This window comes from Propionispira arboris (assembly GCF_900109225.1).
GTDB lineage: Bacteria > Bacillota > Negativicutes > Selenomonadales > Selenomonadaceae > Propionispira > Propionispira arboris.
This window is the reverse complement of record NZ_FNZK01000007.1, coordinates 115,344-173,014: the sequence shown is the minus strand read 5'-3', so window position 1 is coordinate 173,014 and position 57,671 is coordinate 115,344. Positions and strand designations below refer to the sequence as shown.

Below are 57,671 nucleotides of genomic sequence, written 5' to 3'. Positions count from 1 at the left end.
GTAAACGGAAACCAAGTTTATTGATGCCTTCAGGATTTTCAAAATCAAATAAGTCCATTCATGCCATCCTCCTCTTTCGTTTCCGATTTTGCACCATATTCTATGTAGTCTGCCAATCGTTCATCAAATTCTTGCAGCCATTTCGCATTGACAAAACTCCTCACAATCCTCTCTACCTCATAGGTATCATCCTGCGTTTTCAGTTTGCGTAAAAAGCCCATTTCTTCGACTTTTGCTATATGGCGATCAACCTCTTGGCTGAATTTTATTTCATTCGTCATAGCTGCAAAAAAGACTCGCATCTTATCTACAATATCATATTTTGTAATCAGCAATTGGCTGTCACCATTCACAGAATCATATTCTCCCAGCTGTTGTCGCAATAAAACAAGCAATACAGAAACTGGATAACTGAGTTGTCGGCGTGGTACCAGACGAGGCAGCGAGTCTTGTTCGCTTTGCCTCAAATATGCATATTCATCCATTTCATCAATGATTAAAACCAGTCCTAACCGTTTTACATAATCAGCAATTAAATGACGATGCTCTAAGACGGACTGCCATAGAGCCAGCTGCCTTTCTTTAAAGACAACACCACGCAATAATGTAATCAAGACCCTTGAAAAATTAAATTCTTGTTCTTTGTCCATTATAATACCTCCGGTTGAGACGAAAATGTGATTTTTTCTAACTTTGCCAACAAATCTCGTCCCTCCATATCTTTCATAGCTATTTCCTCAAAATCATGTTCACTAAATCCAGCATCTGCTGTTTTACTTGCCAATACCATATAACTTAATAATTCCGTGAGTCCTTGTTGTAATGGATAGGCAGCAATTACCTCAGCCAGTGAGACAGATTTCTTTGTTTTCAATAAAGTTTCAATATTTTGCTGCAAAATCTTTTTATCAACATATACCTGTTCAAACATTGTTTCCACGGATGGTTCTTCTTTCCCTGTTTGCAAAAACTGATTTTGCAGCTGTATATGCTGCGGTGGTACAAAGAGGGGACGATCCATCGGCAGTTCAAAGTCAGGTACTATGGCATCTATCATCATAAAATCACCACGTGGCAAACAATCGCGAACCTGCAGCGCTTTCACTTCGATATTTTGCAGCAAGGCATAAATTCGTTGTTCTTCCGACAGATAATTTTCATCGACATAACGGCGAAGCTGTTTTGATAAAACGGCAATCGTCGACTGAACCTGTGAGGCTGCCGTGAACCAGTCTCTATTAATCCGGGTCATATCAATTTCTTTAGCCGCTTCTTCTAAACTTGTAATATGTATAACTTTATCCATTGTCTGTTGGAAATCTTCTTGTTGAGATGATCGCATTAAAAATTTCCAAAATGCATTAAAACTACGACCTTGCTCCGAATGATTGATACCATCTGACTCTAGAAAAATTTCTTCTAAAAGCTCGCCCTTCCCCTGCGTCCAGGTAACAATTTTATCGAGCATTCGCCTCTCCAAAGCACGAAAATTCTCCTCAACTTCACGAAAATCAGCCAAAATCCCCTGTGCCGTAGCAGCCGCCTGCAAAAACCGTTCCTTGATCTGGACATCGTCTAAGACTTCTATTTTCCCAGCTTTGACCTGTTCAATTTCCCGTTCAATGTTGCTTTTTTCTGTTTCAAGATGCTTGAGCCGTGCTGCTGCATCTTGCTCTGATCCAGCTACGATTTGATGCAAAAGATCAAAAACCGTTCGCAGTCTTGATTCCGTTCCGACGAATCGTTGTCGCTTGAGGCTCAAAACCCATTCAATCGCTTTTTGCGCTGCTGACGTCAAATCATAATTTGCTTCATCCTTTAAATAAAAGCGTCTAAGCCAGGCATGCTGAGGATCAGCCCAAATTTCAAGATATTCTTTAGCTGGTCGGTTAAACTTCTCTTCATTGCCGGATTGATTCACTTTATAGATAAAATCTGTCAAATCGGCAATCAGTTCAGCCTCTGTAATCGAACGTCGGCTTACAGCAATGAATTCTTGATAAAAAAAAGCCAGAATCAGCTGTGTCTGCGGCGCTGCCAAAAGCCGCCAGGCAGCATTACCCGCACGTAATTCGCCAAGTATTTCATATGTCATATGATCTGCAATGTTCACCATATCTTTCACACCTGCTTATTTCAATTTATAGCGTAAACCTAATTCTATGCAAAGCATCCCAAAAATGCAAGGTTTACCTGAATTTTCCTCAATATTTCATAATCCAGATAAGCTGCATTAAATATTCTACATAATAAATCGTCAAAACTTCAAATTCATCCGTCCCCAAAATATTTTTATTTTGTTTATTTAGGTCAAAAGTCTGTTAATTCAGTGGAGATTTTTTTGCATTTTTGCTATAATTAAGAATAATGTGCACTTTATTTAGGAGAGGACGTTTTTTTTATGCAAATCAAACAAAAATTCTTTATTTTAGCTGGTATTGTGGCTTGTATCTTAGGAATTGTTTCTATAACAGGTTATTATACAGCGCAAAAATATCTAACCGCCAGTATTGAAAAAGAAATGACTGGCATTGTAAAATCAAATTCTGCCGACCTCGATCATTGGCTTACGTCGAAAGGCAATGAAATTGAAATGATGTCCCATACATTGCAGACAATGGATATTGCCGGTTCCATTCCTTTGACACAAGATCATTTAAGCGGTGCCAAAGATGACAAAGATATTCAGGAAGTATATTTTGGCAGCAGCGATGCAAAATTCATTTCGTACTCCAAAGGCCTTGGTGATATTAACCCTTTGACCCGTGGCTGGTACAAAGATGCCAAAGCACAGAACAAACTCATCTTCACCGCCCCTTATGTCGATGCATTAACTGGTAAAATGGTCGTATCCGCAGCCTATCCACTTAAAGATAAAGCTGGAAACTTCAAAGGCGTTTTAGGTTCTGATATTGATCTCGATATTCTCGAAAAACAAACGGAATCTTTAAAATACAACGGTAACGGCACGGGCTTCATCCTAAATGCCGATGGACTTATTATCGCCGATGGCAATCAGGAAAACATATCGAAAAATATATCGGATCTGCCTGAACTAAAAGAGCATGCCAATGACATCCTACATAATGGTACCGGTTTTTTCACGTATGACCTGGGCGGTGACAGAATGATTTTTACCTATAATACAGTACCGTCTACCGGCTGGATTGTAGGTTGCGTCATCCCCGAAAAAGTAATATACAGTGACCTGGCTGCCCTCAAATATGGGTATAGTATTTTAACACTGTTTGGACTTCTTCTTATGATTTTTATTTGTTTGAAATTCTCCGGTAAAATTACACGACCAATAACAAAATTGACGAACCAGGCAAATCAAATGGCAGACGGAAATCTTCGTTTGGAAAAAATGCCGGTCGAATCCGCTGATGAAATCGGACAGCTTACGAATGCATTTAATATCATGAATGCTCATTTGCACGACCTTATCTTTAAAATGTCTACCGTTTCGGAACAAGTTGCTGCATCCTCCGAAGAACTCACAGCGGGGGCATCACAATCAGCTGAAGCTTCAAATCATGTAGCAGAAACCATCACCCATGTATCCAATGGCATGTCCCATCAAATGGACACGATTGAAACCACGACAAATCATGTGAATACAATCATTCAGGAAATTACCAAAACCGCTGACCATACCAGCAAAGTAGCTGAAATAACGGTCACAACAGCCAGTGCTGCCGAAAACGGCAAAAAATTAATGAATGATGCCATCGCTCAAATGAATCATATCGAAACTTCGGTAGGGCAGTCAGCTGATGTCGTAACCAGACTTGGCGAAAACTCGAAAGAAATCGGCCAGATCATTGATGTGATTTCTGGAATTGCTGATCAAACGAACCTTTTAGCTTTGAATGCGGCGATTGAAGCCGCCCGTGCCGGAGAACAAGGCCGCGGATTTTCTGTAGTAGCGGAAGAGGTGCGCAAACTTGCTGAGCAGTCGCAGCGTTCTACCGAAGAAATTAAACACCTCGTGGCTACAATCCAGCAAGATACGCAAAATGCGATACAAGTGATGCATAATGGTACGGAAGAAGTAAAAACCGGCTCCGCTGCCATCACAAATGTTGGTAGTGAATTCAATCGTATCATTACTATGGTAGAAGCAATCAGCGCAAAAATGCAAGAAATATCCGCCTCCGTTCAACAAGTCTCGGCGGGTGGACAAAACATTATCCAATCCGTCGCAGATGTTAATACGGTAAGTCGTGAAACGGCTGAAAAGACGCAGACAATCTCAGCTGCGACACAAGAACAATCTGCTTCCACGCAGGAAATTGCTTCTTCTTCACATGCCTTAGCCGAGTTGGCCGAAGAAATGCATAATATGATCAACAAATTTAAAATTTAACTTAATATAAAGCGCAAAGATTGAGTACATATCAATCTTTGCGTTTTTTTCATATATTTTTCAGATAAAAAGTATATAGTAAATCTTGCTTATAAATAAATAAGCCATATTATAAAAACAAATTTATAGATTCCGTTAGGTGAGGTTCCTGTATGAACACAGGCCACTGCCCCGAAACATCGAGAGATGCCAACGGGTAGAACAGGTATTATCGACATAAGGTATTACTTAAGGTGGCTGAGAATTATTTGACTCTACGTTGTGCAGTGCTAAAACTTGAACGATTGGGAAGGCTTCGTCAGCTGTTTTTTCTATGGGAAAATTTTAGACCTTCCGTCTTGCGGAAGGTCTTTTTGTTTTGAAAGGGGTGCTTAAGAATGGACGATAGTGACAGTCGATCGTGTAGTTCAATTTTATTAGAAAGTCCACTAAAAATAACAACGATATTCTTAATGCATGGAGGTAAATTATCATGGCTTTATTTACAGCAAACATATCAAAACGAAAATTTAGTATAATCGATTTTTTTATTTTAGCCTTTATTTTTATTTTATTCTATACGATTTTAAAACTCGGGGCAGGTATGAGCATTCCTTTTTCACCGAAACAGCAGCCGGCAATCTCACTTGAACCAAACATGCTGCCTTATTACGCCGGCCGTTCTTTGCTCAGAATGTTTATTGCCTTTGGAGCTTCTTTAATCTTTACATTTATCTATGGCTATATTGCAGCAAAAAACAAATTTGCCCAAAAGATATTAATTCCATTACTGGATATTCTGCAATCCGTTCCAGTTTTAGGCTTTCTATCCGTAACAATTGTTGCTTTTATGGCGTTTTTTCCCGGAAGTTTACTGGGCGTGGAATGTGCTTCTATTTTCGCTATTTTCACCGGGCAAGCCTGGAATATGACATTCAGCTTTTATCACTCTTTAGTTACAACACCAAAGGATTTGCAGGAAGCCGCCACTATCTTGCATTTGAACTGGTGGCAAAAATTAATAAAACTAGAACTTCCCGTAGCAATGATCGGCTTGGTTTGGAATGGCATGATGTCTTTTGGCGGTGGTTGGTTTTTCCTCGCCGCCAGTGAAGCTATCAGTGTTTTAGGTGAAAATATTCATTTACCTGGTGTAGGCTCCTTTTTAGCGGCTGCTGTAGAAGCTGGTAATATGGAAGCAATTTATTATTCAATACTCACCATGTTAATCATGATTATATTAGTTGACCAACTATTTTGGCGGCCCCTTGTCGTATGGAGCCAAAAATTCAAAATTGAGTTATCCGAATCCTCGGATATGCCTTCTTCCTATGTCTATAATTTGCTACAACGCTCTGCGTTAATTCGCTTAATCAATGAATGGGTTTTGAATCCTTTATGTAAAGTCTTTAACTGCATCTTCAATCAAATAGCGGAACTTTCAACCGCTGCCAGTCTGAGTATGCAAAGCCGAACATCGATAAAAGGTCTGCCGACTATTGTGCCACTTTGTCTTACCGTTGGCGTTCTTTATCTGTTAGCCGAACCAGCCCAGGAAGCTTTTGCCATGCTTGCTGCGATGGAACCTCGTGAACTTTTCTCGATCCTGCAATTAGGCTTCTATACATTTATCAGAGTCATCATTGCCTTGTTATTAGGTCTGATCTGGACCATTCCCATAGGCGTAAAAATCGGTCTAACGCCTAAGCTGTCAAAAATATTCCAACCTGTTATTCAGATCGCCGCTTCTTTTCCGGCAAATATGTTATTTCCCTTTATCACCATTTTATTTGTTAAATTCCATGTAGATTTTCAGTGGGGCTGCATTGCACTCATGATGCTCGGTACGCAATGGTATATCCTGTTTAATGTAATTGCTGGTACTTCAAGTATCCCCAATGATTTAATTGAAGTATCCTCCATATTCAATATGAAGGGCTGGAACAAATGGAAAACATTAATTCTGCCCAGCATTTTCCCCCATCTCGTTACTGGTTTGATTACCGCTTCCGGTGGGGCATGGAATGCAAGCATCGTATCCGAGTTAGTCAGCTGGCACGAAAACGATCTCGTGGCCACTGGATTAGGTGCCTATATCAGTCAGGCTACCACACAGGGCGACTGGCCCAAAATCGTTTTGGGCATTACGGTCATGTGCATTTTCGTTGTAATGATCAATCGCTTTGTCTGGCATCGCTTATATCGTTTAGCTGAAGTTAAATATCACATTGACTAGGAGGTATGGTTTATGAAAAATTTAGTTGAAATCAAAAATGTAAATAAAACATTTGCTATAGAAGGACGCAGTGCTGCTTCTATTTTAGAAAATATCAGCATCAATATTCAGGAAGGTGAATTTTTGGCCATTTTAGGCCCATCCGGTTCCGGTAAATCAACCTTGCTGCGAATTATTGCCGGTCTTATCCCCGCCTCCAGCGGTACAGTTTCCTACCTGGGATCTCCTATTGAGGGTGTCAATCCGGGTGTCGCCATGGTCTTCCAGTCCTTTGCACTTTTTCCGTGGCTTTCCGTTTTAGAAAATGTTATGCTGGGGCTTGAAGATAAAAACCTTACCAAAGCAGAAAAACAAGCAAAAGCCTTACAGGTCATTGATATTGTCGGTCTGGATGGTTTTGAGAATGCCTACCCAAAAGAATTATCGGGCGGTATGAGGCAAAGGGTCGGAATAGGACGGGCGTTAGTTAGTGAACCGGATGTACTCTTAATGGATGAAGCCTTTTCCGCTTTAGATGTGTTAACGGCTGAAAATCTCCGCCGTGATTTGTTGGAATTGTGGCTCGACAAAAAAATCCCCACAAAAGCGATTATTTTAGTCACGCACGGGATTGAAGAAGCGGTCTATATGGCCGATCGAGCAATTATTTTATCAAAAAGTCCAGCTGAAATCGTAAAAGATGTCAAGATCACAATTCCGCGCTGGCGTGACAAAAAATCACCTGAATTTCTATCCATTGTAGATGAAATTTATTCCTTCATGACCAAAAAGAAGATCACCGCCTTGCCACCAGCTTTACCACAGCTGAAAAAGCTGACCCAACTCCCACAAGTATCAGCTGGTGCTTTAACGGGTTTCTTGGAATTATTGGAAGATCTGAATGAAAAAACCGATCTTTATAAATTAGCCAGCCGTTTTATGATGGATATTGAAGATTTTTTTCCTTTAGTGGAATTATCAACGTTACTGCAATTTGCTCAAGTTGTGGAAGGTGATATTGAACTTACTGCCGAAGGTATCCAATTTGCCCGAGCGACTGTCCTTGAACGCAAAAAATTATTCAGCGAACAATTATTGGCTCATGTTCCTTTTGTTCAGCAAATGATCACAATTTTGGAGTCAAAATCCAATAAAAAAATGAATATTGAGTTTTTCGAGGATTTACTGGCCCGCACCTTTGGTGATAAAACAGCCCAATCACAAATGGCTTTATTGATCAGCTGGGAACGTTACGCTGAACTGGTCGAATATGACCAAAATAAAGAGCAGGTTTATTTAGAAAGTACCGTATAGAAAAAACGCACCTATCATCGTTTTTAGTTGATGACAGGTGCGTTTTTCTATATATGATAGGCTATTAGTCTGCCGGGAATGGAGTATAGGGCATCGTTTGCTTCCTGCGTAACGTTACTCACCCCTTATCCCCCCCTTCCTGACGATTGCAATATAAAATATTTAATACAACTTATATATATTACATTTTAAATTTCGCGGTAATCGCATTAAGATCTGTTGCCATTTGGGCCAAAGCATCCGAGCTTGCACTCACTTCATGCAAACTAGCGCTTTGTTCCTCGGCCGCTGCTGCAACAGTTTGTGCGCTGCTGCTCGTTTCGGCTGCAACAGTGCCAATGTTTTGAACATTGTTGACAACCGACTGCATGCCATGTGCTGTTTCATCAACAGCCTGACTAATCTGCCCCATACCATGTCGAACTTCCGACAGCTTGCTGATAATAGTCTGGAACCCTTGCTGCGTTGCGTCGGTTGCGGCTTTCCCAGCCACCACTTCCTGATTGGCCTTAGCTACGACATCAACGGTGAATTGAATATCCGTTGTCATTTTTTCAATAATTTCACCAATCGTATTTGTAGCACCCGCACTCTGTTCAGCAAGTTTACGAACTTCTTCGGCTACTACCGCAAAGCCCCGACCGACTTCACCCGCTCTGGCTGCTTCAATTGCAGCGTTTAATGCCAGAAGATTCGTCTGTCCGGCAATCGAACGAATCGTTGTAATAATTTGCTGAATATCACCTGACCCTTTTACCAATGCTTCTGAAACATTTGTAATATCAATCATAGATGTCTGGATTGTATCATTTTGTGCAACTAACCTATGTATTAACTGCATTCCATTGTCCGCATCGCCTACAGCGTCCTGCGTAACCTGATTGACATGTGAAGCACTGGCACTCATTTCTTCTGTACTAGCACCAACCTGCTCAATCACAGCTGATATTTCTGTTATGTTTTTGGTGTTTTTATCCGCACCAGCTGAAACTTCAGTGATGGTTTTCGCCACACTTTCCGATACCTGCATTTGTTCTTCGACAGATGAAGAAAGTTCTTCACTTGAGGCGGCAAGTACATCTGCGTTATTTCTCAGTAAACCTACAATATCACGCAGCGCTTTTTTCAGCTTGATAATCTCGCCTGCCATATCGCCGATTTCATCATTGCGAGTCGCCTGCACATCGGGATGCGATAAATCTAATTTACTTACCGATAAAATATTCGTTTGCAACCTTTGAATTCGACGCGATAAATTCCGGCTATATAAAAATAAAAGAACTATGATAAGAAGGATTCCGATTAGACTTGTAAGAATTACACCTTTAAAAATCGTTTCTTCTTTATCATTTAAATTATTAATTTTCTTTTGCAATGCCTCATCTTGAAGCGCCATCGTTTTATCAAATAATGCATTAACTGTTTCGGTTTTTTTACGCAATGCTATGAGTCGGTTATTATCCTGTAATTGATTCGTTTTTTTCAATTCGATGATCTGTTTCATTTCATCTATATAGCTGTGCATTTCTTCCTGCAAGTTTTCGCCAGCTTGTTTATTGCCTGTTGTTCCATCCATCGCTGTCGTAATCTTCGTTACAGCTTCCGAACTTTTCCCAAGTAAAGTTAATGTATCCACAGCATATTTTTCATCATTATAAGCAAAATAGCCACGGAAGTCACTTAAGGCCTCATGAAAATCATCTTGCGCACTTTGCAGTGCCAATGTTCGTGTAACTGTTCCATTCAAAATCCCCTGATATTCCAGATTTGTTGCCCGCAGTTGATAAAGTAAAATGCCAACGAGAATAACCATTAGTGTTAAGGCAATTCCCATTAGCGTACCTAACTGAATGCCAATCGGCAAACGTTGTTTCATATGCATTCCTCCTAGTATTTATTTATCGCGCCAAAAGGTTTTATAGCCTATTGGAAACAATCTTTAATCAAGACAAATCCTCGCCTCAAAACCTGTGCAATGACTCATCACATGATATTTGCTCGAAACTGCTTTTAACCAATTGACAATTCGAATAAATGTTCTCACTAGTAAGGAATGTTTCTATATTTGGTAGTATGGGCCTACATTTATCTTCTTGAATTGACCTTCGTGCATCTTTCCTAAAAAAAACGCTCCCATGCGGCGTTAGCAAGTTTCTATAAATACATCATTTTCAAATTTATACTTATTCGTACGATCCATAAAAACCATGTTATGCTTATTCTATAATAATATCCTTTTTAGTATTAAAGTCAATGCTTATTCGCATAGTAATCAGTAAAAATTTTTATGCTACACTAGCTATACGACTATATAAAAAGGAGCATAAATCATGAATATTGGCGAAAAAATCAAAAATATAAGGAAATTACAAAATATAAGCATGAATTATTTAGCAAAAAAAGCCGAGGTATCTCAAGCAAATTTAAGCCGCATTGAAAATGGTCAGCAGCAACCAACGTTTGATACAATCAACCGTATTATTGCTGCATTAGGCTATAATCTCAACGAGTTTTTTGCAGCCAGCTCTAATGAAGAGCCCCCTGATACAACAAAATTGTTACACAGTATTCGAAAATTAAATATTGAGCAAAAACAGGCTTTGCAATCTTTTTTAGAAGAAATGCTAAAATAATTCTTAACCAGCTATTTATAGCCATAGCAAAGAACCTCACATATTCAAGAGAGTGTGAGGTTCTTTGCTATGGCTTTATTATATTTTCCGACTATTCTCCAATTAACTGCAAAAATACTTGCATAATGCCGCCGCAGGCCATGCCTTCTTCACTGGCAGCATCGTTAAGCATCGTGACCGTATGAAGCGATGCTTGCCCTGCATCGAATACACATAATGCAGCCATTTTCACGTCCGCTTCACCGCAGCCACCGCCAATCGTCCCCCGTACCTGCCCATCACGAAAAACAAGCATTTGGCTGCCGGTTTTTCGTGGTGTAGAACCTTTGGTTGCGACAATCGTCGCTAAAACAACTTGTTTTGACTCTTTTAATGACTGACAGATATGGGGAATTAATGTTATATCCATCTTTTACTCCTCCAACCGTTTCAAGGGACCGTGCCCACCATTAAAAACATCAATAAGCTCGGCTGCAATGCTTATGGCAATTTCTGCCGGAGATTGTGCAGCAATCGCTATGCCAATCGGCGAATGAATTTTACGCAGCCGAACCGGATCTTCACCTTCTTCGAGCAGTCTCTGCAGCGTCCCTTTGATACGAGACTGGCTGCCAATCATCCCCAGATAGCCAAAATTCGCAGTCAAAAAATTTTTCAAACAAAGAAAATCATAGCGATGCCCCCTGGTAACAATAACAACAGCTGTATTGACGTCAACCGTCGGCATCAGCCGAGAAATAATATTTTCAAAGCTATCACACAATACCGTCTGTGCCGTAGGAAAAGACCGTATATTCGCAAAATCAGGACGGTCATCCGCCACGATTACCTCATATTCCAGAATCGATAAAATGGCTGCCAACGATCTGCTTATATGTCCAGCACCCAAGATGAAAACCTTGGGCTGCGGCAAAACCCGATCCCAAAAAATTTGCTGTGATGCCCCCTGCGCATCGACCATGGTAAACAAAACAGGTTTGTTCCAACTGTGGTTCTTTTGATAGGACTTTATTTTGTTGGTAAAATCAAGATTGATAATTTCACCGACTATTTCTCCATTTTTATAAAGCAGGAGCATTTGCGTTTCGCCAGATGAACTGAGCAGCGTCATAACATCAACACTTTGTTTTTGCTCAATTGCTGCCTGCATCGCGGCAAAAGTTGATTTTATTGAATTTTCTTGCATAACAAACCTCCTGCGATATGTTTTATTGGTTAAGCGCGTCGCAAAACTTTGCCGGGGCATTTTTTTTCATAAATTCCTTGCTGTAAAACGAGTTCACCATTTATAAAAACAGCCTGAATTCCTGCGGGATACTGAATGGGTTCAATGAAGGTCCCCCGATCCATTATGACTTCTGGATCAAAAATAACAAGATCAGCAAAGTTACCAATTTGAATCGTGCCTCTGTCCTTAAAACCAAATACCGCAGCTGGTTTTCCCGTCATTTTATAAATTGCGGACTCTAAAGTCAGTGCTTTTTCTTCCCGCACATATTTGCCCAAAACTCTCGGAAACGAGCCATAAACCCGAGGATGCGGTTTGCCGCCCAAAAGACCATCTGTGCAAACATTTTGTTCTGGTCGACACATAAATCGAGTGACATGTTCTTCTATACCATAAAAATCAACCATACCAACGGCATTTTCCTCTTCATACAATAAATCAAAAACCGCCTCATACGTATCTTTCTGACGAATTTGACCAATTTCCACTAAGTTTTTACCAATCAGATCTATGTTTTTCTGTGATTTAACACTCGTTACAAAAATCTGATCCAGCCCCGCAAAATCAACAAAATTATCCCAGCCATACAAACCATGTTCCATATCGTAAATCATTTTTTGCCGAAGGTCTGCATCTTCTAATCGTTTCAACAGCTGATCTGTCCCACCGTCATGCACCCAAGGCGGCAAAATAACACCAAGCATGGTACTACCAGCAACATACGGGTATTGATCAAAGGAGACTTGCAGACCTTCCGCTTTAGCCTTATCCAAAAGGGCAATCACCGGTTCGATAAATCGCCAGTTTTTACGACCACATACTTTAAAATGGGAAAAGTGAAGTTTGACGCCCGATTGACGGCCAATTTCCAATATTTCTTCCATCGATTCCAAAATAGTGTCTGCTTCACTGCGTTGATGGACAACAAAAACGCCATCATACTTTGCTACTACTTTACACAAAGCGACAATTTCAGAAAGCCCCGAATAAGCACAGGGCATGTAGATAAGTCCCGTTGACAATCCATAGGCACCAGCTTGCATTTCACGATCGGTTATATCACACATTTTTTGCATTTCTTGCGCGGTTGGCGGTCGATTCGTAAGTCCCATCGCTTCCATGCGGACATTCCCATGCGGCACTAAATAGGCTTCATTAAGGCCCACACCTTGTTGTTCCAAAAGTTTCAAATATCCGTCTGTCGTCTCGTAAGACCAGTCAATATCCTCACTATCACCATCGAGACCTGCTAGGTTTTTTCGCCAAGGTGAAATGTACCGGGCAGGCAAGGGAGCCATTGAAATACCATCTTGTCCCAGTAGCTCCGTTGTAACCCCCTGCCGAATTTTCGGTTCAATATAAGGATTAACCAATACCTGCAAATCAGAATGACTATGGGTATCGATAAATCCCGGTGCGACAATTTTACCTTGTGCATCGAATATTTGATCAACGTCCGTCGCCTCAATAACACCAATAGCCGCAATGCGTTCATTTTCGATAAGCAGGTCCCCCGCAAAACGTTCTTTGCCTGTGCCATCGATAATCTGTCCATTTTTAATCAGGTATTTCATTGGATTTACCTCACTTTACAAACCGCAGTCAAGATACCATAATATCCTGCCATAGCTTTTTCAAGCTGATCTACTTCAATATATTCATCAATTGTATGGGCTAAATTTTCCCGTGATGGACCAAAACCGATTGTTTGTATACCAGCTTCCCCTGCATAATGGCTGCCATTGGTACAAAATGAATATTGGGTGATTTCCGGTTTCAGACCGGCATTGCACAAGCCTGTAAAAGCCGCCTGCACAAATTCATCCTGTTCGTCATACAGCCATCCCGGAAAAAAGCGTTCGCCGGCGATATGATTTCCCGTATAACATTTTTCTTCACCCTGGGAAAAATAGGCCTTGGCTTGCAGTTTTGGATCTTCTCGCTGGCATTCATCGATCAAACTCAGAATCGGCGCCAAAACAGCTTCTTTGGTTTCGCCCACTAATAAACGGCGATCATACGTGGCACGGCATAAATCAGGCACCACCGACGCCCCCGGATAAGGTGACGATTTAATATCCGTCAACTCCAAGATTCCCTGCCCCAAAACTGGATGGTTTGTCATGGGCAAAGTGCAGACTTTAGCAATAAGATTTGCCATTTTATAAACTGCATTAATGCCCATCTGCGGATTCGCCGAATGAGCAGATTTCCCTTCTGTTTCAATAACAATTTCGGCCCGGCCGCGCTGCCCGCGTTTTAAGTTAAGCTCAGATGCTTCACCAATGACCACATAATCCGGTTTTACCCTTTTGCTAATAGCCCTGGCGGCAATTCCTTCGAAACATTCTTCATGGACAACCCCAGCAACATAAATATCTCCGGCAAAATCATGCTGGCAGTCTTTGGCAAAATAATGTACCGCCAAAATCATGGCACTAACGGCACCTTTCATATCAGAAGCACCGCGCCCATATATCCGGCCCGCTTCGACTTCTCCGGCAAACGGGTCATGCTTCCATTTCACAGGATCGGGGACTGGCACCGTATCAATATGTCCATCAAGTAAAATCGATTTTCCGGGTCTTTTCCCTTTCATATGGCCAATAATATTTCCATATTCATCCACAATAATCTCATCGTAACCCAGTGTTTCAAATGTTTTTCTGATTTGAGCCGCCACTAAATTTTCTGATCCAGAATAGCTTTTCTGCTGAATCAAGACTTGACATAAACGTGTCACTTCTTCCGTTCTGGCCTTTTCTAGCATAGATTTCCTCTCCTTTTCAACTGTCCTTATTTATAACGCATTTGCATATAAACCATCCCAAACGATTTTCCTGTACGCATCTGGATCGGTATCACCTTCCGTGCTGATTAAAAGAATCTGTGATGTTTCATCAAGTCCCAGTTGTGCTTTTGCTGCTTGTAGTTTTGGATCTGTCAGCAACAAGGAAAGCAGTCCCATGGTTACAGCGCCAGACTCTCCTGATATGATACGGTTGTCTTCGCCGATTGGATTGCCTAAGACACGCATTCCATGCGCCGTAACTTCATCCGGGCAAGAAAAAAACAATTCTCCATTGTCACGCAAAATGCTCCAGCCAGTCTCATTTGGCTGACCACAAGCTAATCCAGCCATAATCGTTGCCATGTCCCCCGTCACAATTCGTGCCGATTCATCGGCAGCTCGTGCTGATTGATAAATACACGCCGCTAAATCAGGTTCAACCACACTAATTTTGGGTTTATCCTGCCCAAAATAATCACTAAAGTAACCAGCAATCGAACCCGCAAAAGAGCCGACTCCCGCCTGTAGAAAAATATGCGTTGGTTTCACTGCTTTATACTGCTGCATCTGTGCCAGAGCTTCCGCAGCAATTGTGCCATAGCCCTGCATAATCCACTCGGGAATATCCTTATAGCCATCCCAATCCGTATCTTGAATAATAACCCAGCCAAATTCATCAGCCTTTGCCGCTGCCAAACGTACGGCATCATCATAATTTAAATCGGTAATAGAAGCGGTTGCACCTTCTGCCTGAATATTTTCCAAACGTATTTTAGACGATCCCTTTGGCATGTAAATAACGGCTTTTTGCTGCAACTGTCTTGCCGCCCAGGCCACACCGCGTCCATGATTGCCATCTGTTGCTGTAACAAAGGTTATTTCTCCTAACCGTTTTTTTATGGCTGGCGAACGCAATAAGGCAAAATCTAAATCCTGAATATCCATATCCAGCCGTTTCGCCAAATATTTTGCAATCGCAAAAGAAGCTCCCAGCACTTTAAAAGCATTGAGCCCAAAACGATAAGATTCGTCTTTGACAAAAATCCCGCCTACGCCTAATTTATTGGCTAAATTCGACAAATTGCGTAAAGGTGTCGGTTTATATTCAGGAAAACTTGCATGAAAGTTCTGCACGGTTTTCACCGTCGCTGCACTTAAAAAACTTGTGGATACTCCCTGTGGTTTTTTCATCGAATTTGCCGTCCATAAAATTTCTTTCATTATTCCAGCTCCTCAGCCCAAATTTTTTTGATCTATATAATGAATGCATTAAAAAAATTGCAGTAGTCTATTAGGCTGCCAGGATAACACCACTCAACCCTATACCCCATTCCTGACGATTGCCATATAAAATATTTAATGCAACTTAATATATATAAAACAAACTACGATTTACCTTGTTCGTTGTCGTTTAATATACTTTCCTTGTGGTTCTTCCACGGCAATACCACCCGCAACAATCTTTTCCCCCCGCAAAAATACATAACGCGGAGCCCCGATTTGTCTAAAACCTTCATAAAGATTATAATCGACATTTTGCTGTTGCTTGGCCGCTGAAATAATTGACCGCACGGCAGGGTCCCAGACAACGATATCGGCATCACTTCCCACAGCAATCGTCCCTTTTTGCGGAAAAAGTCCAAACAATTTTGCCGCATTTGTCGATGTAACCGCCACAAACTGATTCAACGTCAAATGTCCCGCCATTACTCCATATGTATATAAAAGACCAAATCTATTTTCTATGCCAGGTCCACCGTTGGGTATCTGGGAAAAATCCTGACGACCCAATTCTTTTTGCCCGGCAAAATTAAAGGAGCAGTGATCGGAACCAACCGTTGCCAAAAGAGACTGACTTAAGCCCTGCCAAAGAAACTCTTGATTGTCTTTGGCGCGAAGCGGCGGGGACATCACATATTTGGCGGAGGCAAAACCAGGCTGTTCATAAGCCGATTCATCCAGTAATAAATACTGCGGGCATGTTTCGCCATAGATAGCCAGACCCTGACTTTTTGCGGCGGCAATTTCCTTTAAAGCAGCCTGCGAACTTACATGCACTACATACAAAGGTGCTCTGGCAAACTCTGCCAAGGCAATCGCCCGAGCCGTCGCTTCTCTTTCCACAAAAGCCGGGCGTGTCTTGGCATGGTATTTGGGCTCTGTCTGCCCCTTTGCCTGTGCTTGTTTAACAAAAGAATCAATCAGATCACCATTTTCACAATGCACACACACTAAAAAACCAGCTTTTTTACTAATTTCCAGAACTTCAAGCAGTGCCGCATCATCAACTTGCATCGTGTTTTTATAAGCTAGATATAGCTTAACCGATGTTACACCTTCAGACTCGGCAATAGAGCTTAACTCGACTTTCACGGATGTGGTAAGATCACAAACAGCCAAATGGAAGCCATAATCGATAAAGCTTTTTCCGTTTGCCTTCTGATGCCAGACCTGAAGTGCCTCTTGTAAAGTCTTGCCTTTATCCTGTGTGGCAAAATCAAGAATTGTCGTTGTCCCGCCCACCGCAGCAGCTTTCGTACCTGTAAAAAAATCATCGGCAGTTCTTGTCGCTCCGACTGCTAAATCCAAGTGCGTATGCGGATCAATGCCGCCAGGGAAAAGATAACAACCGTCTACAGCGATTATTTCATCGCTCGCTTGAGCGGGGAAAAAACCAATTGCATTGATTTTCCCATTTTCGAAACGTATATCGGCCTGATATGTTTCGAGTGCTGTAACGATTGTGCCGCCCGTCAGTATCTTTGCCATTGCCAAGCCCCCATTTATTTTCTTATTTAAAAGCTCAATGCATTTTGCCGGCAGCGGCTGATACATAAACCACAACCAAAACATTTATCCGCAGCGATTTTTAATTTCGTATCACGCGAAATAGCATCATATGGACAACTCACTATACAAAGACCACACAGCGTACACTTATCTAGATCAACGGATGGTATCGCCACCGTAGCTGTTTTTTGCTGCTCGACTACTTTTCGTTGTGTCAAACCTTGTATTTCAACTACTGAAGCATATCCATGCTGATCCAAAAAAGCATCTAATTCTTTGACGATTTTCCCATAAATCGCTGGTCCTTTCAAAATGGCTTCCGTACAAACCTGTACAGCAGCTGCTCCAGCCATAAACATTTCTGCCACATCGCGCCCACAGGTAATACCACCTACACCAATAATAGGAATTTTTACAACCTGTGCTGCATCATAAATACAGCGCAGAGCCAATGGTTTAATCGCCGCACCAGACAACCATCCATAGCCGTTTGCGCTCCCCATTAGAGGAAGTCCTGTTTCCAAATCAATTCCCATACAAGGACCAAACGAATTAATCATAACCAGTCCATCGGCTCCTGCCGCTTCAACCGCTTGTGCTATTTCCTGGATATTCGGATGCGGACTCATCTTCATGAACACTGGTACATCCACCGCTTGCTTAGCCGCTTTCAATGCATTGATGATGGGGGAAATATCATTGCCAACATAATGCGTCGAAAGCTCCAAAGCATCCGCATAAGGTGCCACCAACGGTGCCAGAATTTCAATCTGTTCAGCTGTGTAACCAAGCCCAATAATCAGCGGCAGTCCTGTAGCTTTTGCCAGTTTATATTCCTCGGCCAGCCATTGTTCTTTCGGCAGTTCCGACCATAATTCTGTATTTAAAAAGCCTCCTTTGACCTCTGCCATACAAGGTCTTGGAACATCGGCCGGTTCAACCGAAATGGTTTTTGTTACGATAGCCCCGGCACCACCACGTGCTGCCGCCTGACACATAAGGCCATCCCGTACCGGTGGTCCGGCAGCCGGCATAACCGGATTGCTAAACTCCATACCACAAATTTTTATCTTTAAATCAGCCATCTAAAAAGCCTCCATCACTTTACATACTTCTGCAGCTTTCTACAGATTCATTTCGTTATTTTTTGATCGATTCCTGTTCTATATATTTTGATAGGGCAATCGTCAAAAATGGGGTATAGGGTTGAGTAGGGTTGGCAGTCTACTAGGTTTATTTAATTTCTTTCATACAATCTATATTTAGGCACGTTTATTTAATAAACCGTTTAAAACAATTGCCGTTACACTACCAACTGTAATCCCACTGTTAAAAATAATCTGCAATGAACTCGGAAATTGCTGATAAATATTAGGTACCGCTAATGGAATCAAACCAACTGCAATGCTGATTGCTACCACCATAAGATTATGATTATCATCAAAGCCTACTTTGGAAAGTGTTTTTATACCGCTGGCCATAACCATTCCAAACATTGCAATCCCGGCACCACCCAAGACAGGTGCCGGAATGGAAGCAACAATCGCCGCTGCTTTTGGAAAAAGGCCAAGAACAACCAAGATGATACCTGCCGCAGCTACAACATACCGACTTCTAACCCGCGTCAAACCAACAAGTCCAACATTTTGTGCATAAGCCGAATAAGGAAAGGCGTTTAGTAACCCGCCCAGTAACGTAGAAAAGCCATCCGCTTTCAAGCCGCGTGTCAACATATCCTGCTTGATTGGTTTATCAACGATTTCCCCCACTGCAATAAAATCCCCGGTCGTTTCTGTCATAACGACCAGCATAACAACCGTCATCGCTAAAATAGAAGGTAAATCAAATACCGGCAAACCAAAGGCAAATGGTGTCGTAATCCCTACCCAGGCAGCATTTGAAATACCGGAAAAGTTAACCAGTCCAAAAGGGATTGCTATAAGTGTACCTGCCGCAAGTCCAAGCAATACAGCAATATTGCTTAAAAATCCGGTAAAATAACGATAGAAAAAAATAACTAAGACCAATACCAGAAATGCTAATCCCAAAAAGTGCAGATTACCAAAATCTTTAGCACCGGGAGATCCTCCACCAGCCCAGCGCACAGCAACCGGTAAAAGCGAAACACCGATAATGGTAATAATTGAACCTGTTACAACCGGCGGGAAAAAACGAATCAGACGACTAAAATAAGGACTGACAAAATACACAATAATCCCCGCTACCATCACCGAGCCATAAATACCTGTTAGACCATGTTCTTTCCCAATCAATATCATTGGCGTCACCGCCGCAAAGGTTACCCCTTGAATAATCGGCAGCTTGATGCCCATGTTCCAAAGCCCCAGTGTCTGAATTAGTGTCGCCAGACCACACGTAAATAAATCAGCATTGATCAAATAAATCAATTGATCCTTTTCCAGACCTAATGCATTTGCCAAAATCAACGGAACGGCAACCGCTCCGGCATACATCGCCAAAACATGCTGCAACCCATATAAAAACATTTGATTCAGTGGTAATTTTTCATCAACAGGATGATTCTGTTTTAATACATTCATGATCTTACCCTCCATTTATCGACTGCATACACACAGTCCAAGCTCTCCAGTCATTGCAAACAAAGAAAGCGCTTTCTTGCTTGCATAAAAAAGGCGCTCTAAAAAAGAAAATTTCTTTTTTAGAGCGCCTTCGCTCATCGTTTAACATTTACATGTCAACGATATATTTTTTATTGTATGAAATACATATTATCTCATTTTGAGACAAGTGTCTACTATATTTTTTTTAAACCCTAATCTTTTTTAAATAAGTTCATATTCTTTTATCTTGCGGTATAAGGTAGCTCGACTGATGCCAAGCATTTTAGCTGCCTTTTCTTTGCGGCGGACCTGCCCTTCGACTTCACCGAGTGCTTTCACAATTGCTTCTTTTTCCAAACTGCCTAAATTAAGTGGTAACATAGCTGCTTGTCCGGCAGCAGAATTTGGCAAATTGTTGATAATTAGTTCTGCCATCTTGACAATAAACTGCAGCATCCATTCTTTATTTTCTAATAAACGTTTCGCTTGAACCGGATCAAAACTAACTAAGCCAATGACGCCAATGGGGCGATCATTACTCAAAATAGGCGTTGCCAATTCTGCATATTCAAAACACTGACCGCACTGCGGGCACGGTCGACAAAGTTCATGCTGACCGGGATTTTCAATGAGAACCATTTCACCCGTAGCCAAAACATGCTGATAAACAAAACTTGCCTGCATAACCTGTCCGCAATTTTCTTGATATTGTCCGGTTCCAGCAACCCGTACCAGATTTTCATCGGCTATTTCCACTTCGATTTTCAAAACATCCGCAATAGCCTCCGCTGTTTTTTGTACCGTCTGTTGAATGTGCTCCAACGGGCTCATATCATCCACCTCAAATTCGTTTCCACATTTTTGCTGCCAGTTCTCTGGCTTTGGCTTTTATCTTCGCTTCATCAAGTTCTGTCAGCTGCCCTTGTTTTAACAAAAAGCGCCCATTAACCATAGTTGAATCAACCGCACGACCTGACATCCCAAATAAAATATGGCTATCAATATTAGCAGTTGTCATCGGTGTCGGCGGATCGTAATCAATCACAACAAGATCGGCCAGTGCCCCAGCTTCCAAACTCCCGATTTTCTTACGAAAAGACATCGTTGCAATCTGGCTATTGGCCGTAAACAACATATGGGAAACTTCCCTGCTGCCAATACTAGGATTCGCTTGTTGGTGCTTATGGATCAGGTTTGCCGCTTTTAAAGATTCAAACAGATCGGTCGTATAGCCATCGGTTCCCAAGCCAACGCGAATTCCTTGCTGCACCATAGCAAGAACCGGCGCGCAGCCTACAGCATTGCCCATATTCGATTCAGGATTATGAACAACGTTCGTCTGACTTTGTGCCAAAAGATTCATGTCCGTTTTATTAACATGAACGCAATGCGCCGCAATCGTCTTCGGTCCGAGTACCGCAAAATCCGCAAATCGCTGAATCAGCCGTTTGCCAAAAGTCTGCTCGGCATGCATGGCATCAGCCAGACTTTCTGCTGCATGCACATGAAAGCCCGTTTCTAAACCGACCACGGCATTGGCACATTTAAGCAAAGTATCATCACTTAATGTAAAGGATGCATGCAGTCCAAACAATCCTTGCACCATAGAATCATCGTTTTCTTGGCAAGCCTTAATAAATTGTCTGTTTTCCTCAATTCCCTGATTGCACACAGATACTCCATCACGATCAGATACTTCATAACAAAGACAAGCTCTTATGCCAGCCAGTTTCGCCGCTTCTGCCAAACGAAACAAACTTTCCGGCACAGCCCCGGGACTGGCATGATGATCAAAAATTGTCGTCGTGCCGCTTTTGATCAAATCAACTAAAATAGCTAACGCACTATAATAAACGTCTTCCAGTGTGAGTGTTTTATCCAATTTCCACCAAAGGCCTTCCAATATTTCCAAAAAGTTTTGCGGTGATGCGGTCTGTAGAGCCATGCCTCTTGCAAATGTACTATATAAATGCATATGAGTATTGATCAAACCCGGCATAATCACCTTTCCCTGCACATCCATAAAATCAATATCCTGATAAGCTTCTTTCATAGCCAAAGTAGGTCCTACATCCATAATGATATTATCTTTAATCAAAACACAGCCATTTTCTAAATATGGTTGCTGACTGCTTCTGGTAATGACCCGACCATTGCCAATTAACAACATACAATTCCCCTCCTCGAATTTTCTATGAATCACATAAAAAAGCTCTAAAACAAAAGCATCGTTTTAGAGCGTCATTGCCTATAAATACTATATAAAATAGATCTAAACTCATCATATCTCAAAACGAGACAATTGTCTACCGAAAATGAATGCCATGTATCGCAAGTAAAAAAGCACCCCGCTGTCTCACACCAAATATTTATTCACGTGTAGATTGTTGGCGTGTCCAATCAAGCAGCTTCTGATAATCGTCCGGTGTATCAATATCCATGCCGCAAGCTTGATCGGTGACAGGAACATATTGTGTCTGCTGTGCATACTGCTCCAAAACCACTCGCAGCCCGCCAGTCTCCTTAAATGTAAGAATGGCTTTAAAACAAGCTTCCCCCACCAAAACCGGATGTTTCTTTCGTCCCAGCAACGTGGGGAACACTACCGCTGCCCCCGTCCTTTCCATGCACAAACAAACTTTAACAAAAGTGTCTACTGCAATCGCCGGCATGTCCGCTGGCATCAAATAAACTGCATTCGCTTTTTGGATTTGCCCCAGTCCTAACTGTATCGATTCGAGCATATCTCCTTTTGCATAATTTGGATTAAAAACAATTTTCACATGCTGCATCGACTGAATTACCGCTTCAATCTCCGGCCCGCGATAACCGACAACAACAACAATCTCTTCAACCCCGGCATTTTGCATATTTTCAATCGCCATTTGAATGATTGTTGTATTGCGATACGGCAGCAACGGTTTAAAGGCTCCCATCCGGCTAGACATTCCAGCCGCAACAAGAATTCCGCCTTTTATTATGGGTTGTTTTTGCATCGGCTCACCCCTTCTTCTATATAATGATTAAAGAAATTACATCCAACCTATCAGTCTGCCAGGGAAGAGGATATAGGGCATCGTTTGCTTCCTACGTAACGCCACTCAACCCTATGCCCCTTTCCCTAACGATTGCCATGTAGAATATTTAATGCGATTTATATAGCTTTCCTATTTGTTCGAAAGTATACTCGGCAAACACGACTGCGTCAAGAAATTATTTTGCCTTATGTATACAATATTTCATATTGACAAGTTCCGTTATTCTTGTTATATTTATCAGAAATTCATATATTGTTCATGATAATACAAAGGCGTATTTCATAAAAGGAATCTTTTATGAAATGCGCCTTTTTTGTATTCTTGTATAAGTTCATAAATAAGGTATGGGCGTTTCTACCAGACAACCTTAAATTGTCATAGGCTACAAGAAGCATGAAATTATTTTGCTTTACTATATCAACTGCAATATTATAGTAAGGTCTAATATTTTTTTGCTTTTTGCAGCCTATTTTGTTTAACTATATAGAACGCATTAAAGAAATTACATCCAGTTTATCAGTCTGTCAGAAATGAGGTATATCCTACGTAACGCCACGGAGTCCTATACCCCATTCTTGACGATTGCCATATAAAATGTTTAATGCGTTATATAAACAAAATCAAAGGCGAAAAATCCGATAAATAAGGAGGTTTCACTTTTCGTTTTACCAATGTTTGCAATAAAAAAACAGCAGTATAAGGAGTGTTCTTATGACCACAAAGGAAACGACAGAAAATCAAGGTATTTTAGAAAAATTATTTAAACTCAAAGCAAAAGGAACTACGATAAAAACGGAACTACTCGCAGGTCTGACTACCTTTGTTGCCTTAGCCTATATCATGTTTGTCAATCCAAATATCTTAGCCGATGCCGGTATTCCAAAAGAGGCCGCTATCGCTTCAACGATCTGGGCCACCGCACTCGCTACCAGTCTTATGGCTTTTTGGGCAAATTATCCAATTGCTTTAGCCCCAGGCATGGGCTTAAACGCTTTTTTTGCTTATTATGTTGTTGGTGTTTTACATCTTTCCTGGCAAGTCGCATTAGGTGCCGTATTTTTCTCAGGAATTTTATTTTTAATTTTAACACTGGGCGGCATTCGCCAGGCTATCATTCGTTCCGTGCCGATGAATTTAAAATGTTCTATCGGTGTTGGCATTGGACTTTTCATTGCCTTTATCGGCCTGAAAGGTGCCGGTATTATTGCTGCTGACAAAGCAACCTTCATCAGCCTGGGTCACTTGCTCGATCCTAAAACTTTACTCGCCTGCTTTGGACTGATTCTCACCGCAGCGTTAATGGCTCGTAAAATAAAAGGCTCGATTATTATGGGTATCTTAGCAACCACGCTTTTAAGTATGATCTGCGGTGTATCGCCGACACCACAATCACTGAATGATATTATCAGCTTCAATCTGCCAAGCATGGGTGAAACATTTATGCAATTAGACATTGCCGGTGCCTGGAATTATGGTATCTTCTCGATCATCTTTACCTTCACGATTGTTGAGTTATTTGATAATATGGGAACTTTAATCGGCTTAACCCGTAAAGCAAACTTAGTCAATAAAGATGGCGAGATCGAAAATCTTGATAAAGCTTTAACAACCGATGCGGTTGGTACGTTAGGCAGTGCGTTATTTGGTACATCAACGGTCACATCTTATATCGAAAGTGCTGCCGGCATTGCCGAAGGTGGAAAAACCGGCTTAACAGCACTAACCGTTGCCGTGTTATTCCTTATTTCTTTATTTTTTGCCCCACTGATTGGGTTAGTTCCGGGTTTTGCAACAGCACCAGCATTGATTTTAGTAGGTGCTCTAATGATGTCTGATATCAGTCAGGTTGATTTCACTGACTTCACAGAAGGTTTCCCCGCATTTATGACAATTATCATGATGCCATTAACTTCCAGTATCGCCAATGGTTTTGCCTTTGGTTTTATCAGTTATACGTTTATTAAATTTTTCGCCGGCAAAGGCAAAGATGTGAGCTGGATTATGTGCTTAGTCAGTTTGGCTTTTTTAATTAATTTCTATATGCGCCTGCAATAATAGGCTCATAGCGAAGGAGCGAATCATGCCATGAATAACACCAATATCGGTATTCGCGTAAACAAAGTCGACAATCAGGAAAAAACAAGTGGCTCCGCAAAATATATTGCCGATTTAAAATTTGATAATATGCTCTATGGAAAAACCATTCGTTCTACCAAAGCACGGGCTAAAATACAAGCCATTCACTATCCAGTCTTACCAAAAGAGTATTTTATTATTGATCACAACGACGTTCCCGGGCAAAACCGCGTAAAATTCCTCGTTAACGATCAACCCTTTTTAGCCGAAACGGTGGTGAATTACATTGGTGAGCCAATTCTCTTAATCGTGGGTCCGAATCGGCAAAAACTCAAAGAGCTGGCAAATAAAATCACGATTGAATACCAGCCACTGACAGCGGCACTCACCTATGAAGAATCCTTGCGTTGTGCCGGGGGTGCGATTTTTGGTAAAGATAATAAGTTCGCTTCTTACACTTATGAAAAAGGTGATATTTCACGGGCTTTTAGCCAAGCAAAAACGATCGAAACCGATGAATATACCACAGGCTATCAAAAACATGCCTATTTAGAAAACCAAGGAATGATTGCGGTTCCTGAAGCCGATGACAAAGTAACGGTCTATGGCTCGCTGCAATGTCCTTATTATATCAAACGCGCTTTAGAACAGGCTCTTGCTTTGCCCGAAGAAAAGGTGCGCATTGTCCAGACGACAACAGGCGGCGCTTTTGGCGGTAAAGAAGATTATCCATCGATTTTGGCAGGTCATGCTGCCATTGCTGCAAAAAAAGTTGGACGCCCTGTTGCTATTTTATATGACCGACTGGAAGACATGGCATCGACAACCCGCCGTCATCCAGCACAAATTACCTTCCAAACCGCTTTAGATGCATCTGGAAAAATAATAGGCATGAAAATCAATGTCATTCTTGACGGCGGAGCCTATGCCGGAATATCCGATGTTGTGCTCCAGCGAAGCCTCTTTAACATTACAGGTGTTTATCACATTCAAAATCTCGAAGTACATGGCTGTGTAGTCGCCACTAATACAATTCCTAATGGAGCTTTTCGCGGCTTCGGTGCACCACAAGCTTTTTTCGCCATGGAAATGCATATGGAATATCTGGCCAAAAAGCTGCAAAAAAATCCTTTAGACTATAAAAAACTCCATATGGTAAAACAAGGGGACAGCACCGCTACTAGTGGTCTTTTTCTCGACAAAGTTCCTTTGCCGGAAATGCTTGCGACCATCGAAAAAATGTCCGATTATACCCCAAAATACGAACTCTATCAAAAAAATGAAAATCATCACGGCATTGGTATTTCACTCTTTCTCCATGGCTGCGGTTTCACCGGCAGTGGTGAGCGTGATATTATCAAAGCAAAAATAAAATTACGGCGCCAAGCCAATTCCCAGCAAGTGGAAATTCTTGCCGCCAATGTCGATATGGGACAAGGTTTGAAAACAACCTTCAAAAAAATTGTTGCTGCGGCTTTAGCTATACCAATGACCGACATCATCTTTAACAATCCTGACACCGACCACGTTCCTGACTCGGGTCCAACCGTTGCATCACGTTCTATTATGATTGTAGGAAAGCTCTTAGAAGATGCGGCGCGAAAATTGAAAGCACGCTGGCTGGAAAAAGGAACGATTGAAATCACCCAAGCCTACAAACAGCCAGATCGAATGCATTGGGACAGTGAAAAATCACACGGGGATGCATATCCTGCCTATGCCTGGGGAATCAATGTAGTCGAAACAACCGTAGATCCATTGACACTCCAAGTCGATGTCAATGGTGTCTGGACTGTATTTGATATTGGTCAAGCAATTGATGAACAAATTATTCAGGGTCAAATCGAAGGCGGTGTACTGCAAGGCTTAGGTTATGCAAGCATGGAAGTAATGACCAATGACCAAAACGGAAAAATAATGCAAGACAGCCTGACCAACTATACAATCCCGACGATGGTTGACTTTGGCAAAGTTAATCACAAACTTTTCACTACCTATTATAAGGATGGTCCTTTCGGTGCGAAAGGTGCTGGAGAACTGACACTGATTGGTGCAGCTCCCGCCTATGCTGCTGCCGTAGCACAAGCCTTAAAAATCCGTATAGATCGCCTGCCCGTAACACCGGAATATCTCTTGGAGGTCCTGCAAAATGAAAACCATTTCCTTTACGCTAAATAACCAGTCAGTATCCATTCAGACCAATCTGCAAAAAAGACTTGTGGATGTTCTAAGAGAAGATTTCGCCCTGACTGGTGTCAAGGAAGGCTGCGGTGAAGGTGAATGCGGCGCTTGTGCCGTCCTCGCCAACCATAAACTTATCAACAGCTGCATTACGCCGATTGGCAGTGTCGAACAACTGGATATCATGTCAATTGAAGGGTTTAAAGATACGGAACGCTATCACATTTTAGCGGCTGCCTTTGCGGAGGCTGGTGCTGTACAATGCGGATTTTGTACCCCGGGTATGCTGCTGGCGGCCGAAGCCTTATTACATGTGAACGCATCGCCAAATGAAACAGAAATACGACAGGCACTATCGGGAAATCTCTGCCGCTGTACCGGTTATAGTATGATTGTAGCTGCGGTAAAAATCGCGGCAAAAAATGGAGACGGCTTATGGTAAAAACATATCTGCCCCATACCTGGCAAGAAGCTCTTTTTATCCGGGGCAACGATGACACCATGCTCCTTGCCGGCGGAACAGACCTTATGGTCAAATACCATGGTGCCCCTGGCATAACAGGCAATTTCCCGAAACCGTTATTATTTCTGAATCAGATAAGCAGCCTAAAAACAATTAACATTGAAACAGACTCAATCACAATCGGCAGCAATGTCACCTTAAACGAAGCGGCAGGGATCAGCGCGCTGCCGCTCATCTTAAAACAAGCGCTTGGAGAAATGGCTTCACCCGCGATTCGAAACGCAGGCACTTTAATTGGTAATATCTGTAATGCTTCGCCTGCCGGAGATACATTGCCGCCACTTTATGTTTTAGATGCTCAGCTTACGATTGAAAGTCTGAACGGTACTCGACAGATTGCCCTGGCAGATTTTATTCAAGGGCCGGGAAAAATCGACTTAAAAGCAAATGAAATTGTTCGCTGCCTGACAATTCCCCGACGAAATAATACAATCTGTTTTTATAAAAAGGTAGGCATGCGCAAAGCCGCGGCAATTTCTAAACTTTCCTTCGCCGCCATCGCGCAAAAAACAGATCAAAAAATAACGTATATGGGCGTTGCTCTTGGTGCCGTTGGACCTACGATCATCCGATCAAAAGAAGCCGAAAATCTGCTTACAGGCAAAATCGAAATCTTGACAGATACTTGGGAAACTATGCATACTATATATAATTCTCTGCTTTGTCCCATCGATGATAAACGCTCCAGTGCAATCTATCGAAAAACAATTGCTTTAAATCTGCTGGCTTATTTTTATAAAGAGTATATTTGGCAATAAACTTACAAAGTGAGGTCTATTATGGAAAAAAAATATATTTTAATTTTAAAAGGTACCATTTTATTCACGCCGACCGCTGGCAAATTCGAAATTCATCCCGATAGTTATTTGATTGCACAAGGCGGTCTTATCTGCGGTATCTACAAAGATTTGCCGGAAAAATATAAAGACCTGACGATCGAAGATTATGGAAACTCCTTAATCATTCCCGGTTTTGTCGATCTGCATACCCATGCCCCACAGTTTAATCAAATCGGCTTAGGTCTTGATTACAAACTATTGGATTGGTTAAACCATTACACCTTTCAAGAAGAAAATAAATTTCGTCAGATAGAATATGCTCAAAAAGTCTATGAAAAATTTGCCGACACACTGGTAAGCAGCGGCACAACCAGATCGGCTATTTTTGCAACCATCCATCCCAAAAGCTGCCAAATCTTATTTGAAATTCTCAAGAAAAAAGGGCTTGGTGCCTATTTGGGTAAAGTGAATATGGACACAAAATGTCCGGATTTCATCAAAGAAAATACACAGCAATCCTTGGCTAATACAGAAGAGCTCATCCTCGCCTGGTCTGACAGTGAATTGGTAAAGCCGATCATCACGCCACGGTTTGCTCCGACTAGTACCCGCAAACTGCTGGAAGGTCTCGGCAAATTAGCACTCAAATATAATCTGCCGGTTCAATCCCATTTAGCCGAAAATCCTGGTGAAATCGAATGGGTTCAGGCATTATTTCCTGAACATGATGCCTATTATAAGGTTTATGACCATTACAATTTATTTGGTCAAACACCAACCTTAATGGCGCATTGTATCCATTTAACCGATGATGAAATCGACATTCTAGCAACAAAGAAAGTAGTTCCCGTCCATTGTCCTGATTCCAATTTAAATCTCACCAGCGGCATTATGCCCACTCGTAAAATGCTTAAAGCGGGTGTTAATATTGGTTTAGGCAGTGATATAGGTGCCGGTCATTCCTTATTTATGCCACAGATAATCGTTCGGGCGATTCAACTATCGAAAATTTATTCTTTGCAGCATGAGGAAGATGCACCGCTTACGCTGCCAGAAGCCTTTTATATGGCGACAAAAGGCGGCGGTAGTTTCTTTGGCAAGGTAGGCAGTTTTGAACCAGGTTATGCCGCCGATGCCATCGTTATTAAAAATGAAAATCTACCGTCTGAACTGTCGCCCCTCGAAGAAATCCAACGCTTCATCTACACCGGCAGTGCCCAAAACATCGCCGCCCGTTATACAGCGGGGAAAAAATTATAAACTTTTATTCCTAATATTAAATAAAATGGGGCTGCCGCACGAAGTGATTTTTCACTTCTGCAGTGGCTCTTTTTTTTCGAAACAAAACAGTTGGAAATCATTCTTTATATTAAAGGATAAAAAAACGCACGAACCCCCCTCTACTACTGGATTTTTCGTACGTCTTTTCTTTTTAGTCTGCTAATACATGTACTTTTCCCTATCGAATAAAACACCTAAACTGCAGGTCAGCTGACATCTGCAAAGGTTTCTTCCAACTGGTTAGGGTTTATATTTGTTGATCCCGCTATAATCATACAATGGACAGAGGGCTACTTCGCAGTAACTCAATACGTACAACTGAAAACGATCAAGAATGACGAAAATACCAATTTTCCATCCATTTTCTACTCAGCCTTCCCCTGTCTATTAATGAAGTGGAGACCATGGTTGCGGTAGTGCAATGGTCGATGTGGCTTCTATAATATGTTCCGGACCGCCATGTGGTGGCCAGACACTGGCACCGTAAGCATTGGCGCGTAACATAGCACGCTGCTCAAGGGAGGCGAAGCCCCAGATATGGGTAATCCGTGGTGGTCCGTCCAGCGCGTACATGTTAATCACCAAATGAGCGGTGTACTCTTTAGCCGGCTCGATCGCGTTTTCCCACCCTAGCAGGGTTGGGGAAAGTCCACCGGGTACGAGATGATAGGTGCGGAATTCATAAACGGAGCCGAAGGTGCGCGGTTGGACAAGCGGCAAGAATGGGAAGGGCTTGTAACTTTCCATAGTAAATGAAGTAATCACTCCGCCAGCGTTGAACGGATTTTCGCTCAGAAAAGCGCGACGACGCTCTTTTGCGAGGATCTCAGCCGTTTCAAAGCTTCGTAAAATCATTAGCCGACCAAGCGTGCCAATTTCCGTCCGCCACGAACCTAACACTGTTCCTGTTGCTTGCGCACCTAAGACCCAGCTGTTAGAGCGCTGCGAAACGTCTTCAATGGAGAGCAAAGGGCAAGAAAGCGTTGAAATTTCGTAAATCATATCAATAATCCCCTTTACTTTGTGATGTATTTTTATCATTTAAAATACCTTCCACAGCTTTTTTTCTTCCCAATACTAGTTGTAAAAAATCCATATTATCAGATCCCCATTTCAAAAAATTTCTGTTATAATTAATATAGCATAAAGGTATAAATAAACAAGTACGCAGTTTTTTCTGTGTTAGTATATAAAATATATTATTATATTTACGAGGAGCTGTGAGTATGAATAAAAATAGAGGTTATAAAACAAAATCACCTAACGATAATATATATGAGTCAAATTGTCCTATTATATATGCACTTAATGTTGTAGGGCAAAAATGGAAGTTACCTATTATGTGGCGCTTATCTGAAAATGAAACTACTAGATATAACGAATTAAAACGCAGCGTCAATGGTATTACGAATATGATGCTTACAAAATCTTTAAAAGAATTAGAAGAACATGAGCTTATTGTTAGAACCCAATATGAAACAATTCCTCCCAAAGTTGAATATTTTTTGACACAAAGAGGTAAATCGTTGCTTCCTTCTTTGAATGAACTATATAAATGGGGTGAAGAACAAATTAAACTTGATAAAACAAAATAAAGAGATAGTGCCGCCTTATCTTGATTGAAAGATGTTTTGTCATAGATCGATTTATAAGAATTTTTTTGTTTGTCTATGTAGTTCAGAAATAATGGTGCTTCCCAACATTGTATAATCTTTGTATTTAAGTTTATTTATTTGCATACTTAAATTTGACACATACTCTCAAGCGATTTGAAGCTTTGGAGTAATTTTTTTGCAAAAAAAACTGCTGCACATGTTTTATTATGTGCAGCAGTCCCGTTTTATTTAATTTGCCTCAATCTGAAGAAAAGCCCGACCTTTGTCCGTGATTCTAGTTCCACCGCGACCCTGCTTCATTAGAATCAAATTTTTGAGTTCCATATTTTTCAATATAGTCCGCACACTTTGTTCTGTCGAAAAAATACCTTGCTGCAAAAGCTGTTCCGCTATTTTCTTACGACCAATATAGGATTGGTTTTCATAAGCATTCTCCAAAATCCGTAAAATAGCTTTAATTTCCACAAGATCACCCCATTCAGAAACATCAGCTTGCATCTGTATTCTCTCTTTTTCCCCATAAGTCAGAATATGTGCGGGGAGACTTTGCTGTGAAAAAGAATCTGATAAACTAGTCATCGAATAGAGACAATTTTTTAGTTCCCGAATATTCCCCGGCCAATTATAAGACAAAAGCCGTTGCATAATATTTTGCGGTATATCACTTTTTATATGATTTTCTTGCAAAAAAGATTGAATCAAAAATGGAATATCATCCTTGCGTGAGCGGAGTGGTTCAACCTTGATATTGATGACATTCAAACGAAAATACAAATCCATTCTGAATTTTTTCTTATTCATCCGCTTGTACAAATCCTGATTTGTTGCCGTGATAATTCGAACGTCAATGGGAATGATCTTCGTCCCGCCCACCCGAATTAGCTCCCGCTCTTGCAGAACTCTGAGCAGTTTAGCTTGGGTTTTTTGCGAAATTTCCGCTATTTCATCCAAAAATATGGTTCCTTGATTGGCCGTTTCAAACAGTCCCTGCCGACCATTTTTATTCGCACCGGTAAAAGCACCTTCCTCATAACCAAACAATTCACTTTCCAGTAAAGACCCGCTCAATGCCGCACAATTAAAAGCAACAAATGGCCCCTGACTGCGCTTGGAATAATTATGGATGGACTGGGCAAAAAGTTCTTTGCCCACACCACTTTCGCCTTCAATCAAAATATCGTGTTCGGTACTCGCTGCTTTTTGGGCTAGCTCAATTGTTTTTTTCAGCGCACTATTATTACCTAAAATATCAGAAAAATTATATTTTGCGGTATACCCCTTCGCCGCACTGCTACGCTGTATTTTAAAATTATCTTTATTTTCTTTAGCTGATTTTTGCAGCGTTAAAATTCCACCAACGGTTTCGCCTTTACTTAACAAGACATTTTTATTTACAATATAAGCATGTCCATACAAAATAAATACTTCATCCGTTAAGCGCTCTGCCCGCACAATCGACGAATCCGCTATATCATAAAATAAAGCATCCAATGTTTGATTTAAACGAATTGATATTTTATGGGCAAAAAAATCAAATGCTTTTTGATTATACATTGTTATCTGGTTCGTCGTATCGAAGGTTATAACTCCATACGTAATCATATTAACAAGTTGCTCAAAATTTTCTTTTGTATCATAAAATTGCTTAAACATGGTAACAAAACCCGGACTGAGTGGAATCATTTCATTCATATGCTGGAATAAAACATGTTTTGTTTCAGCATTGACTAAATTCAATTTATTCAGCATATCAAAAATAGTCGAAACATCAACCAGACGAGACCCAATATCGGTAATGTATTGGATGCTCTCGGGAACCAGATCAACCTCATTTGGGGTGATCGCATATTCAATGCCCTCATAATTATTGACCGTATGATCATAAGGAATAAACTCGAATTGATATAAGCCCAATTCATATAAAACAGCAATCGTTTGAACCGACATTTCCCAATATGTATTTACTACTAAAACTTTCGTTCCCGCAGGTATTTTATTAATTTTTTCCCAAGCATTTTTTGATACAGTCCGCCGCACAACAATAATTTCCGTAGAAGGCATAAGGTATTGCTTAACGAGTCCCACCACCTCATTTGAAGGTGTGAGTGCCAAATCGCAATTAATATAAGAATGAATACCTTCTTCTAATGAATAGCTGGTAAAATCTATATACTCTCCCAACAACGCTTGGAGTTGATAAACAAAATGGAATCTTTTACAACGTAGAATAACTGCCACACGTGGTTTCATTTCAGCTCCCCTTTCAATTGGTTTAAATGGTTGAATATGTTTATAAGTTTACACCAGTTAACTACAATACACAATAAAGTCCTCCACAAAAAAGCTTTTATCTTTTATATTTTTAGCAAATACCCTAAAATATCGTGTAAAAATCATGCATAAATACAATATTTTCAAGCCATTTAATCTTGGCACGAAACTTGCATATATTATAAAGCAATAGATATAGAATCCACCGAACTGAAACGAGGTAATGTAATGACAAAATCATTTACACTGGCAGAATATTTACAAAATCTAGAGTTTCTTGTAAATATCGACAGTGGTAGTTATACACCAGCCGGAACAAAAAAAGTCATGGAATTTTTCCAAGAAAAATTTAACCTATTAGGCTGGAACACTGAAATACACAAAACATCTGATAAAGTTGGTCCTTGCTTACAAATCAGCAATTGTCCTGACGAAGAATATGATGTTTTGCTGCTCGGTCACATGGATACCGTTTTTCCTGAAGGCACTGCCGCTAAGCGACCTTATGCTATCGATAAAAGGGCAAAAGTCACCGGTGCCGGCGTAAGCGACATGAAAGGCTGCCTGTTAATGACCTATTTTGCGTTAAAGGAACTTGATCAAAGCAAAAAACTCGCAGGAAAAAGAATTTGTTTTTTATTAAATAGCGACGAAGAAATAGGTTCCCTCTATTCCCGGACCTTAATTAAAGCATTGGCAAAAAAATCAAGTTACGCCCTCGTCGTTGAAGCAGCTCGCCCCACTGGCGATATGGTCAACAGTCGCAGTGGCATTGCCTCCTGTGACTTAACAGCTACTGGAATCGCCGCTCATGCCGGCGTAAATCCACAAGATGGCAGCAGTGCCATTAATGAACTTGCCGCGTGGATTTTAAAGCTTCACGCGCTAAGCAATTATGAACTGGGCACCTCCATCAATGTCGGTATTATTAACGGCGGCAGTGCTCGCAATGTAGTAGCTGAACAAGCGCAGGCGCAAGTCGATATTCGTTTCAAACAGCACAGTGAATTCGAACGAATCAGCACGGCTTTGCATGAACTTGAACAGCAATCCTTCACGGCCGGCGGAGCCAAAATAACCTGTAATACTATTCTTAATCGTCCCCCGATGAATCCGAGTCCACAAACGCTAAAACTATGCAAAAACATTTCCGATTTAGGAAAATCGCTCGACATTGATTTTAACTGGGTCGCAACAGGCGGCGGCAGCGATGGTAATTACTGTGCCGCGCTTGGCATCCCTACAGTCGATGGTCTCGGTCCAGTCGGCGGCGGCGGTCACAGCGTCCACGAATGGCTCGATGCCAACTCCGTTAAGCCTCGTCTCAATTTATTGATAAAAACGATTGAGTTCATTACGAATAGCCCAGTCAAATAAACAGACTACAAATAGCAAAACTTCAAGCTGCTATTTTATAGTATAAAAAAATAAATTTACGCGTCACTTAAGAAAGGAGCTTTTATCATGCCAGAAAAAAATACAATTGATTCTCAAACCGATGAAAAAAAAGCACTATTAACGGGAAAAATACATGTTCCCATCAGCGGTTACATTGCTTTGATCGTAGCCATTATTTTCTTTTCCGGACTATTGATGAATATCGCCGGCATGAAATGGATCAGTGCCTTTGATTTCACATCCTTAATTGGAGCTTTTGGAACGATGAAAGAACCCGCCAAAAACAGTTTTGTTGGTGACGGTGGTTATAGTGCCAGAGCGGGCTTCCTGTTTGCTTTGTCATTGATTCCTACAACCATGCTAGCCTTAGGTTTTTTAGAAATCTTAACCTCCTATGGCGCCATGAAAGCAGGACAACGTTTATTATCACCAATTTTAAAACCACTATTAGGTATTCCCGGTTTTACTGGTTTAACTTTAATTACAGATCTACAAAGTACCGATGCCGGAGCAGCTTTAACCAAAGAATTATATGATGACGAATTAATCACCAAGAAAGAACTTATCATTATGGGTTCCTGGCAATTTTCCGGCGCTGGAGCCATCAATAATTATTTTTCTATCGGCTCTGCACTTTTCGCTTTTTTGACAGTTCCTTTAATCGTGCCATTATTTATCATTATCATAATGAAATTCGTTGGTGCTTTTTTCATCCGAATTTTATTAAATACCGTATATAAGGAGGATTTCAAACATGAATAAAAATCCTTTCGATACTTTTGTTATCGGTGCCAGAAAAGGATTCCAAATTGGTATCAATAACTTACTGCCAAACGTTTTAATGGCCTATACTATTTCTGAAATCTTAAAATTATTAGGCGTGATGGAATTCATCGGCAAAGTATTTGGTCCGTTCATGGGAATTTTCGGACTCCCCGGTGAAGCAATCACCGTACTCTTAACAGCCTGGCTCTCTTCATCTGCCGGTGCAGGAATTGCCGTAAATCTTTACGCTTCGGGTGGCATCAGTAATACGCAAGCCACAATATTACTGCCAGCTATCTTTCTCATGGGCGCACAGTTACAATACATGGGACGTTTACTCGGTGTAGCCGATGTACCAAAAAAATATTGGCCCGCATTATTTGTAACCAGCATTGTAAATTCACTGATTGCTATGTTTATTTTAAAAATTTTCGCCTAAAAAAACGACTATCCATAGCCGTTCACAGAGAGGATCTTATGTATGTCGTCTGTTTTAGATTTTTACAAATATCTACACACCATCCCAGAACTCGGTCATCAGGAATTCAAAACAGCTGCATTTTTAGCTGACCGACTCGAAAAATATGGTTTTCAGGTCACCCGAAACATTGGTGGCAGCACTGGCATTGTTGGAATATACGACAGTAAACAACCTGGTCCAACTTTAGCATTGCGTGCCGACATGGATGCATTAGGTTCGATGGTTGATGGCGTAGTAGCTGCCAACCATACCTGTGGACACGATGCCCATTCTTCGATGGTTTTAGCTGCCGCAAAAGAACTGCTCGAAACCAACGCAATCCAAAAAGGTAAATTAAAAATTTTATTTCAACCCGCCGAAGAAATTGGTACTGGTGCTTTATCCATGATCAAAGCCGGTGTCATTGATGATGTGGATATCATCTTAGGTCAGCATGTACGGCCTTATCAAGAAACGCCGATGGGCAAAGCGGCTGGTGCTGTATATTATTCTGCATCAACACGCATTATCGCAAAAATCACGGGGTTAACGGCTCACGGAGCGCGTCCACACCTTGGCATCAACGCCATTGATGCGGCAACTGCTGCGATTACCGCAGTCAATGCTATCCACCTTGACCCTGCTTTATCTTATAGTGCCAAAGCAACACGCTTCATTTGTGACACCAGCGTAACCAACGTCATCCCAGACGAAGCAAATGTTACCTGGGATTTACGTGCTGAAAAAAATTCAACCATGAAGCAATTATGTGAATTCGTTGAAAAAGCAATTCTCGCCGGAGCCGCAACGGTTGGCGCTACAGCCTCCGTTGCTATCGTAAATCCTATTCCGGCTGCAGAATTCGATCAAACTATTATTGATGTCTTGAAAAAGTCAATTATTGCCACCCTCGGTGAAAATGGTCTCCAACCAGATATTTTTACCCCTGGCGGTGAAGATTTTAACTTTTTTAAACAATATAAACCCACTATTCAGGCAGGTTTCATCGGGCTTGGCTGTGATCTTAAGCCAGGCCTGCATCATCCGGCAATGCATTTTAATCTAGATGCATTGCCAACCGGCGTAGCAATTTTGGTCCACGCCACGAAACAAATCCTTGGATAAAAATCCTCAATAAACAAACTATCAGACAGCACGACCGCTAGGTGAAATTTCTCCCAACCAAGATTTTCATCACTAGCAAAAAAAATGACCCGGATTAGTTAGTCTAATCCGGGTCATTTTTTATTATTTTGTTACGACAGCAAAAATGCCCGATAACCTTTTATTGCTTCATATACATCAGCCTTGCTCACAACTTCCCATGGTGCATGCATATTAAGCACTGCCACGCCGCAATCAATTACCTGCATACCGTAAAGTGACAATATATAAGCGATCGTACCACCACCACCAAAATCAACTTTTCCAAGTTCAGCTGTCTGATAGGCAACATTCTGTTGATCCAAAATTTGTCTCAATTGTCCAATATATTCTGCATTGGCATCATTTGAACCGGATTTGCCCCTTGATCCCGTAAATTTGTTTAATACCAGCCCCTTGGCAAAATAAGCCGCATTTTTCTTTTCAAAAGCGGAAGCAAAGACTGGATCAAATGCCGCACTGACATCCGAAGATAACATTCTTGAATTAGCCAGTGTCCGTCTAAGGATAAGATCTGAGTTTACGCCCATTGCATTTAATATTTCCGCCACTGTATTTTCAAAGAATTTTGATTGCATACTCGTTGCCCCAACGCTGCCAATCTCTTCTTTATCAACCAGAATCGTACACGCCGTTCTGCCTACGTGCTGAAACTCCAGCATTGCTGCCAGCGAAGTATATGCACAAACCCTATCATCATGACCATATGCCATAATCATACTCTTATCCAGCCCTGCTTCTCTTGCCTTGCCAGCTGGGACAATTTCTAATTCTGCCGAAATAAAATCTTCCTCGTCGATATCATACGTATCCTTTAAGAATTTTAATATGTGTTTTTTCACAGCATCTTTTTCTTCATTTTGTAATGGTTTATTGCCAATAATTACATTCAGGTCTTCACCCTCAATGAACTTATTTGCCTTTTTTTCCATCTGTTCTTGTGATAAATGAACCAGTAAATCCGAAATAAACATAACCGGGTCCGTATCTGCTTCACCAATTACCAATTCAAGAACCGTTCCATCTTTTTTCACCACAACACCATGAATCGCCAGTGGAATCGTAACCCATTGATATTTTTTTATTCCACCATAATAATGGGTATCAAGATACGCTAATTCCGTGTCTTCGTATAAAGGATTCTGCTTAACGTCGAGTCTTGGTGAATCTATATGGGCGCCTAGAATATTCAAACCTTCTTCGATTGGATTTTCGCCAATCAAAAACAAAATAATTGCCTTTTTCATATTCGTAGCATAAACTTTGTCGCCAGCTTTTAATTTTGTTTTATTTTTTATAATATCAGCAAGATTTTTATAACCGTTTTTTTCTGCCATATCCACCGAAATTTTCACACATTCTCGTTCCGTTTTACCACTATTGAGAAATTGTATATACTCCTTATTGACCAACTCTACTTTTTGCAATTCTGTTTCATCATATTTTAGCCAAATATTTTTTCGTTCCATGCGAACACCTGCTTTTCTTATTATTTTCTCATTTTTCTATCACTTATTCGCTAATCGTGTAAGCTCATTTATTTCTTGATCATTTACCAATATATAAAGATAGTCCCCCGACTGAAGCCTTGTATCACCTGTCGGTATAATTTCGCTTTCACCGCGTTTCAAATTCACCACCAGACTATACGCTGGCCATTGAACATTTTTAACGCATTTCCCATCCATCCGTGAACCACTCTCAATGACTAGTTCTAAGATTGTCCGCCGATATTTGATAACAGCAGGCAATTTCTTTTTCTTAGCCAAAGACCGTTCCAGTAATTCATCATAAACTGGTTTACCATTCAGCATATCCATAACAACATATGCTAACATGGATACAAAAATCAAAGCCAGCATATGTTCAAAGGACCCCGTCATTTCCATAATCAATACACTTCCAGTGACAGGTGCTTTAACCACAGCTGAAAAGTATCCAGCCATAGCAAAAATGATAATATTGGCTGCATAGGCTGGATCTAAAAATCCCAAAGCAATGGCTGCTCCACTAAAAATACTACCACCCAAAGCCCCTAAAACAAGCATCGGCAAAAAAATTCCGCCGGGACTTCCCGAACCAAAACAAAGCATCGTAAAGAAAAACTTTGCCACAAATAAAGTAACAAGCAGAGCTAAGCTGAATTGCTGCGTAACTAATAAATCAACCAGCTGATTTCCGCCGCCAAGAACTTGCGGTAAAACAAATCCCAGCAGCCCCGCCACAAGAAGCGGCAAGGCAGGTTTACCCGCACCATGCAGCCACGATTGTCCATCATAAAGGTCCAATGATTTCAGCAGCACCTTATTAAAACTGCGTCCTAATACACCCATAAAAATACCTAAAACAAATAACAGGCCATAATACCGTATTGGCATCATTGGCAGCCCTGTAATATGGAAGATTGGTCCATAACCAAAAAATTGCTGAACAACCGCCGTTGAAGTTACGGTAGCCGCAATGGTTGCCATTAATACAAGCGGCGAAAAATTCTTTTGCAATTCTTCCAAACAAAATATAACGCCTGCCAATGGTGCATTAAACGCAGCTGCCAAACCAGCACCAGCTCCGCTGGTCAATAAAAATCGTTCTTCAAACCGCGATCGGCTAAAACTACGACTAACACCTTGCCCAATAGATGCGCCAAGCTGCACAGACGGACCTTCTCGTCCCAAAGACATGCCCGAGCCAATCGCTATCACACCGCCCATAAATTTATAAAATAAGACACGAAGCCAGTTCATGTGCATTTTCCCCAGCAAAATACCTTTAATCTGTGGAATACCACTTCCTGAAGCCTGTGGTTCAATTTGTACAATTTTATAAAGAAAATAAGCGATTGGCAGACTCGTGCTAAAATATAAAACAACCAACGGCCAATTTCCCACCGTAAAATATTCATACAATACAGGACGTAAATTTTCTGCTTTTTCAATCAAAAAACGAAATAAAGCTATGATGAGTCCCGTAATCACACCGACAAGAATACCTTCTATAAACAAACGCATTCGAAAATATCGTCCCATTACAAAAGCTTCCATCGCCTGCACTAACTTTGTTTTTTTCATTCAAAACTACTCCCATGGTTTAAAAAAATCATTTCATCCCCGTTTAATCAAAATAAATACAAAAAAAGACCTCACACGCAAGCCTATGAAGCCTAATAATTCACTACGCTCTCCCGCCATACAGACTAATTTTATTATACCATAAAAATTGATCTGCAAAAAGAAAGTGACTATTATTTTGAAGTAAAATGTGCAAAAAGACAAGCTTATTTTTTACTCAACCACATTATTTTTAGCTGAAATAATTTTAAAAATCACAGCCCCGATAAGTCCGGATAATAAAGATGCACAAACAATGCTTAGCTTAGCTGTCGTTAAGATATGAGGATCAGAAAAAGCCAAAAAAGCAATAAACAACGACATGGTAAAGCCAATGCCGCCCAAGGACCCGGCTCCTAAAAAATGTCCAAAACCAAGTTTTTCCGGCATTTTTATCAACTTCAATTTTATTAATACATAGACACTTGCAAAAATTCCCAGAGGTTTGCCAATACAAAGTCCCAGCAATATCCCCAAACTAACCGGTGTAAATATATTGCTAAATGCCCCACCATCAATTGTAACACCTGCATTTCCCAAAGCAAATAACGGCATAATGAGGTATGAAGACCATTTTACTAATGCTGTTTCCAATTTATGCAGCATAGAATGCGCACCTTCAGCAGGGATTAAAAGCCCCAGCAGTACTCCTGCAATCGTCGGATGTATCCCTGCCTGCAAAAAAGCGTACCAAGCTATAATACCACAAACAATATAACAACTAATGAACCTAACTTTCCATCGATTTAACAAAGCGGCAACGCATAACGAAACACCGCCAGTCAGCAAAGCCAGCCAGGAAATTTCATTTGTATAAAACAATGCAATAACAATAATCGCCCCAAGATCATCCACAATAGCTAATGCTGTCAAAAATATAGCAATACTGCGCGGTGCATTACCTGCTGCAAAAGCAAGCACCCCTAATGAAAAAGCTATATCCGTCGCCATAGGAATTCCCCAGCCCCCCATGGTTGGCTCATTCCAATTCACTCCAATATAGATCAGTGCCGGAAAGATCATGCCGCCAAGCGCAGCTACAATAGGTAAAATCGTCGCCGAGAGGGATTTTAAATCGCCAAATAAGAATTCGCGTTTAATTTCCATTCCAATTACAAAGAAAAATACAGCCATAAGTCCATCATTAATCCAATGCAATACTGACATTGATAAAGACAGATCTCGTATTCCAACTGTTACAATTTTATGCAGCAGCGTTTCATAACTTACTAAAAAGGATGAGTTTGCAATAATCATAGCCAAAACAGCACAGAAGAAAAGCAGGCTGCTGCTCAATGTTTCATATTGAAAAAAATTTATAAAAGCATCTGTCAGCTGCTTAACGCGTTCAATAACAATATGATTTGTTTTTTTTCTCACGGATGCACCTCCAAATTTTTATTATCACCAATTCTGTTGACTAAAACGATTGCATGGTAAGTCATAACACTTGCATTATAGTTTTTAAATAATCGTCAGTATAATAGGATTGGTTTGATCCCTATTAACCATACAAAAATTATACTATCCGCTCATCATCAATATAAATTATTATATAGTATTTTAAAGTCATATACAAATTTTCCATCGTCACTCAAAAAAGTCATTCACTGCAGCATATCAACCGAACCGTTGATTATGCCAAAATGAACGACTTACAAAACGTATTGCCTGTACTGATTGTAAAATAGACAATCCCCATTAAGCTGCTTCTATAATTTCTTTATAGGGTCATAAATTCATATAATAAATATGCATCACATAGTTAGAGCCGTCGGCAAATATGCCGACGGCTCTATTTTTTTCTGTACAATCATATCCTCAATGCTGTATTTTCATCATTCTACGACCTCCGCAATTTCCATGCAGTTTTCACTTTTATTTGTTCGATTTTGACCTCGGACAATTTCTTTTTCGCGGCTACGTATTTTTCAAACTCCGAAATATTCATCCAGCTGTCTTTCAGCGGATAAGCATAATAAAAAGCATACCCACGAATACTGCCAAATTCATCTTTATATGCAACGGTAATGTGTTTCAATCTATAAATTTCAAAATACGATGCTACGATTATTACGATCGGTATTAGTACAATCCAAATATTCATTACATTACCCCCAGTATTGTTTTTAATATTTATATCGCTTATTAAGTAACATTCTTTATTTTTATCATTTTTCCTTTTTAATATATATTATATTTATTATTGTCGATCTCCATTGACCACTCAGGATCATTGAATGATGCTATTTACGAATATTTTTACAAAGAAATCAATCATGTTGTCTGCGATATTCCACAGGTAAACATCCTAATTCTTTTTTAAATAATTGACTGAAATATTTTGCATCACTATAACCAACTTTTGCTGCAATATCAGAAACTTTAACATTTGTATTTTTTAGCAAGTTCTTTGCATACGCAAGCCTTTTATTCTTTATATATACACTAAAGTGACAGCCTACTTCTTTGTAAAATTGTGTGCCCAAATACTCGGGAGTTATTTTAAGTTCTAGTGATATTTCACCTAAAGATCGATTCAATATCAGAGGTGAACTGAGCATATCACACACACGTTGAATTAAAGGTGTAAATTTTTCTTCATTTGTAAGCATTGCCTCTTTATCGCTATAGTGATCTTCTATTTTAGATAATACATCAATCAAATAATTGACTGATATAGGTTTTAAAATATATTCTGTCACTCCAAAAGAGATAGCTTTTTGTGCATAGGAAAAATCTGCAAATGCACTTAGGATAATAACCTGTGACATGATTTTTCCTTGGCGCATCTGTTTTATCATAGACAAACCATCCATTATTGGCATTTTTATGTCTGTTATAACTAAATCTGGTACATGTTTTTTGATCATACCCAAACCAACACAGCCATTTTCCGCAGTCGCAACCACCCTATATGAAGGTTTCAACCGCCCCAGAAGATTTACTAAGCCTTCACGGCTTCTAATTTCATCTTCGACGACTATAATTTTCATTAATGCCCCTCCTCAATTGGAATCCCAATAGATATGCTCGTTCCGTGCTTTATTTGGCTTTCAAATTTTATTATGACCTTATCCTGATAATAAAATTTGAGACGATTAAAAACATTGTAGAGACCAATCTTACCTTTTATCGAAAGTTGTGGGTTTTCTGCCATTTTTATTATGTTTGCCAAAACGTCTGCCGGCATACCACTACCGTTATCCTTAATACTGATATACAGCAGATTATCCTGTGTCCAAATCTTCACATCAATCCAATTCATTTCATTGATTTCTTTTAATCCATGTAAAATAGCATTTTCAACAAAAGGTTGCAGAATCATTTTATAGATTATGCAGTGTTCCGCATCTTCACTCAAACTAATTTGATAATCAAAGCTTCCCTTAAAGCGCATCTGCTGTAAATGCAGATAACGGTGCAACCAGACAACCTCTTCTTTTATTGGAACCGGTGCATTGATATCAGCTATAGAATAGCGTAAAATCTGCGCTAATGAATGCACCGCATCGCTAATTTGGTATTCCCCTGCATCAATGGCCATCCAATTCACCATATCCAGACTATTATATAGAAAATGAGGATTGATCTGCATCTCTAAAGACTTTATCTCATAGTCCTTTTGCTGCTTCGTAATGTATTTTATCTGCGCGATGAGTTCGTTAATATGCAACAGCATATGGTTGAAATTCTGGTAAATCATATATATTTCCGTAATAATTGGCATACGATTATTCATCATAACTTTACCGCATTCAGAAATTTTCATATTTTTGATCAGACGATTCAATGATTCGAACACAGTTTTATTGATGAAAAATATTATACTTCCCAATAAAATCGACATTGCTAAAATAATCAATGCGGTCATTTGATATTGTTTATTTATGTAGTTCATAATATTACTTGTATCAGACACACGAATGAATTTCCAGCCGATGTTTTCATCATTTAAAAACTGCACATCGATATTGTCGCCCTTCATTAAATTATTATTTTTGACAAACTCCTTACAAGCAGACCTTATATCATGGCTATCTGTACTCAGTAAATTTTTTCCTATAAATTCAGCTTGAGGAAAAGACACAATATTATTGTTTTGATCGACAATAAAACAAAATCCTTCATTCAAAGGGATAGCCTGGGAAGATAAAGTGACATTACTAATCTTATTTAACACATCCGCATTGATACTCAAAATAATAATTCCTTTTTTATGTTTTACATCCTTGTAATCCATAATCGAATGTGCAATATGGCAATAATAATAAATTTGGCCGGAAAAATCTGCACTGGATTTTGTTGAAAACATATTCGTCTTATCCATACTCAACGTTTGTTTATAAATATGTGCTATCGGAATTGACGAATCCTTAAGCCAACTTGTTTCTGTATGATACCCTTTTAAACGATCAAAAAAGAAAATTTTCCCACTATCCGTTATAACGGAAACTGCTTGTACGTAGGATTGCCCATAAATAAATGTACTTAAAGCATTCGTAAGTTCTATGCGGTTTTTTTCTGTTTCATGCCCATTGTTGATATTATCAATAATGGCAATAATGCCTCGATCCGTGTAAATTTGATAAAGCATGTAATCATATGCCGCTAAAGTCATTTGCAAGCTTTTTTGAGTCTGCATAAGATTTTGCTGTGAAAAATCATCCATTGTATGTTTGATCATATTAATATTATTGTAATAAGACATAATGTTAATAAATATAATCGGCAAAATAAATAAGAACAAAAAAGTATAAATTAAAATATATTTGATTGAAAACAATGGTTTATTTCTGCTAAAATTGGGGCGCCACATTATGACCATCTCCATTACTGCAAAAAAAATTTTTAACCATATTTACTTTATTTCAATACGTTGCAATAATTTTTTCTTTAATCCTTCGGCTTAAGGAAACTCGTTCGTTCAAACATAATCCAGTTATTGCATACGATTGTATTTGCCGTACTTTCATAAAATACATTTATGGTCTCAAAAAGCAGGCATTGATTAGGCATGCCTGCTTTTTATTCTATAAATGTATATACCTATCATAATCCGTAAACAGCAAATACTTTGCTTCAACATCCTCATCTATTTCTGGCAACCGCGACTTTGCCTGGTAAAAGCGATTATCGATTCGATCATCGTTCGTTGTCGATACCTCAAATAAGACGATATCCCCACTTCCAGGAACACCTTGCCATTGATGATATTGCCCCGGTCTTAATGTAATGCTTTGTCCCGGTTCAAGAAAAAGTTCGCTGCCTGCTTCAACAGCAACTTTCTTACCATCAACACTGACCGTCACTGGCGAATTACAAAAGCCTTCTTTTTTATCAGAATTATATATTTTAATTTTAAGGATTCCTCCGCCTCGATTAATAATATCTTCCATTTTACTCCAATGAAAATGAAATGGTAAGATTTGTCCATCTTTGACAAACAATAACTTTTCTGCGTACGGCTTCGGATACGTTTCTTTTTTCTGAAAATTCCCATTACGGAATGTAAATATAGTTAGTCCAATATGATCAAAGTCTCCTGTGCCAAAGTCTGTAACATCCCAGCCCAACATATTATCTACAATCTCACGCTGATTTTCGCCAATTGATTGCCAGTCCTTAAGCTTATAATAAGCAAAAGGTGGCAAAGGAAATTTGTAATTTTCCGTTACATTTATCGTATAATCTACTATATCATTCAATTCTGAACGTTTCAAGAAATCTCCTCCTTGATTCTATTATTTATTCATCATACGAGAACGCATTGTTTTGGAATAAGCAGAAAATGCGACTGCACCAATCAAAACAATGCCTTTAACAAATTGTTGCACATAATCATTAATATTACACATGATCATACCCGTTCCCAAAACACCCATGATCAAAACACCGATAACTACCATGCCGATGCGTCCTTCTCCGCCCATAATGTTGACCCCAGCTAACACCACTGCTGTTATTGCATCCATCTCATAACCCAATCCAGCTGCCGGTTGTCCACTATTTGTTCTTGAAAGCAGTACCAGTCCAGCTAAACCAGACAATAGCCCACTGACAGCATAAGCAAAATATTTTATACGCACGACATTTACGCCCGAAAGACGTGATGCTTCTTCATTGCCGCCCACACCATACAGATATCTACCCATGCATGTTTTTTCTAAGCTAATAAAAGCTATGATAAATACTGCCGCTGCAAGGATTACCGGATAGGGAAGCAACCATAAAGTACTGTTGGCAAAAGAGCCAAAATTATCATTGAATCCAAAGACTGGCATTCCATCTGTTACAATATATGCCAATCCTCGCAATGAAGTCATTACACCTAATGTGACAATTAAGGCTGGTATATTGAAGTGGGTTATGAAGAATCCGCTAATCGCTCCATATAGAAGAGAAATTAATAATACGATAATACAAGCCGGCACAATTGGCACACCATGCATCATTAAAATTGCAGCCGTAACTGCCGATACTCCCGCAATAGACCCCACCGACAAATCAATCCCACCCGTTAGCATAACATATGTCATCCCAACGGAAATAATTCCGATGATAGATACTTGTTTTAAAATCGTAAATATCGTCGACAATTTCATGAAATTTGCCGTGGCAAAGGAAAAACTGATCACCAATAAACACAAGATTAATATAATTCCATAATTTAGCAACCAACGTACTACATTGTTCCGTTCCATAATAACCCCTCCATTGTTAATGAATTGATGCTAACTCTAAGATCTTTTCCTGAGAAAATTCTTTTTTATCAAGTTCTCCAGCAATATTGCCTGCACACATTACAACAATTCGATCTGACATGCCAATCAATTCTGGCATATCAGAACTTATCATGATGATGCTTTTCCCCTGATCCACAATTTTGCACATCAACTGATAAATTTCGTATTTAGCACCAACGTCAATGCCTCTTGTTGGTTCATCAAAAATCAATATATCACATTCTGTAGAAAGCATTTTCCCCAAAACAACTTTTTGTTGATTTCCTCCAGATAAATTACGCACCAATTGGTCCACACTAGGAGTCTTGATATTGAGTTCATGTATATATTTATCTACATAAGCACGTTCTTTTTCCGGCTGTATATAGGAAAACATCTTCTGACAGCAGCGATCCAAGACGCTATATACAATATTATCCTTTATACTAAGCCCCAGAATAACCCCCTGATTCTTTCTATCTTCTGGAATTAATCCAATTCCAGAAGATAGAGCATCACCCGGCAAATGCGGTTTATATGCTTTGCCCCGCAAGAGCATATTGCCACTTTCATAAACATCTGCGCCAAAAAGAACCCGGGCTAATTCCGTTCGTCCTGCACCAACAAGACCCCCAAAGCCTAAAATTTCACCTCGATGAAGATCAAAAGAAATATTTTTAACTCTGTAATTTGTTAAGTCCTCAACTTTTAAAATAACCTCACCACAATTGCTGTTTGGTTTCGGATAGTCATCTGCTAGGGCTCGACCTACCATAAAGGAAATAAGCTGATTTTTGTCTATTTCCTTTACTGCTTTCGTGGTAATATATTTTCCGTCACAAAAAACGGTAACTCGTTGACAGAGTTCAAAAACCTCTTCCAAGCGATGTGAAATAAAAATTATTGTTACTCCATCTTTTTGCAGTTTTTTAACAATACCAAAAAAAATATTTGTTTCATTTATTGTCAATGGAGCTGTAGGTTCATCCATAATAAGCAGTTTTGCTTTTCTGGACACAGCTTTCATAATTTCCACAATCTGTTGATATGCCACACCTAAATCGCAAACTCGAGCTTCTACATCTATATCAACGCCCATTTCCACACAGAGTTTTCTAGCCACATCATTCATTTTTTTCATATCACGAAATATACCTTTTTTTAATTCTCTACCAAAAAAAATGTTTTCAGCTACCGACAAATAAGGAATTAAGCTAAATTCTTGATAAATCACACTGATACCTAATTCCATCGCCTCATGTGGTGTAAAATGATCATATTTTTTTCCGGCGAATTCTATGGTTCCTTTCGTCGGCGTATTCGCACCCGTAAGAATCTTTATAAAGGTTGACTTACCTGCCCCATTTTCACCACAAATCGCATGTGTATCACCTTCGTAAATTTCAAAATTAATATCATCCAAAGCTTTTACCCCCGGATAATATTTTGCGATATGATTGATTTTGAGTATTGGTTTTCCCATTACCACCCCTCCTAAAAATAAAATGTGCACGCTGCTGGCAGACAAGCATGCACATTCTTTTTACAAGCTTCAGCCTTTCGGTACGTATTTACCGCTAAGCAAGTCTTCGACTGGAACTGGAACCGGTGCAAAAATTATAGTTTCCTGCTGCGCCGGAATACCTTCTCTGATATATTTAATCAATGCTTTAGCACTTTCATAACCAGCCTTGTAGGGGAACAAGTCAACAGTGCCTCGGTAAATAGAATTTGGCTTTTTCATTGCCGCTAAACATTCTGCCGTTGCATCACCGGAAAATACAGCTCTATCATCACCGGAAATATTGGCTGAAACCATTGCTTGGTATCCGCCAAGTCCCCCAGAATCATTTGTTGCGACTACAACATTGAGATCCGGATGCTGCTGCAAAACACTTTCAATAATCTTCATGCCAAGTTCCGGAGTATCACCAGCCTGTCTGGCAACAATTTCAATGTTCGGACACATTTTTTTTATAGTTTCTTCTACGCCATTTCCTCTAGGAATTACAGAATCCACATTATCCTGAGAAATAATTGCTACTTTCACCTTTGGATTCGAGGCTAAATTTTTGTTGATCCATTCCGCTGCCTGTTTACCAATAAATTCACCATACGTATGTTCATCAACAATGTACCGCATATTCGTGTTATCTTGGCTCTGCGCAACACAGCTCGTCGCAATACCAGCAGCTTTTGCTTTTTCTACAATATCTTTTGTTGCATTTTTATCAATAGGAGCTAGCATAATAGCACTATACCCTGCATTTACAAGACTCTCCATATCGCTAACCTGTTTATCGACTTTATATTGCGAGTCTATAGTCAATGCATCAACGCCCTCTTCTTTACAGGCATCCTCAAATCCCTTTTTTACTGAAACAAACCAAGGATTTCCTAAATTCATACAAACAAAGCCCAATTTGATCTGCTTATCCGTTTTACTCGAACCTGATGTATTTTCTGCCGATCCAGAAGATGCACCGCACCCCGTCAACAGGGAACTGATTGCAAATAAACAAGTCATTAAAAGCAAAAACTTTTTTTTCATTACTTTCTCCATCTCCTTTTTTTAATTTATAAAACAACTAAATATCATCATGATAGTTCCATCTGCTTGTTTTTGAAAAAACACGCAGAACGTCTTTGGCATGCTCTTCCATCGCCTCCGTTCCCCAAGAAAAGATATCATGATAATATGGAATCCCTTTGGCTTCTTGAAGTTTACCGCTAACCTTTTCCCCAGCATATTTCGCCATATATGTATAATAATTAATTTTTCTTATACCTGAAGATATTGCCTTCCGATAGTCATCAAAAGATACGCCCGATCCGCCATGCATGACTAATGGAATTTTTATCAAACGTGAAATTTCTTTTACCCTGGAAAAATCCAATAGAGGTTTTTCTTTATAAATTCCATGGGCTGTCCCAAAAGCACAAGCTAATGCATCAATCTGCGTACTTTCGACAAATAATTTAGCAGTCATCGGATCCGTATACATATGCTCCATTGTTTTAAAAGAAATTTCATTTTGGCCACCTTCTCTATTGATAATACCAATTTCAGCTTCAACCGAAACATTATAATTTCGAGCCATCTGCACAATTTTTTTTGTATTTTCTACATTTTCTTCATAAGGTAGTAACGAACCATCATACATTACGGAGGTGAATCCTAATTTCATTGCTTTTTCTAGCAAAGGTATACTTTCTCCATGATCCAAATGAACACAAACTGGTACTTTTGCTCGTTTTGCCATATAAAGCATGATTGGACCAATGATATCAATAGGTATCAAATCCTCATGAACTTCAGCATGCATAAGTATTACGGGGCAACCTAATTCTTCAGCTGCATTCAGCACACCTAAAATCGATTCTAAATTCGGTGTATTAAAAGCTCCTACGGCAAATTCTTCTCTTTGCGCACTTTCTAAAACATCACTTAATTTAGCCAGCATAAAATTCCACCTACCTTACTGTTTTTAATAAATTATATAACTTTTTGTATTTTTCATATTGTTCAGCATATTGTTTCGTATAATCTTTACGAGCCTTATACTTATGCGCCATATGAACGAACTTTTTTGCTGCATCTTCAATGTTTTTGTATTGTCCTAAAGCAACCGCTGCAAGCATAGCTGAGCCGACAGTTCCAGCTTCATCACCTTGTACAGATATAAGCTCTTTATTTAACATATTTGCCTTAATTTGCATCCAAAGAGCAGATTTAGCACCACCACCCGTTGAATGCAAATAGTTCAACTTAATTCCCGCTTTTTCCAAAAATATTATATTGCCAAGCATTTCATATGCCACACCTTCCATCAATGATTTATAAATATCTTTTGCTGTATGCGACAAAGACAACCCGATTATAGCGCCTTTTGCGCCTCCATCCATGTAGGGTGTAGCCGCACCATTAAAATGAGGAACAACCAATATATTTCCCGGGACTGCCTCGATGTCTTCTTCCAGTAAAGAATAACTATCTGTTTGTTTTTTCTCTGCCAAAATTATTTCATATTTTGCAAAATTATCTTTATACCATTTTATCAAAGATCCACCAGCGAATGAAAACGCATAACAGACATATTTATTGGGTATAATGTATGGTACAATTGCGATTCCGCCTTCGGACAAAATATCACTAGCAGGAAACCCCTCTATTACAGGGGTTATACATTCTACTGTTCCAGCGCCATCCACTGCACTTCCATCTGCAAATATCCCACACCCTACTGCGGCAGCAACCTGATCATGACATCCTGTTACAATTATTATATTGTCCGAAATTCCCCATTGTTCTGAGAGTTCACTTTTAATCCTTCCAGCAGTAGTTCCCGATGGAACTGGTCGTGACAATAATTTTTCACTGATTCCACTGTACTTCAAAAGTTCCTGATCCCACCGTTTTTCTTTTATATCAAAAGCGAGTGTGCGTGCCGCTATAGAATAATCAATTTGTAAAGTTCCAGTAAGCATATATACAATATAATCTTGAATCAAACATATATGTGCCGTCCTACGAAAAATATCTGGATGATACTGTTTTATCCACATCAATTTAGGCAAGGAAAACATGTAATGTATCTTCGCGCCCGTGACAGCTGCGACTTTTTTAAAATCAAAATCTTTCATCATTTGAGTGGCTTGTTCACTCCCCCGAATATCCGTATACATAAGTACCGGAAATAGCACTTGGTCCATCTCATCCAATAAAACGAATGATTCACCAAAAGAAGTAACCGTTATTGCCTCTATATTCCCGATTTTTTGTGCGGCAATTATAATAGATTTTCGAACAGAACTCCATATGTCATTTGCATCGATTTCTTCTTGCTCCTGATAACGCTTACCAGCATAGTTTTGATGTACTTTAAATATGTCTTGACCATTTTCATCATATACAATAATTTTACATCCACTTGATCCAATATCGATGCCTGCTACAGCCATAGTTTCTTCCTCCCATCCCTATGCTTTCATTATATGTATAAATGTAAAATTATAAAACGCAGAATTTTCTAATAACAGTAGGAAAAATCCAATCTCTGTGTATTGTCGTGGAAATATTCGCAAAACTTATCATAGCTTTGAACTATTTAGTTAACAAATTTCTGAAATTTTTCTCGACACTATCCTATACAATAAAGGTAATTAAAACAAGAAGTTACTAACATTGCACCTATACACAAAAACCTTTAGCCTCCTTCGTTATAAACAAGTCATGAATTCAAATTTTATTTTTACGCAAAAAAAAAGGCTTCGCACAAACTACGCGAAGCCTCAAAATTACTACTGGCAGATAGATTTGATCCACGCACCTTGCGGTACTATGAAATCATCCTCTAATCACGCCTCATTCAAACACCTTTTATCCAAAACTCAAAATGTTTATCTTCATTTTTTTTCATGTATTCTTCCAAAACAGGTGCCCCCCAAGAATCATCACCGCCTACACCGCACATTCCCAGCGAAGCTCGAAGGAAGGTATGGTGAATTTTGGGAAGATCATAGGCATGACGCGCATTTTCCAATTCATGCACTGTATATGGCAATGCCGAGGCTTCAAAAGGCAATGGAGCAAATAAACGCAAGCCACGTCCGCGACGATCTGTTGCTTCAAGCCAACGAACACCACAATGATTTCCACTTTCTTGAGGACGCAGATACGGCTGAATTTCTTTTTGGGCTGTTGTCGAAAAAATTCCCAAACGTGCTCCCGCCTGACGGTCAATATAATTATCCTCTGGTCCATATCCATAATAACGAATCTGATCATAGTCACACGGCAAGGTAAAAATCAACGAAAAGTCAGGAACTTCCGGTAATCCTTCAACTTTTTCATAATCCATTTCCACTTTAACCGCCCCTGAGCCATCTACCGTATATGTCACACAACAAACAGATGTCGGTGCTGTTGCCAGTTCATAGGTAAATCGGACAGCAATATGATCTGTATCGTATTCGGCATTGCCCTTTTCACCAAAAAATTTCAACTTTTCACTTTTTCCCGCAGAGTTGCTATTCTCGATTATTTCAACACCAATGCAACGCTTGTAAAGGCTGGCTAGTTTCCATTGCGCACACTGATTCATTAACAGGCTGCCATAATCGTTATCAATTGGCGCTCGCCAAAAATTAGGTTGTGGCATTTCCTCAATGAGTTCCACCCCATTATATTTATAAGAAACCAGATTCCCCTGTGCACTGGAAAACATAACACTAAAGCCTTGACCAAGTACACCAAGATTAATATCGCTTTGAACAACATGTAACACGTTTTTATTTGCAACCGGTATCACATTGGGCAAATTTTCCGAACCAAACAACCATGCATCAATAGCCATATTATTTTCTATATTATGATTTGTTTGATGGAACAGACCCTGTCCAAACGCAACCTCATGTCCACATGGAGCCCATTTTCTTTTTTCTGGCAAACGAAGCATTGCCGTAATGGCATACTCACCAATACCGTACGTAGGCAAATTCAAAGCAATTTCCACGCAATCTCCCGGTTCTACTACCGGAGCTGGTTTAACGTTCGACCAAACCAGCTGCCCATCACGATACAGTTCCAAGAACAGCTCATATTCGTTTACATTCGTAAATAAGCTTTTATTTTGAATTTTTAGCTGCGTTTCCGAAGGTTTTAATAGAATATCTTGATAATTGTATTTTACAGCTTGTAACTTACTCGTTATTTTGCGATCCGCAAAGACAATCCCATTGCCGCAAAAATTATAATCACTTGGACGATCACCATAATCACCGCCATAGCGCAAAGTTTCCTGACCATAACGATCACGATCCCATATCGCCTGATCAACAAAATCCCAAATAAATCCGCCTTGATAAAGTTCTTCCTCATCAGTCAGTTCCGTATACTTATGCATACCACCGTTACTATTTCCCATAGAATGCGTATATTCACAACAAATAAAAGGTTTATCACGATGCTGCTGTAAAAAGCTGCGAATTTCCATTGCTTTAGGATACATTTGGCTTTCCATGTCACTCGTAGCATTATAGCGACGGTCCCAGCGAATTCCTTCATAATGCACCAATCGCGAAGCATCTCGCTGATGAAAGTACTCTGTCATTTGAAAAATATTTTTACCACCATAAGATTCATTACCACATGACCATATAAGAATCGACACATGATTTTTATCTCGTTCCAGCATAGCAGCCGCGCGCGCCAATACAGCAGCTGACCATTCTTTATGATCATTTGGCACCGTATTTTCATCCTCTATAGGTTGTCCATTTTTTTGCCAAGACCCATGTGTTTCCAAATTCGTTTCATCAATTACATAAAGTCCATACCGGTCGCAAAGTTCATAAAAGTGGCTGTTATTCGGATAATGAGATGTACGGACTGCATTGATGTTATACTGCTTCATAAGAATGATATCTTTTTCAATCTCTGCCGGATTAATGGCACGACCACGATAGCAATCAAATTCATGGCGATTCGTTCCCTTGAATACAATCCGCTTTCCATTGATTTTCATGATATTTCCATCCATTTTAAATTCACGAAAACCAATATTTTGCGGTATAACCTCTAGCAAATTTCCCGCAGAATCAAAAACACGAAATAATGCCCGGTAAAGGTATGGCTTCTCTGCACTCCAAAGATGCAGCCCCACTAATTGGGCTGAAAATTCCCCCTTGTCTTCCAAGATTTTTTCTTGCATTGCATCTAAGATACATTTTCCCTGTTCATCAAAAAGCTGTAACTGCAATTTTTTTTCATCTGAGGTATTCCATTGATATTCGACTATCAGCTTACCATCTTGATAGTTATGAAATAATTCAGTATGCACGAACAAATCATCTAAATGTATCGTTGGTTTCGTATAGAGAGCAACTTCACGAAAAATTCCACTGAACCGCCAAAAATCTTGATCTTCCAGCCAGCTGCCACTGGAAAAACGATACACCTGCACAGCCAATTTATTTTCTCCATCTTTTACATAAGGCGTTAAATCAAAATCTGCTGGCGTAAAGCTATCTTCACTGTAGCCTACAAACTCACCATTGAGCCAAACAGCAACTGCTGACTCTACTCCCTGAAAGGATATATAAAGCGTATTCCAATTTTCCGGTTTCGAAAAATATTTTACATAAGAAGCCGTTGGGTTATCAGACTGAGGAATTTCTCCGGGCTGTACCAATTCTTTGCCATCCCATGGATATGTTGTATTCGTATAATGTGGTTTACCATAGTTCTCCATTTGTATATGCGCTGGCACTCTGATCGTATCCCAAGCGCGACAGTCAAAATCAGCCAACTCAAATCCTTGTGGACGTTGTGAGAGATTTTTCGCGTAAGAGAAATACCATAAACCATCCAGTGACTGTTTAAACGATGACTGCCCTATCGTCATTTCCATCATATTGGCAAAATAAGAATGATCGCTATGCGCTGGCATCCTCCGGTCAGCAAAATATTCTGGATCTGTCAGGTTTAATATGTCAAAAGATTTTTTCTCCATTAAAATACACCTCTTATCATTTATATTCCCATGCACTTCATATTGATTATTTATTGATCGTATCCCAGTTCTGTTCAAGGTCTTTAACAATTTTCGCATGTTCTGTTTCTGTCAGAGTAACTTTCCTTTTATAAATAAAGGTAGCTATAAGCATGAGAACAAAAGGAACAGCGAACATTACAATTTGAAAGTTCATTAAGTTGCTAAGCGTAATGCTTGCTGCTGTAGCCTTACCTGTCATTCCTACCCAAATAGCTGTTATCCCGATAACACCACTGGTGATTGCACCAGATAATTTATCAATCAATGGTCTAACACATAAAACAAGGGCTTCATCGCGATGACCTAATTTTAATTGACCATATTCAACTGTATCCGTAATGGTCATGAGTACTACTAAAAAGATTAATGGTTGTGGTAAAGAAAATAAACCAGCTGCAATTAATGTTAAGATTACACTTTGTCCAGCAAAAGCATAAAGTATTAATGCAATTAACATAATTATAATAGAATAAATAAACAATTTACGTCTGGTAAATTTCTGAGTTAACGTTGGGAATAAAGCAACTGCCAATAAACCAATAATGACATTGATTACACCTAAAAAGGAAAACTGCGTAGAATCACCTAACACATAAATAAAATAATATAAATTAAAATTATTTACAATATTTTGACCTAAGCCAAAAATAAGATAGGCACAGGCAATCCATAAGAGCTGATCATTTTTTAATAAGATAGAAAACACGTCTTTGAAAGATGTTTCCGTCTTATTTTCACGAAGTGTAGAGGTTCCCTCTTTTGTGCCAAGTCCAAGGATAATAGCACCTAATGTGGCAATACCACCACCAATGACAGCGAAAGCAAACCACCCATTGGCATCGCCGGCTCCACCATTTGGATTTAAAGAAAAGTGTAAAACAATTGGAATAACGAGAATCGTTACAAGCTGTCCACCAAATACAGAGCCAATTCTGGCAAATGTTGCTGTAATTTCCCGTTCTCTGGAGTCAAAAGAAAGCGCTGGAATCATAGACCAGATAGCTACATCTTTTGCCGAATAAAAAATGTCCATAATTAAATACAAGACTACAAACAACACTAAATAAAGTATTGGGTTAGATGATGTTAGTCCCCCTATATCCGTAAACAAAATAGCCAAAGTAATCGCTGCAATAAATGCACCAATTATAACCCAAGGCTTAAATTTTCCCCATCTGGTTTTCGTTTTATCAATCGTATTCCCAATAAACGGATCAATAAAAAGTTCTCCAATACGTAATACAAGAATGATCGTAGTTACAATACCAATCATGTATTCGTTATAAATTTGGTCATTTGTATTGAATAAGTTACTAGTCACAAATATCATAAAATATGTACCTATCATGGCATAAAAAAAATCATGTCCAAACGTACCACTGGCATATGCTATACGAGTCCAAAATTTGCTCTTACTGTTTGAATTTGACACTGTAACGCCTCCCGCTATAATCTTACTTTTTCTTAACCTAATTCCTCTTGTTTCTCTTATCTTTGTATCGCATTTATATATTCAATAATCCCATCGACGATTTTATCTAATGAAATTTTACTGGTATTTACAACGAGATCATAATTAGAGCCTACGCCCCATTTTCTACCTGTATAATACTGATAATACCCAGCTCTTTTTTCATTTTCAGCATCTAATTCTTTCAAAGATTTACCATCATAAGTTTCAGTCCCTCTTTTTTCTCTATAGGCATCATCTGCACAAACAAAAATAGAAAAATGATTGGGATCATTCTCTAAAACATAATCAGCACAACGACCTAAGATAACACATGATCCATCTTGAGCCAGTTTTCTAACTACACTCGTTTCAGCTAAG

General features: G+C 39.7%; 46 protein-coding genes and 2 riboswitches (2 of these 48 cut by a window edge). Of the genes, 14 read left to right on the top strand and 32 right to left on the bottom strand.

The genetic code is table 11. From position 1 onward, the window contains the following. The 3 genes in view from BMY14_RS09065 to BMY14_RS09055 are tightly spaced (each overlapping or abutting the next) and all read right to left on the bottom strand, a layout consistent with a single transcriptional unit that may run on beyond the window. Nucleotides 1-58, bottom strand: partial view of an ATP-binding protein gene (locus BMY14_RS09065; RefSeq protein ID WP_091831040.1) — the beginning only. 3,323 nt of this gene lie to the left of the window's left edge; only the first 58 of its 3,381 coding nucleotides appear in the window; it begins with the start codon at nt 56-58; the stop codon falls past the left edge of the window. Then, nucleotides 45-650 carry a DUF4194 domain-containing protein gene (locus BMY14_RS09060; protein ID WP_091831038.1) on the bottom strand — a complete coding sequence of 202 codons (606 nt, stop codon included), beginning with the start codon at nt 648-650 and terminating at the stop codon, nt 45-47. The genes BMY14_RS09065 and BMY14_RS09060 overlap by 14 nt, the downstream gene beginning before the upstream one ends. Next, nucleotides 650-2,116 (bottom strand): DUF3375 domain-containing protein, encoded by a 1,467-nt coding sequence (locus BMY14_RS09055; RefSeq protein WP_091831036.1) that lies wholly within the window; start codon nt 2,114-2,116, stop codon nt 650-652. Before BMY14_RS09055 ends, BMY14_RS09060 begins: the two co-directional genes overlap by 1 nt. A gap of 285 nt (nt 2,117-2,401) precedes the next feature. On the opposite strand from BMY14_RS09055, the gene BMY14_RS09050 reads away from it, so the two are divergent. The 3 genes from BMY14_RS09050 (at nt 2,402) to BMY14_RS09040 (ending at nt 7,877) form a co-directional block, all read left to right on the top strand. Further along, nucleotides 2,402-4,369 carry a methyl-accepting chemotaxis protein gene (locus BMY14_RS09050; protein ID WP_091831034.1) on the top strand — a complete coding sequence of 656 codons (1,968 nt, stop codon included), beginning with the start codon at nt 2,402-2,404 and terminating at the stop codon, nt 4,367-4,369. Between the two features lie 124 nt (nt 4,370-4,493). Next, a riboswitch (M-box (ykoK) riboswitch) is annotated at nt 4,494-4,665 on the top strand. 176 nt (nt 4,666-4,841) lie between these two features. Then, nucleotides 4,842-6,584, top strand: a complete 1,743-nt coding sequence (locus tag BMY14_RS09045) for an ABC transporter permease (RefSeq protein ID WP_091831032.1) — start codon at nt 4,842-4,844, stop codon at nt 6,582-6,584. Between the two features lie 12 nt (nt 6,585-6,596). After that, complete coding sequence (locus BMY14_RS09040) at nt 6,597-7,877, top strand: ABC transporter ATP-binding protein (RefSeq protein WP_091831031.1); 1,281 nt, start codon at nt 6,597-6,599, stop codon at nt 7,875-7,877. Between the two features lie 181 nt (nt 7,878-8,058). Here the strand turns inward: BMY14_RS09040 and BMY14_RS09035 are convergent, their stop codons facing one another. Continuing rightward, complete coding sequence (locus tag BMY14_RS09035) at nt 8,059-9,753, bottom strand: methyl-accepting chemotaxis protein (RefSeq protein ID WP_091831029.1); 1,695 nt, start codon at nt 9,751-9,753, stop codon at nt 8,059-8,061. Between the two features lie 454 nt (nt 9,754-10,207). Here BMY14_RS09035 and BMY14_RS09030 point away from each other — a divergent pair, with 454 nt between their 5' ends. Then, on the top strand, nt 10,208-10,510 hold the full coding sequence (locus BMY14_RS09030; RefSeq protein ID WP_091831027.1) for a helix-turn-helix domain-containing protein: 303 nt from the start codon (nt 10,208-10,210) through the stop codon (nt 10,508-10,510). Nucleotides 10,511-10,601: 91 nt separating this feature from the next. Here the strand turns inward: BMY14_RS09030 and BMY14_RS09025 are convergent, their stop codons facing one another. The 11 genes from BMY14_RS09025 to BMY14_RS08975 form a co-directional block, all read right to left on the bottom strand. Next, nucleotides 10,602-10,919 (bottom strand): XdhC family protein, encoded by a 318-nt coding sequence (locus tag BMY14_RS09025; RefSeq protein WP_091831025.1) that lies wholly within the window; start codon nt 10,917-10,919, stop codon nt 10,602-10,604. A 3-nt stretch (nt 10,920-10,922) separates the two neighbouring features. After that, nucleotides 10,923-11,696 (bottom strand): XdhC family protein, encoded by a 774-nt coding sequence (locus tag BMY14_RS09020; RefSeq protein WP_177177531.1) that lies wholly within the window; start codon nt 11,694-11,696, stop codon nt 10,923-10,925. Nucleotides 11,697-11,725: 29 nt separating this feature from the next. Next, a complete protein-coding gene (locus BMY14_RS09015) occupies nt 11,726-13,312 on the bottom strand; it encodes an N-acyl-D-amino-acid deacylase family protein (RefSeq protein WP_091831021.1) in 1,587 nt (528 codons plus the stop codon). A 5-nt stretch (nt 13,313-13,317) separates the two neighbouring features. Then, nucleotides 13,318-14,508: a YgeY family selenium metabolism-linked hydrolase gene (locus BMY14_RS09010; RefSeq protein ID WP_091831019.1), complete on the bottom strand. Its 1,191-nt coding sequence runs from the start codon at nt 14,506-14,508 to the stop codon at nt 13,318-13,320. A 30-nt stretch (nt 14,509-14,538) separates the two neighbouring features. After that, entirely contained in the window at nt 14,539-15,750 is a 1,212-nt protein-coding gene (gene dpaL / locus BMY14_RS09005; protein WP_091831017.1) for a diaminopropionate ammonia-lyase, read from the bottom strand. Between the two features lie 171 nt (nt 15,751-15,921). Continuing rightward, the gene (gene hydA, locus BMY14_RS09000; protein ID WP_091831048.1) at nt 15,922-17,298 is read right to left on the bottom strand and encodes a dihydropyrimidinase; all 1,377 of its coding nucleotides are present in this window, start codon (nt 17,296-17,298) and stop codon (nt 15,922-15,924) included. A gap of 26 nt (nt 17,299-17,324) precedes the next feature. Continuing rightward, nucleotides 17,325-18,404: a 4Fe-4S binding protein gene (locus BMY14_RS08995; protein WP_091831015.1), complete on the bottom strand. Its 1,080-nt coding sequence runs from the start codon at nt 18,402-18,404 to the stop codon at nt 17,325-17,327. 177 nt (nt 18,405-18,581) lie between these two features. After that, a complete protein-coding gene (locus BMY14_RS08990; RefSeq protein ID WP_091831013.1) occupies nt 18,582-19,880 on the bottom strand; it encodes a nucleobase:cation symporter-2 family protein in 1,299 nt (432 codons plus the stop codon). Between the two features lie 243 nt (nt 19,881-20,123). Continuing rightward, nucleotides 20,124-20,732 (bottom strand): GAF domain-containing protein, encoded by a 609-nt coding sequence (locus BMY14_RS08985; protein ID WP_091831011.1) that lies wholly within the window; start codon nt 20,730-20,732, stop codon nt 20,124-20,126. Between the two features lie 10 nt (nt 20,733-20,742). Beyond that, nucleotides 20,743-22,071: a putative aminohydrolase SsnA gene (ssnA, locus tag BMY14_RS08980; RefSeq protein ID WP_091831009.1), complete on the bottom strand. Its 1,329-nt coding sequence runs from the start codon at nt 22,069-22,071 to the stop codon at nt 20,743-20,745. 199 nt (nt 22,072-22,270) lie between these two features. Then, nucleotides 22,271-22,897 carry a nucleotidyltransferase family protein gene (locus BMY14_RS08975; RefSeq protein WP_091831006.1) on the bottom strand — a complete coding sequence of 209 codons (627 nt, stop codon included), beginning with the start codon at nt 22,895-22,897 and terminating at the stop codon, nt 22,271-22,273. A 343-nt stretch (nt 22,898-23,240) separates the two neighbouring features. Further along, nucleotides 23,241-23,344: riboswitch (purine riboswitch) on the top strand. Nucleotides 23,345-23,650: 306 nt separating this feature from the next. Between BMY14_RS08975 and BMY14_RS08970 the strand changes: the two genes are divergently transcribed. The 5 genes from BMY14_RS08970 to guaD are packed head-to-tail and all read left to right on the top strand — an operon-like array spanning nt 23,651 to nt 29,758. Beyond that, the gene (locus tag BMY14_RS08970) at nt 23,651-24,994 is read left to right on the top strand and encodes an NCS2 family permease (protein WP_091831004.1); all 1,344 of its coding nucleotides are present in this window, start codon (nt 23,651-23,653) and stop codon (nt 24,992-24,994) included. Nucleotides 24,995-25,024: 30 nt separating this feature from the next. After that, nucleotides 25,025-27,193 carry a xanthine dehydrogenase family protein molybdopterin-binding subunit gene (locus tag BMY14_RS08965; RefSeq protein WP_091831002.1) on the top strand — a complete coding sequence of 723 codons (2,169 nt, stop codon included), beginning with the start codon at nt 25,025-25,027 and terminating at the stop codon, nt 27,191-27,193. Then, a complete protein-coding gene (locus BMY14_RS08960; protein ID WP_091831001.1) occupies nt 27,165-27,638 on the top strand; it encodes a (2Fe-2S)-binding protein in 474 nt (157 codons plus the stop codon). Before BMY14_RS08965 ends, BMY14_RS08960 begins: the two co-directional genes overlap by 29 nt. Further along, entirely contained in the window at nt 27,632-28,477 is an 846-nt protein-coding gene (locus tag BMY14_RS08955; protein WP_091830999.1) for an FAD binding domain-containing protein, read from the top strand. Before BMY14_RS08960 ends, BMY14_RS08955 begins: the two co-directional genes overlap by 7 nt. 21 nt (nt 28,478-28,498) lie before the next feature. Then, nucleotides 28,499-29,758, top strand: a complete 1,260-nt coding sequence (gene guaD, locus BMY14_RS08950) for a guanine deaminase (protein ID WP_091830997.1) — start codon at nt 28,499-28,501, stop codon at nt 29,756-29,758. 408 nt (nt 29,759-30,166) lie between these two features. Here the strand turns inward: guaD and BMY14_RS08945 are convergent, their stop codons facing one another. Further along, a complete protein-coding gene (locus BMY14_RS08945) occupies nt 30,167-30,820 on the bottom strand; it encodes an NIPSNAP family protein (protein WP_218144891.1) in 654 nt (217 codons plus the stop codon). Nucleotides 30,821-31,005: 185 nt separating this feature from the next. Between BMY14_RS08945 and BMY14_RS08940 the strand changes: the two genes are divergently transcribed. Next, complete coding sequence (locus tag BMY14_RS08940; protein ID WP_091830994.1) at nt 31,006-31,374, top strand: winged helix-turn-helix transcriptional regulator; 369 nt, start codon at nt 31,006-31,008, stop codon at nt 31,372-31,374. Between the two features lie 249 nt (nt 31,375-31,623). Here BMY14_RS08940 and BMY14_RS08935 read toward each other — a convergent pair whose 3' ends face one another. Continuing rightward, nucleotides 31,624-33,645: a sigma-54 interaction domain-containing protein gene (locus tag BMY14_RS08935; protein WP_091830992.1), complete on the bottom strand. Its 2,022-nt coding sequence runs from the start codon at nt 33,643-33,645 to the stop codon at nt 31,624-31,626. A gap of 249 nt (nt 33,646-33,894) precedes the next feature. On the opposite strand from BMY14_RS08935, the gene BMY14_RS08930 reads away from it, so the two are divergent. From BMY14_RS08930 to BMY14_RS08915, 4 genes are all read left to right on the top strand, one after another. Next, nucleotides 33,895-35,043, top strand: a complete 1,149-nt coding sequence (locus tag BMY14_RS08930; protein ID WP_091830990.1) for a M20 family metallopeptidase — start codon at nt 33,895-33,897, stop codon at nt 35,041-35,043. 87 nt (nt 35,044-35,130) lie between these two features. Beyond that, nucleotides 35,131-35,826, top strand: coding sequence for a nucleoside recognition domain-containing protein (locus BMY14_RS08925; protein WP_091830988.1), 696 nt, complete (start codon nt 35,131-35,133; stop codon nt 35,824-35,826). Continuing rightward, entirely contained in the window at nt 35,819-36,268 is a 450-nt protein-coding gene (locus BMY14_RS08920; RefSeq protein ID WP_019552814.1) for a YjiG family protein, read from the top strand. The genes BMY14_RS08925 and BMY14_RS08920 overlap by 8 nt, the downstream gene beginning before the upstream one ends. 42 nt (nt 36,269-36,310) lie before the next feature. Continuing rightward, complete coding sequence (locus BMY14_RS08915; protein WP_091830986.1) at nt 36,311-37,414, top strand: amidohydrolase; 1,104 nt, start codon at nt 36,311-36,313, stop codon at nt 37,412-37,414. A 131-nt stretch (nt 37,415-37,545) separates the two neighbouring features. Here the strand turns inward: BMY14_RS08915 and BMY14_RS08910 are convergent, their stop codons facing one another. The 15 genes from BMY14_RS08910 to BMY14_RS08840 all read right to left on the bottom strand — a co-directional run. Beyond that, nucleotides 37,546-38,922 (bottom strand): aminopeptidase, encoded by a 1,377-nt coding sequence (locus BMY14_RS08910; RefSeq protein ID WP_091830984.1) that lies wholly within the window; start codon nt 38,920-38,922, stop codon nt 37,546-37,548. Nucleotides 38,923-38,961: 39 nt separating this feature from the next. Then, on the bottom strand, nt 38,962-40,521 hold the full coding sequence (gene clcA, locus BMY14_RS08905) for a H(+)/Cl(-) exchange transporter ClcA (RefSeq protein WP_091830983.1): 1,560 nt from the start codon (nt 40,519-40,521) through the stop codon (nt 38,962-38,964). 213 nt (nt 40,522-40,734) lie between these two features. After that, nucleotides 40,735-41,940: a Na+/H+ antiporter NhaA gene (nhaA, locus tag BMY14_RS08900; protein ID WP_091830981.1), complete on the bottom strand. Its 1,206-nt coding sequence runs from the start codon at nt 41,938-41,940 to the stop codon at nt 40,735-40,737. Between the two features lie 463 nt (nt 41,941-42,403). Beyond that, nucleotides 42,404-42,667, bottom strand: coding sequence for a hypothetical protein (locus BMY14_RS08895; protein WP_091830979.1), 264 nt, complete (start codon nt 42,665-42,667; stop codon nt 42,404-42,406). A gap of 166 nt (nt 42,668-42,833) precedes the next feature. Next, a complete protein-coding gene (locus BMY14_RS08890; RefSeq protein ID WP_091830977.1) occupies nt 42,834-43,556 on the bottom strand; it encodes a response regulator transcription factor in 723 nt (240 codons plus the stop codon). After that, on the bottom strand, nt 43,556-45,271 hold the full coding sequence (locus BMY14_RS08885; protein ID WP_177177530.1) for a sensor histidine kinase: 1,716 nt from the start codon (nt 45,269-45,271) through the stop codon (nt 43,556-43,558). The genes BMY14_RS08890 and BMY14_RS08885 overlap by 1 nt, the downstream gene beginning before the upstream one ends. A 322-nt stretch (nt 45,272-45,593) precedes the next feature. Next, on the bottom strand, nt 45,594-46,283 hold the full coding sequence (locus BMY14_RS08880; RefSeq protein WP_091830973.1) for a D-lyxose/D-mannose family sugar isomerase: 690 nt from the start codon (nt 46,281-46,283) through the stop codon (nt 45,594-45,596). A gap of 21 nt (nt 46,284-46,304) precedes the next feature. Next, nucleotides 46,305-47,264, bottom strand: coding sequence for an ABC transporter permease (locus BMY14_RS08875; RefSeq protein ID WP_091830971.1), 960 nt, complete (start codon nt 47,262-47,264; stop codon nt 46,305-46,307). 16 nt (nt 47,265-47,280) lie between these two features. Then, complete coding sequence (locus BMY14_RS08870; RefSeq protein ID WP_091830969.1) at nt 47,281-48,768, bottom strand: sugar ABC transporter ATP-binding protein; 1,488 nt, start codon at nt 48,766-48,768, stop codon at nt 47,281-47,283. A gap of 69 nt (nt 48,769-48,837) precedes the next feature. Continuing rightward, nucleotides 48,838-49,836, bottom strand: a complete 999-nt coding sequence (locus BMY14_RS08865) for a sugar ABC transporter substrate-binding protein (RefSeq protein ID WP_091830967.1) — start codon at nt 49,834-49,836, stop codon at nt 48,838-48,840. Nucleotides 49,837-49,873: 37 nt separating this feature from the next. Continuing rightward, nucleotides 49,874-50,749 (bottom strand): class II fructose-bisphosphate aldolase, encoded by an 876-nt coding sequence (locus tag BMY14_RS08860; RefSeq protein ID WP_091830965.1) that lies wholly within the window; start codon nt 50,747-50,749, stop codon nt 49,874-49,876. Nucleotides 50,750-50,759: 10 nt separating this feature from the next. Beyond that, the gene (locus tag BMY14_RS08855; RefSeq protein WP_091830963.1) at nt 50,760-52,247 is read right to left on the bottom strand and encodes an FGGY-family carbohydrate kinase; all 1,488 of its coding nucleotides are present in this window, start codon (nt 52,245-52,247) and stop codon (nt 50,760-50,762) included. Nucleotides 52,248-52,654: 407 nt separating this feature from the next. Further along, entirely contained in the window at nt 52,655-55,798 is a 3,144-nt protein-coding gene (gene lacZ / locus BMY14_RS08850) for a beta-galactosidase, LacZ type (protein WP_091830961.1), read from the bottom strand. A gap of 46 nt (nt 55,799-55,844) precedes the next feature. Beyond that, a complete protein-coding gene (locus BMY14_RS08845; RefSeq protein WP_091830960.1) occupies nt 55,845-57,272 on the bottom strand; it encodes a glycoside-pentoside-hexuronide (GPH):cation symporter in 1,428 nt (475 codons plus the stop codon). Nucleotides 57,273-57,328: 56 nt separating this feature from the next. After that, nucleotides 57,329-57,671 carry the 3' portion of a cytidylate kinase-like family protein gene (locus BMY14_RS08840; protein ID WP_091830958.1) on the bottom strand. 260 nt of this gene lie beyond the right edge of the window, so the window shows 343 of its 603 coding nt (coding positions 261-603); the start codon falls outside the window, past its right edge; it ends in the stop codon at nt 57,329-57,331.

Bases quoted from the DNA above. Each gene is read 5' to 3' on its own strand.
- BMY14_RS08990 (WP_091831013.1), bottom strand. From the start codon at position 19,880: ATGAATGTATTAAAACAGAATCATCCTGTTGATGAAAAATTACCACTG.
- BMY14_RS08885 (WP_177177530.1), bottom strand. From the start codon at position 45,271: ATGTCTTATTACAATAATATTAATATGATCAAACATACAATGGATGAT.
- BMY14_RS09030 (WP_091831027.1), top strand. From the start codon at position 10,208: ATGAATATTGGCGAAAAAATCAAAAATATAAGGAAATTACAAAATATA.
- BMY14_RS08965 (WP_091831002.1), top strand. From the start codon at position 25,025: ATGAATAACACCAATATCGGTATTCGCGTAAACAAAGTCGACAATCAG.
- ssnA (WP_091831009.1), bottom strand. From the start codon at position 22,071: ATGTTGTTAATTGGCAATGGTCGGGTCATTACCAGAAGCAGTCAGCAA.
- BMY14_RS08910 (WP_091830984.1), bottom strand. From the start codon at position 38,922: ATGGAACGAAAAAATATTTGGCTAAAATATGATGAAACAGAATTGCAA.
- BMY14_RS09035 (WP_091831029.1), bottom strand. From the start codon at position 9,753: ATGAAACAACGTTTGCCGATTGGCATTCAGTTAGGTACGCTAATGGGA.
- BMY14_RS09015 (WP_091831021.1), bottom strand. From the start codon at position 13,312: ATGAAATACCTGATTAAAAATGGACAGATTATCGATGGCACAGGCAAA.
- BMY14_RS08995 (WP_091831015.1), bottom strand. From the start codon at position 18,404: ATGGCTGATTTAAAGATAAAAATTTGTGGTATGGAGTTTAGCAATCCG.
- hydA (WP_091831048.1), bottom strand. From the start codon at position 17,298: ATGGCAAAGATACTGACGGGCGGCACAATCGTTACAGCACTCGAAACA.
- dpaL (WP_091831017.1), bottom strand. From the start codon at position 15,750: ATGAAAGAAATTTTATGGACGGCAAATTCGATGAAAAAACCACAGGGA.
- BMY14_RS08975 (WP_091831006.1), bottom strand. From the start codon at position 22,897: ATGCAAAAACAACCCATAATAAAAGGCGGAATTCTTGTTGCGGCTGGA.
- BMY14_RS08895 (WP_091830979.1), bottom strand. From the start codon at position 42,667: ATGAATATTTGGATTGTACTAATACCGATCGTAATAATCGTAGCATCG.
- BMY14_RS08870 (WP_091830969.1), bottom strand. From the start codon at position 48,768: ATGGGAAAACCAATACTCAAAATCAATCATATCGCAAAATATTATCCG.
- BMY14_RS09055 (WP_091831036.1), bottom strand. From the start codon at position 2,116: ATGGTGAACATTGCAGATCATATGACATATGAAATACTTGGCGAATTA.
- BMY14_RS08985 (WP_091831011.1), bottom strand. From the start codon at position 20,732: ATGAGCCCGTTGGAGCACATTCAACAGACGGTACAAAAAACAGCGGAG.
- BMY14_RS08970 (WP_091831004.1), top strand. From the start codon at position 23,651: ATGACCACAAAGGAAACGACAGAAAATCAAGGTATTTTAGAAAAATTA.
- BMY14_RS08930 (WP_091830990.1), top strand. From the start codon at position 33,895: ATGACAAAATCATTTACACTGGCAGAATATTTACAAAATCTAGAGTTT.
- BMY14_RS08940 (WP_091830994.1), top strand. From the start codon at position 31,006: ATGAATAAAAATAGAGGTTATAAAACAAAATCACCTAACGATAATATA.
- BMY14_RS08890 (WP_091830977.1), bottom strand. From the start codon at position 43,556: ATGAAAATTATAGTCGTCGAAGATGAAATTAGAAGCCGTGAAGGCTTA.
- BMY14_RS08875 (WP_091830971.1), bottom strand. From the start codon at position 47,264: ATGGAACGGAACAATGTAGTACGTTGGTTGCTAAATTATGGAATTATA.
- clcA (WP_091830983.1), bottom strand. From the start codon at position 40,521: ATGAAAAAAACAAAGTTAGTGCAGGCGATGGAAGCTTTTGTAATGGGA.
- BMY14_RS08855 (WP_091830963.1), bottom strand. From the start codon at position 52,247: ATGGCTGTAGCAGGCATCGATATTGGATCAAGTGGATGTAAAATTATT.
- BMY14_RS09060 (WP_091831038.1), bottom strand. From the start codon at position 650: ATGGACAAAGAACAAGAATTTAATTTTTCAAGGGTCTTGATTACATTA.
- BMY14_RS08960 (WP_091831001.1), top strand. From the start codon at position 27,165: ATGAAAACCATTTCCTTTACGCTAAATAACCAGTCAGTATCCATTCAG.
- BMY14_RS08945 (WP_218144891.1), bottom strand. From the start codon at position 30,820: ATGATAAAAATACATCACAAAGTAAAGGGGATTATTGATATGATTTAC.
- BMY14_RS08925 (WP_091830988.1), top strand. From the start codon at position 35,131: ATGCCAGAAAAAAATACAATTGATTCTCAAACCGATGAAAAAAAAGCA.
- BMY14_RS09045 (WP_091831032.1), top strand. From the start codon at position 4,842: ATGGCTTTATTTACAGCAAACATATCAAAACGAAAATTTAGTATAATC.
- BMY14_RS08865 (WP_091830967.1), bottom strand. From the start codon at position 49,836: ATGAAAAAAAAGTTTTTGCTTTTAATGACTTGTTTATTTGCAATCAGT.
- lacZ (WP_091830961.1), bottom strand. From the start codon at position 55,798: ATGGAGAAAAAATCTTTTGACATATTAAACCTGACAGATCCAGAATAT.
- BMY14_RS08915 (WP_091830986.1), top strand. From the start codon at position 36,311: ATGTCGTCTGTTTTAGATTTTTACAAATATCTACACACCATCCCAGAA.
- BMY14_RS08935 (WP_091830992.1), bottom strand. From the start codon at position 33,645: ATGAAACCACGTGTGGCAGTTATTCTACGTTGTAAAAGATTCCATTTT.
- BMY14_RS09040 (WP_091831031.1), top strand. From the start codon at position 6,597: ATGAAAAATTTAGTTGAAATCAAAAATGTAAATAAAACATTTGCTATA.
- BMY14_RS08860 (WP_091830965.1), bottom strand. From the start codon at position 50,749: ATGCTGGCTAAATTAAGTGATGTTTTAGAAAGTGCGCAAAGAGAAGAA.
- BMY14_RS09010 (WP_091831019.1), bottom strand. From the start codon at position 14,508: ATGCTAGAAAAGGCCAGAACGGAAGAAGTGACACGTTTATGTCAAGTC.
- BMY14_RS09025 (WP_091831025.1), bottom strand. From the start codon at position 10,919: ATGGATATAACATTAATTCCCCATATCTGTCAGTCATTAAAAGAGTCA.
- BMY14_RS08955 (WP_091830999.1), top strand. From the start codon at position 27,632: ATGGTAAAAACATATCTGCCCCATACCTGGCAAGAAGCTCTTTTTATC.
- guaD (WP_091830997.1), top strand. From the start codon at position 28,499: ATGGAAAAAAAATATATTTTAATTTTAAAAGGTACCATTTTATTCACG.
- BMY14_RS08920 (WP_019552814.1), top strand. From the start codon at position 35,819: ATGAATAAAAATCCTTTCGATACTTTTGTTATCGGTGCCAGAAAAGGA.
- BMY14_RS09050 (WP_091831034.1), top strand. From the start codon at position 2,402: ATGCAAATCAAACAAAAATTCTTTATTTTAGCTGGTATTGTGGCTTGT.
- BMY14_RS09020 (WP_177177531.1), bottom strand. From the start codon at position 11,696: ATGCAAGAAAATTCAATAAAATCAACTTTTGCCGCGATGCAGGCAGCA.